56 protein-coding genes (1 of these 56 only partly in view) are annotated in these 55,077 nt (G+C 62.7%); 32 read left to right on the top strand and 24 right to left on the bottom strand.

Annotated elements, in window-relative coordinates:
* Positions 1–100 precede the first annotated feature (100 nt).
* Positions 101–784, bottom strand: coding sequence for an FFLEELY motif protein (locus LNV08_RS21205; RefSeq protein WP_263535738.1), 684 nt, complete (start codon positions 782–784; stop codon positions 101–103).
* A 250-nt stretch (positions 785–1,034) separates the two neighbouring features.
* Entirely contained in the window at positions 1,035–2,165 is a 1,131-nt protein-coding gene (gene hppD, locus LNV08_RS21210) for a 4-hydroxyphenylpyruvate dioxygenase (protein ID WP_263535739.1), read from the bottom strand.
* 123 nt (positions 2,166–2,288) lie between these two features.
* Here hppD and LNV08_RS21215 point away from each other — a divergent pair, with 123 nt between their 5' ends.
* Complete coding sequence (locus tag LNV08_RS21215) at positions 2,289–2,771, top strand: Lrp/AsnC family transcriptional regulator (protein ID WP_263535740.1); 483 nt, start codon at positions 2,289–2,291, stop codon at positions 2,769–2,771.
* Between the two features lie 37 nt (positions 2,772–2,808).
* Here the strand turns inward: LNV08_RS21215 and LNV08_RS21220 are convergent, their stop codons facing one another.
* The 9 genes from LNV08_RS21220 to LNV08_RS21260 all read right to left on the bottom strand — a co-directional run bounded on the left by LNV08_RS21220 (position 2,809) and on the right by LNV08_RS21260 (position 10,310).
* The gene (locus tag LNV08_RS21220; protein ID WP_263535741.1) at positions 2,809–3,426 is read right to left on the bottom strand and encodes a TPMT family class I SAM-dependent methyltransferase; all 618 of its coding nucleotides are present in this window, start codon (positions 3,424–3,426) and stop codon (positions 2,809–2,811) included.
* A gap of 13 nt (positions 3,427–3,439) precedes the next feature.
* Positions 3,440–4,282 (bottom strand): HDOD domain-containing protein, encoded by an 843-nt coding sequence (locus LNV08_RS21225; protein WP_263535742.1) that lies wholly within the window; start codon positions 4,280–4,282, stop codon positions 3,440–3,442.
* A 143-nt stretch (positions 4,283–4,425) separates the two neighbouring features.
* A complete protein-coding gene (locus LNV08_RS21230; RefSeq protein ID WP_263535743.1) occupies positions 4,426–4,686 on the bottom strand; it encodes a hypothetical protein in 261 nt (86 codons plus the stop codon).
* Between the two features lie 39 nt (positions 4,687–4,725).
* Positions 4,726–4,920, bottom strand: coding sequence for a hypothetical protein (locus LNV08_RS21235; RefSeq protein ID WP_263535744.1), 195 nt, complete (start codon positions 4,918–4,920; stop codon positions 4,726–4,728).
* 392 nt (positions 4,921–5,312) lie between these two features.
* The gene (locus tag LNV08_RS21240; RefSeq protein WP_263535745.1) at positions 5,313–5,909 is read right to left on the bottom strand and encodes a hypothetical protein; all 597 of its coding nucleotides are present in this window, start codon (positions 5,907–5,909) and stop codon (positions 5,313–5,315) included.
* 174 nt (positions 5,910–6,083) lie between these two features.
* Positions 6,084–8,168 carry an elongation factor G gene (gene fusA / locus LNV08_RS21245; RefSeq protein ID WP_263535746.1) on the bottom strand — a complete coding sequence of 695 codons (2,085 nt, stop codon included), beginning with the start codon at positions 8,166–8,168 and terminating at the stop codon, positions 6,084–6,086.
* Between the two features lie 117 nt (positions 8,169–8,285).
* On the bottom strand, positions 8,286–8,756 hold the full coding sequence (locus LNV08_RS21250) for a CreA family protein (protein WP_263535747.1): 471 nt from the start codon (positions 8,754–8,756) through the stop codon (positions 8,286–8,288).
* 28 nt (positions 8,757–8,784) lie between these two features.
* On the bottom strand, positions 8,785–9,141 hold the full coding sequence (locus LNV08_RS21255; RefSeq protein ID WP_263535748.1) for an antibiotic biosynthesis monooxygenase family protein: 357 nt from the start codon (positions 9,139–9,141) through the stop codon (positions 8,785–8,787).
* Positions 9,138–10,310, bottom strand: a complete 1,173-nt coding sequence (locus LNV08_RS21260; protein WP_263535749.1) for a hypothetical protein — start codon at positions 10,308–10,310, stop codon at positions 9,138–9,140. The genes LNV08_RS21255 and LNV08_RS21260 overlap by 4 nt, the downstream gene beginning before the upstream one ends.
* Before the next feature lie 51 nt (positions 10,311–10,361).
* Here LNV08_RS21260 and LNV08_RS21265 point away from each other — a divergent pair, with 51 nt between their 5' ends.
* The 4 genes from LNV08_RS21265 to LNV08_RS21280 all read left to right on the top strand — a co-directional run bounded on the left by LNV08_RS21265 (position 10,362) and on the right by LNV08_RS21280 (position 13,854).
* Positions 10,362–11,081, top strand: a complete 720-nt coding sequence (locus tag LNV08_RS21265; RefSeq protein WP_263535750.1) for an ArsR/SmtB family transcription factor — start codon at positions 10,362–10,364, stop codon at positions 11,079–11,081.
* On the top strand, positions 11,078–12,580 hold the full coding sequence (locus LNV08_RS21270; protein ID WP_263535751.1) for a glycine betaine ABC transporter substrate-binding protein: 1,503 nt from the start codon (positions 11,078–11,080) through the stop codon (positions 12,578–12,580). The genes LNV08_RS21265 and LNV08_RS21270 overlap by 4 nt, the downstream gene beginning before the upstream one ends.
* Before the next feature lie 64 nt (positions 12,581–12,644).
* Complete coding sequence (locus LNV08_RS21275) at positions 12,645–13,403, top strand: enoyl-CoA hydratase/isomerase family protein (protein WP_263535752.1); 759 nt, start codon at positions 12,645–12,647, stop codon at positions 13,401–13,403.
* A 214-nt stretch (positions 13,404–13,617) separates the two neighbouring features.
* Entirely contained in the window at positions 13,618–13,854 is a 237-nt protein-coding gene (locus LNV08_RS21280) for a hypothetical protein (protein ID WP_263535753.1), read from the top strand.
* 46 nt (positions 13,855–13,900) lie between these two features.
* Here LNV08_RS21280 and LNV08_RS21285 read toward each other — a convergent pair whose 3' ends face one another.
* On the bottom strand, positions 13,901–14,461 hold the full coding sequence (locus tag LNV08_RS21285) for a thymidine kinase (RefSeq protein ID WP_263535754.1): 561 nt from the start codon (positions 14,459–14,461) through the stop codon (positions 13,901–13,903).
* 282 nt (positions 14,462–14,743) lie between these two features.
* Here LNV08_RS21285 and LNV08_RS21290 point away from each other — a divergent pair, with 282 nt between their 5' ends.
* Positions 14,744–14,956 (top strand): hypothetical protein, encoded by a 213-nt coding sequence (locus LNV08_RS21290; RefSeq protein WP_263535755.1) that lies wholly within the window; start codon positions 14,744–14,746, stop codon positions 14,954–14,956.
* Between the two features lie 96 nt (positions 14,957–15,052).
* The gene (locus tag LNV08_RS21295; protein ID WP_263535756.1) at positions 15,053–16,297 is read left to right on the top strand and encodes a rhodanese-like domain-containing protein; all 1,245 of its coding nucleotides are present in this window, start codon (positions 15,053–15,055) and stop codon (positions 16,295–16,297) included.
* Positions 16,298–16,313: 16 nt separating this feature from the next.
* On the opposite strand, the gene LNV08_RS21300 is transcribed toward LNV08_RS21295, so the two are convergent.
* The 7 genes from LNV08_RS21300 to LNV08_RS21330 form a co-directional block, all read right to left on the bottom strand.
* Entirely contained in the window at positions 16,314–17,093 is a 780-nt protein-coding gene (locus LNV08_RS21300) for a DeoR/GlpR family DNA-binding transcription regulator (protein WP_263535757.1), read from the bottom strand.
* A gap of 116 nt (positions 17,094–17,209) precedes the next feature.
* Positions 17,210–18,487 (bottom strand): FAD-dependent oxidoreductase, encoded by a 1,278-nt coding sequence (locus tag LNV08_RS21305; RefSeq protein WP_263535758.1) that lies wholly within the window; start codon positions 18,485–18,487, stop codon positions 17,210–17,212.
* Entirely contained in the window at positions 18,484–18,747 is a 264-nt protein-coding gene (locus tag LNV08_RS21310) for a (2Fe-2S)-binding protein (RefSeq protein ID WP_263535759.1), read from the bottom strand. Before LNV08_RS21310 ends, LNV08_RS21305 begins: the two co-directional genes overlap by 4 nt.
* On the bottom strand, positions 18,744–19,868 hold the full coding sequence (locus LNV08_RS21315) for an NAD(P)/FAD-dependent oxidoreductase (protein WP_263535760.1): 1,125 nt from the start codon (positions 19,866–19,868) through the stop codon (positions 18,744–18,746). Before LNV08_RS21315 ends, LNV08_RS21310 begins: the two co-directional genes overlap by 4 nt.
* Positions 19,865–20,797 (bottom strand): 4-hydroxyproline epimerase, encoded by a 933-nt coding sequence (locus LNV08_RS21320; RefSeq protein WP_263535761.1) that lies wholly within the window; start codon positions 20,795–20,797, stop codon positions 19,865–19,867. The genes LNV08_RS21315 and LNV08_RS21320 overlap by 4 nt, the downstream gene beginning before the upstream one ends.
* Positions 20,798–20,816: 19 nt before the next feature.
* Positions 20,817–21,500: a GntR family transcriptional regulator gene (locus LNV08_RS21325; protein ID WP_263535762.1), complete on the bottom strand. Its 684-nt coding sequence runs from the start codon at positions 21,498–21,500 to the stop codon at positions 20,817–20,819.
* Between the two features lie 44 nt (positions 21,501–21,544).
* Positions 21,545–22,477, bottom strand: a complete 933-nt coding sequence (locus LNV08_RS21330) for a dihydrodipicolinate synthase family protein (RefSeq protein ID WP_263535763.1) — start codon at positions 22,475–22,477, stop codon at positions 21,545–21,547.
* A gap of 207 nt (positions 22,478–22,684) precedes the next feature.
* Between LNV08_RS21330 and yajC the strand changes: the two genes are divergently transcribed.
* The 4 genes from yajC (at position 22,685) to LNV08_RS21350 (ending at position 28,558) form a co-directional block, all read left to right on the top strand.
* Entirely contained in the window at positions 22,685–23,011 is a 327-nt protein-coding gene (yajC, locus tag LNV08_RS21335; RefSeq protein WP_263535764.1) for a preprotein translocase subunit YajC, read from the top strand.
* A gap of 182 nt (positions 23,012–23,193) precedes the next feature.
* Positions 23,194–25,086 (top strand): protein translocase subunit SecD, encoded by a 1,893-nt coding sequence (gene secD, locus LNV08_RS21340; RefSeq protein ID WP_263535765.1) that lies wholly within the window; start codon positions 23,194–23,196, stop codon positions 25,084–25,086.
* Between the two features lie 18 nt (positions 25,087–25,104).
* Positions 25,105–26,139 carry a protein translocase subunit SecF gene (secF, locus tag LNV08_RS21345; RefSeq protein WP_263535766.1) on the top strand — a complete coding sequence of 345 codons (1,035 nt, stop codon included), beginning with the start codon at positions 25,105–25,107 and terminating at the stop codon, positions 26,137–26,139.
* Between the two features lie 46 nt (positions 26,140–26,185).
* Positions 26,186–28,558, top strand: a complete 2,373-nt coding sequence (locus LNV08_RS21350; RefSeq protein WP_263535767.1) for a DUF1631 domain-containing protein — start codon at positions 26,186–26,188, stop codon at positions 28,556–28,558.
* Positions 28,559–28,589: 31 nt separating this feature from the next.
* Here LNV08_RS21350 and LNV08_RS21355 read toward each other — a convergent pair whose 3' ends face one another.
* From LNV08_RS21355 to LNV08_RS21365, 3 genes are all read right to left on the bottom strand, one after another.
* Entirely contained in the window at positions 28,590–29,042 is a 453-nt protein-coding gene (locus tag LNV08_RS21355; protein ID WP_263535768.1) for a DUF494 family protein, read from the bottom strand.
* Positions 29,043–29,135: 93 nt separating this feature from the next.
* On the bottom strand, positions 29,136–30,254 hold the full coding sequence (gene dprA, locus LNV08_RS21360; RefSeq protein ID WP_263535828.1) for a DNA-processing protein DprA: 1,119 nt from the start codon (positions 30,252–30,254) through the stop codon (positions 29,136–29,138).
* A gap of 18 nt (positions 30,255–30,272) precedes the next feature.
* The gene (locus LNV08_RS21365; RefSeq protein ID WP_414858784.1) at positions 30,273–31,445 is read right to left on the bottom strand and encodes a LysM peptidoglycan-binding domain-containing protein; all 1,173 of its coding nucleotides are present in this window, start codon (positions 31,443–31,445) and stop codon (positions 30,273–30,275) included.
* 282 nt (positions 31,446–31,727) lie between these two features.
* Here LNV08_RS21365 and def point away from each other — a divergent pair, with 282 nt between their 5' ends.
* From def to LNV08_RS21430, 13 genes are all read left to right on the top strand, one after another.
* Positions 31,728–32,246 (top strand): peptide deformylase, encoded by a 519-nt coding sequence (gene def, locus LNV08_RS21370; RefSeq protein WP_263535770.1) that lies wholly within the window; start codon positions 31,728–31,730, stop codon positions 32,244–32,246.
* 3 nt (positions 32,247–32,249) lie between these two features.
* Complete coding sequence (gene fmt, locus LNV08_RS21375) at positions 32,250–33,209, top strand: methionyl-tRNA formyltransferase (protein WP_263535771.1); 960 nt, start codon at positions 32,250–32,252, stop codon at positions 33,207–33,209.
* A 64-nt stretch (positions 33,210–33,273) separates the two neighbouring features.
* The gene (gene htpX / locus LNV08_RS21380; protein ID WP_263535772.1) at positions 33,274–34,122 is read left to right on the top strand and encodes a zinc metalloprotease HtpX; all 849 of its coding nucleotides are present in this window, start codon (positions 33,274–33,276) and stop codon (positions 34,120–34,122) included.
* 53 nt (positions 34,123–34,175) lie between these two features.
* The gene (locus LNV08_RS21385; protein ID WP_263535773.1) at positions 34,176–34,592 is read left to right on the top strand and encodes a hypothetical protein; all 417 of its coding nucleotides are present in this window, start codon (positions 34,176–34,178) and stop codon (positions 34,590–34,592) included.
* A gap of 171 nt (positions 34,593–34,763) precedes the next feature.
* On the top strand, positions 34,764–35,525 hold the full coding sequence (locus LNV08_RS21390) for a head GIN domain-containing protein (RefSeq protein WP_263535774.1): 762 nt from the start codon (positions 34,764–34,766) through the stop codon (positions 35,523–35,525).
* 35 nt (positions 35,526–35,560) lie between these two features.
* Entirely contained in the window at positions 35,561–36,283 is a 723-nt protein-coding gene (locus LNV08_RS21395; RefSeq protein ID WP_263535775.1) for an AzlC family ABC transporter permease, read from the top strand.
* The gene (locus LNV08_RS21400) at positions 36,280–36,609 is read left to right on the top strand and encodes an AzlD domain-containing protein (protein WP_263535776.1); all 330 of its coding nucleotides are present in this window, start codon (positions 36,280–36,282) and stop codon (positions 36,607–36,609) included. Before LNV08_RS21395 ends, LNV08_RS21400 begins: the two co-directional genes overlap by 4 nt.
* 73 nt (positions 36,610–36,682) lie before the next feature.
* On the top strand, positions 36,683–37,879 hold the full coding sequence (locus LNV08_RS21405; RefSeq protein ID WP_263535777.1) for a phosphoglycerate kinase: 1,197 nt from the start codon (positions 36,683–36,685) through the stop codon (positions 37,877–37,879).
* A 49-nt stretch (positions 37,880–37,928) separates the two neighbouring features.
* Entirely contained in the window at positions 37,929–39,245 is a 1,317-nt protein-coding gene (locus LNV08_RS21410; RefSeq protein ID WP_263535778.1) for a GGDEF domain-containing protein, read from the top strand.
* A gap of 98 nt (positions 39,246–39,343) precedes the next feature.
* A complete protein-coding gene (locus tag LNV08_RS21415) occupies positions 39,344–41,674 on the top strand; it encodes an NADP-dependent malic enzyme (RefSeq protein WP_263535779.1) in 2,331 nt (776 codons plus the stop codon).
* Between the two features lie 84 nt (positions 41,675–41,758).
* Complete coding sequence (gene pyk, locus LNV08_RS21420; RefSeq protein ID WP_263535780.1) at positions 41,759–43,192, top strand: pyruvate kinase; 1,434 nt, start codon at positions 41,759–41,761, stop codon at positions 43,190–43,192.
* Between the two features lie 42 nt (positions 43,193–43,234).
* A complete protein-coding gene (locus LNV08_RS21425; RefSeq protein WP_263535781.1) occupies positions 43,235–44,206 on the top strand; it encodes a TIGR02285 family protein in 972 nt (323 codons plus the stop codon).
* A gap of 198 nt (positions 44,207–44,404) precedes the next feature.
* Positions 44,405–45,007: a substrate-binding periplasmic protein gene (locus LNV08_RS21430; RefSeq protein WP_263535782.1), complete on the top strand. Its 603-nt coding sequence runs from the start codon at positions 44,405–44,407 to the stop codon at positions 45,005–45,007.
* Between the two features lie 20 nt (positions 45,008–45,027).
* Here LNV08_RS21430 and LNV08_RS21435 read toward each other — a convergent pair whose 3' ends face one another.
* Positions 45,028–46,047, bottom strand: a complete 1,020-nt coding sequence (locus LNV08_RS21435; RefSeq protein WP_263535783.1) for an ATP-binding protein — start codon at positions 46,045–46,047, stop codon at positions 45,028–45,030.
* Positions 46,048–46,292: 245 nt separating this feature from the next.
* On the opposite strand from LNV08_RS21435, the gene fba reads away from it, so the two are divergent.
* The 3 genes from fba (at position 46,293) to LNV08_RS21450 (ending at position 49,488) form a co-directional block, all read left to right on the top strand.
* A complete protein-coding gene (gene fba, locus LNV08_RS21440) occupies positions 46,293–47,357 on the top strand; it encodes a class II fructose-bisphosphate aldolase (protein ID WP_263535784.1) in 1,065 nt (354 codons plus the stop codon).
* 103 nt (positions 47,358–47,460) lie between these two features.
* Complete coding sequence (locus LNV08_RS21445) at positions 47,461–48,363, top strand: phosphoribosylaminoimidazolesuccinocarboxamide synthase (protein ID WP_263535785.1); 903 nt, start codon at positions 47,461–47,463, stop codon at positions 48,361–48,363.
* 24 nt (positions 48,364–48,387) lie between these two features.
* The gene (locus tag LNV08_RS21450; protein WP_263535786.1) at positions 48,388–49,488 is read left to right on the top strand and encodes a hypothetical protein; all 1,101 of its coding nucleotides are present in this window, start codon (positions 48,388–48,390) and stop codon (positions 49,486–49,488) included.
* 15 nt (positions 49,489–49,503) lie between these two features.
* Here the strand turns inward: LNV08_RS21450 and LNV08_RS21455 are convergent, their stop codons facing one another.
* Positions 49,504–50,457: a tetratricopeptide repeat protein gene (locus LNV08_RS21455; RefSeq protein ID WP_263535787.1), complete on the bottom strand. Its 954-nt coding sequence runs from the start codon at positions 50,455–50,457 to the stop codon at positions 49,504–49,506.
* Positions 50,458–50,595: 138 nt separating this feature from the next.
* Here LNV08_RS21455 and purE point away from each other — a divergent pair, with 138 nt between their 5' ends.
* The 5 genes from purE to tsaB form a co-directional block, all read left to right on the top strand.
* On the top strand, positions 50,596–51,099 hold the full coding sequence (gene purE / locus LNV08_RS21460; protein ID WP_263535788.1) for a 5-(carboxyamino)imidazole ribonucleotide mutase: 504 nt from the start codon (positions 50,596–50,598) through the stop codon (positions 51,097–51,099).
* Complete coding sequence (locus tag LNV08_RS21465; RefSeq protein ID WP_263535789.1) at positions 51,099–52,271, top strand: 5-(carboxyamino)imidazole ribonucleotide synthase; 1,173 nt, start codon at positions 51,099–51,101, stop codon at positions 52,269–52,271. Before purE ends, LNV08_RS21465 begins: the two co-directional genes overlap by 1 nt.
* An 11-nt stretch (positions 52,272–52,282) precedes the next feature.
* Positions 52,283–53,260 carry an L-threonylcarbamoyladenylate synthase gene (locus LNV08_RS21470; protein WP_263535829.1) on the top strand — a complete coding sequence of 326 codons (978 nt, stop codon included), beginning with the start codon at positions 52,283–52,285 and terminating at the stop codon, positions 53,258–53,260.
* A gap of 33 nt (positions 53,261–53,293) precedes the next feature.
* The gene (locus LNV08_RS21475; protein WP_263535790.1) at positions 53,294–54,262 is read left to right on the top strand and encodes an esterase; all 969 of its coding nucleotides are present in this window, start codon (positions 53,294–53,296) and stop codon (positions 54,260–54,262) included.
* Between the two features lie 82 nt (positions 54,263–54,344).
* On the top strand, positions 54,345–55,077 hold the 5' portion of the coding sequence (gene tsaB, locus LNV08_RS21480; protein ID WP_263535791.1) for a tRNA (adenosine(37)-N6)-threonylcarbamoyltransferase complex dimerization subunit type 1 TsaB. It continues 17 nt past the right edge of the window; only the first 733 of its 750 coding nucleotides appear in the window; it begins with the start codon at positions 54,345–54,347; the stop codon falls past the right edge of the window.

Here is a 55,077-nt window from a genome sequence, read left to right on the forward strand (position 1 = left end):
GCGGATTCCCGTGTGAAAGTAGGTCATCGTCAGGCTAATATTAAGCAAAGCCCCCAGCTCGAAAGAGTTGGGGGCTTTTTGCTTTTCAGGATCTTGTTTATTAGGGTGCGGAGTTTTTAAACATTGCGGCGGCAAATTGTTTCTCCCGGGCCTGGACTGTTTGAAGAAATTCAGCGGCGCCCTTCATTGCGCGAAAGGTGTCGAAGCCTGATTCAAGAAATGCCTGCAATTCCCCCATGCCTGCGCCTGCTGCTGGGCCTCTCATCATTCTCAATGCGTGCCTGAGCAACGGCTTGCGCGTTAAGGTCTCCAGCGATTCACCGACGGCAACCGTCAAGCTTATCTGAAGTTGTCGCGACTCTGAGTCCGCGCAGGCCTGCCAGGCACGCCGATAACTTTCGGCGCTAATGTGTTCTGTATCCAAATGCTCGGCCATCAAGGTGTCCAACCTTTCGGATATTGCATGCAGACGAGCAAGTCGCAACACGGTATCGACGACCTCCGATGGAAACAATTTGACCAAGGCCGGGACTACTCGTGCAAATTGTGCGTCACGGCGGGTGTAGTCACCAGGGCCGTAGAGTTCCTGCAAGAAGAACTCGGCAGCCCCCTGGTAGCGTGGCGAGACCAATAGGTCAGCATAGGTTTGGGCGAAACGCTGTTGTTGATAGCGTTTGAGTGCCTGAACTTTTGCTACCAAGCCAGGGGTCTGTTCGCGCCGCTGGCGTTGCGTATTCACTTCTTGGAGGTGATGCAATATCTGTTCGTCTATCGCTGAATGCATGGCTGACCAACTCAATGGAATAGTGCGATTGTGAGCCCACGACACAGGAACGATGAATGGATGAATTCAACGAGGGCCGATGTTAGTGAGGGCACTGTTGAGGGCGACACCATCTTCTGGGTAGGACGCATGGAGCAGACGGCCTGTGGTGTTTAAAGACAGGATTCTTGTGGATTTTCAGCACATGTAGGCAGAAAAAAAGCCCTGAAGGCATATTGCCTCAGGGCTAATGAAGGGCCGCCGACCGCCTTTAGGCTGCCGACTCGTCCTTCAGCACGCCACGGCGAATTTGATCAAGCTCGATGCTTTCGAATAGTGCTTTGAAGTTACCTTCGCCAAAGCCCTCGTTGCCTTTGCGCTGGATGATTTCGAAGAAGATGGGGCCAATCACTTCCTTGGTGAAGATCTGCAGCAACAACTCGTTGGGTGCGTCCAAATGCGCTGCGCCGTCGATCAAGATGCGCAGTCGGCGCAATTCCTCGACGTTTTCGCCGTGCCCCGGGAGGCGCCGGTCGATCAGGTCGAAATAGGTGTTGATGGTTTCTTGGAAGTCGACGCCTGAGTTGCGCATGCGCTCAACGGTTTTGTACACATCGTCGGTGCCCATGGCGACATGCTGAATGCCTTCGCCATGGTAGATGTCCAAATACTCGGCGATCTGGCTCTTGTCGTCGCTGCTCTCGTTGATCGGGATACGGATATTGCCGCAGGGGCTGGTCATGGCCTTGCTCTTGAGCCCGGTCAGCTTGCCTTCGATGTCAAAGTAGCGCACTTCGCGGAAGTTGAAGAAGCGCTCATAGAAGTCCGCCCATTCCTTCATGCGGCCACGGAACACGTTATGCGTCAGGTGGTCGATGTAGGTGAGGCCCAGGCCGACGGGGTTGGATGGCACCGGTTTACCTTGCGCATCCAGCAGCGGGACGAAATCGACGTCGTAGATGCTGATATTGCCGATATCGCCGGCGGCGGCATCGTTCTTGCCTTGCCAACGGTCGACAAAATAGATCAGCGAGTCACCAATGCCCTTGATAGCCGGAATATTGAGCTCCATCGGGCCGGCTTTGTTGTCAAAGCCCCAGGCGCCCAATTCCAAGGCGCGCTGATAGGCGTGAGCAGCATCTTGGACGCGGAAGCCGATGGCGCAGATGGATGGTCCGTGCAGGCGAGCAAAGCGCTGGGCAAATGAATCGAGTTCTGCGTTGATCAGGAAGTTGACACCGCCTTGGCGATACAGGGTGACGTTCTTGTGCCGATGCTTGGCCACGGCGGTGAAGCCCATGGTCAGGAACAGCTTGCCGAGTTCGGCTGGATCGGGTGCAGCGAATTCAATGAATTCGAAGCCTGCGGTGCCCATTGGATTTTCCCAGGGGGTGAATGCCATATCTTGTCTCCAAAAAAATACCTTGCGATGGGTCAAGACTGTAGGTGTTTTGATGCGCAGGATTCATGCGAACTCTGGCGCAAGGGTGCGTCCAGCCGCAGGAATCCTGCGAGAATTGCAAAGATGGGAAATGATGTGCAGCTCGATACCATTGATAGACGCATTTTGAGGGCGTTGCAGATCGATGGCCGCGTCACCTATGACGCCTTGGCGGCGCAGGTCAGCTTGTCAGCCTCTGCTGTGCTGCGGCGGGTGCGGCGCTTGGAGGAGTCGGGCGCAATTGCTGCGTACGTGGCTTTGGTGCCGCCCGAAAAGGTGGGTTTGGGCTTAACCGCCTACATCAATGTGCGACTCGAAAAACACACCGAAAGCCATCAACGCAATCCGATGGAGCTGTTTCGGGTTGCCGTGCAGGCCTGGCCCGAGGTGGTGGAATGCGCGGCGCTGACCGGCGATATGGACTATTTGCTGCGCGTGCTGGTTCAGGACATGGCGCATTACGCGCGCTTCATCACCGAGACGCTGCTCAAGCATCCCAGCGTGCAGGACTGTAAAACGAGCTTTGTGCTGGATCGGCTGAAGAACACGACGGCGGTGCCCGTCTAGCCGGAGCGAGGCCCCTCAGCTGCTGTAGGTCTCAGCATCATCGCCTGGTCAGCACCACCGCCAATTCCGTCCAGCCTTGGGCGTGGACATGTGCAGGGTAGGGCGGCGCCGGCCAAGCCCAGTGCTCGGCTGGGAACAATGCCCGCACCGCTTGAATGTCACAGTGGTAGGGCGGACCTTCCACGATGCCCTGGCCCGCGCCTTCTCTCCGGGCTTGCATCAGCAAGGCAAAAAGTCGGCCGCCGGGTTTGATCCAGGCATAGAGTTGATCGGCATAACGCCGCCATTGATCTGGATGCAAGGCGCACAAGCAAGTCTGTTCATAGACCGCGTCGATGGCTGAGCGGGGCTGCCACGCCAGGACATCGGCTTCTTCCACCTGCGCGAAGTCGCAGTCACCGTCGCTTGCCAATTGTGTTCGAGCCATGGCAACTGCAGCGGGCGAATAGTCCAGGCCTCGCGCACGAATCCCGGCCTTGGCCAGCAGCAGCAATTCATGCCCGCGGCCGCAGCCGGGGACCACCAAATCAAGCCCCGCTGTGATCTCGCCTTGTTCGAGCCAAGACAGGAGCTGCGGATGCGCTTCGCCACGGTCCCAGGGAATTTGCCCGCTGACAAAGCGTTGCTGCCAAAAATCTTGCGTCGGCCCAGCCATCTCAGCTGCAGCCTCAGTCGAATTCGTGAAGCAACTTGAGCGTCGCCTCTTGGCTCAGGTTGAGCAGCTTGGCGATCTCTAGCAAGTCGTCCGGCACGGCCTCGTCGTTCCAGTCGTCGGCGGTGTGGCGTGCCAGCCGAATCGCAAGCTTGACGCACTGGACCTGCGGGTCATTGGCGCGCTTGTCGTTGGTGATGTGCTGCAGCAGTTCCGGCAGATGCCAGGCTTGCATCAGCGCCTGCTCCAGATCGCTCAACTCAATATGCAATACCTCGCGCTGCACGGCCGTGCTGCGCAAATGACGGTCAGCTGTTTGTCGGTCCCGGATTTGTTGAGCCAGCTCGGGCGCGTTGACCCACAGCAGCATTTCCGCAAAATCGTGCAACAAGGCGGCGCTGTGGATGACAGCCGCATCCGGGTCGCGTCTATGGATGGCAAAGCACAGCGCATAGCGCGCTGCCCGCTCGGCACGGTGCAAGACCCGCTGCAGCCCATCTAGCGCCTGGGGCTGAGCTGCCAACCTGTCCTCCACCGTCGGCTGCGGGCCGAACTCACGGAAGAAGGGTGTGATGCCCATCAAGACCAAAGCGGCCGTGACGGTTTCGGCGTCGGTCATCAGGCGGCTCGAGCGGTGATTGGCAGCGTAGGCCAAGACCTTCAGCGTCATGAGTGGGTCGGTGGCAATCATCTCGCCCAGGCTGTTGGCGTCAACCGCGTCTTCGTTGCTGCGTAGCAGTTCCAGTGATTCCGCCGTTTCGGCCAACACCGGGATTTCGGCATTGCAGAACAGGGCCGTCCATGCAGCCAAGTCCGGCGGGGCTTGGCGTAGAGCGGGTAAGGGTGTGGTCGCGGGCATGGCTACTTGCTGGAGTGATGCCCAATCGTATAGCGACTATTTCTGGCCGGTGCCGAGAAAAGAGGCGCAAACAGCGGCCTTGCCGTGGCAAAACACCGCCCTTGTCCGCGGATTCAGTGCGGGCCAGGGGCGGTGTGCTGGCTTCACAGCCGCGTGATGCCAGACAAGGTGCCGATGCGGCGGCCGTCGGCATACAAAGCGCCCTCGGGCGCGCCAGCTTCGGCATAGAACTCCAACTCGGGTTTGCGCTGCTTGTGGCGCTGAGGCAGCAAGCGATGCGCCAAGCGGGCCAGCAGCGCGCTGCCGCAGCGCAGCGCAATGGCCAAGCGTAAACGCCAAGCCTCGTGAGTCCATTCGTATTCGGCGGCGCTTGCGTCGGGGCCGCGCAATTCTGTCAATCTCATGATGTCTCTCCATATCGGCCCAAGGCAGGGCCGGTCGGTTCAGGCGCTGCTGTCCGGCAGCGTCATCTCCAGGGTTTGTTTGTGCAGGTCGCGACGCGCCGTTTGGCGCTGGCTGCTGCCGGTGTTGAAGTGGCCGTGCTTGCCGGCTTGGCGCATCAGTGCGTGGGCAACCAGCGGATTGCGCGGTTTGCGCAGCTTCAAATTGAGGGGCCGGGGGCTGGTGAACTGAGTCATGTGCAAAATTCCTTGGCGAGCCGAGCTCGCAATAGTTTCTGGGCATGCGGCGGCGCTGCTGGGCCGCTGCGGCGTCAATCAAATGCTTGAGGCAAGCCGCCGAGGACGGCTTTGGGAATTGCAGCGGCTCACGATCGGTGCTGCTGATCGATTGACGGGCTGCGACTAACGATTAATCGGCGGAGCCGAATGGCTTGGGTGCAGTGCCGGCCTTCTTGAGCGCCTGGGGCGTCAGTGCAGCGGGGTGCGCCCGTTAAAGAGTTGAGTTGGGCGTTGTGGGGTATGTCATCGCCGCGATGCATAACGCCGCGACTTGTGCAAATGATAAACGAATGTTTATCTTGCGCAAGTGCTTTGTTTCTTTTTTGATAAAGAAATTAGGGGGGTGTGGATCAACGCTTCTTGGGCTTCAAGGGCGCTATGCCTTGTTGAAGGCGCCGCCACTCGTCCAACTCGGCGGCGCCGCCATGTGCTGGCCCAGCAGCCGGGCTGGGCCGACTGGTCGCGCTCGGGCTTGTCGGCACCGAGCGGGGGGAGGCGAACGCGGGTGCTGCTGCCGGCGGCGTCAGGACCTCACCCAGCAGATCCAGCAAACGCGTGCGGGCGCGCTGAGGGTGGCGGCGGTAATAGGTCAGCACCAAGCCGACGATAAAGCGCTCATCATCATCTTGCGGCACGCTCGGGCTGCTGTCTTGCACCGGTGGCGCAGCCGCCTTGCTCTTGCTGTGCTGGGGCTTGTCCATCCAGCCGGCGGGTTTGTGGAACAACTGTTCGAACTGCCGCGCCAGACGCTCACCAATCTGCCGCGAGCGGCTCTTGATCTGGCTCCAATAGCTGGGCTGAATCTGCAGGCGCTCGGCAAAGCGCCGCTCCAGCCCCCGCAAGGCGGCTGCATCAGGTTGTTTCACGGCGGCGGCAACGAACTCTTCGAACAGGAGCATCGCGTTGTCCAACCGGACTTGGGCGACGTCCACAGGGGCGGATGACATGGCCGTATGATAAAGCTTCATTGCTCGCAGGCTTTGCGCCGGCGCAATTCAAACGCAAAAGATGCAGGGTCTTGCTCAGGTCACCAGCGCCAACATGAGGCGCTTTCACTGCTGCTTGGCGCTGCATTGATAAAGAACCGTTCATCAGTCGCTTGTTTGCTGCGACCCGCCGCCTCAGTCCACCTCATCGCTGGCCTTGTAGGCCGCCATCAGCTGGGTCTGAATGTTGGGTGGCACTGACTCATAGTGAGACAGCTGCAGGGTGTAGCGCCCTTGCCCGCTGGTCAAGGCATTCAGGCGAGTTTGGTAGCTGGACAGCTCGGCCAGCGGCGCTAGCGCTTGCACTGTGATGGCGCCAGGGGCGGAGCTGTCGCCAACCTTGGTGCCGTTGACTTGGCCCCGCCGTGCGGCGAGGTCCCCGGTGATATCGCCCACGGCTGTGGCCGGCGCGCTGATTTCAATGTGCACCATGGGCTCCAACACCAAGGGCCGGGCCTCTCGCACCGCCGCAATCAAGGCCCGCCGGCCGGCTGTGACAAAGGCAATTTCTTTGCTGTCGACGGCGTGGTGTTTACCGTCAAACACGGTGACGCGCAAATCGACCAGGGCGTAGCCGGCAACGACACCGCTTTCAAGCGCAGAGCGCACGCCTTTCTCGACGGCCGGCATGTACTGGCCCGGGATGGTGCCGCCCTTGACGGCGTCGACGAACTCAAAGCCGGCCCCGCGGGCCAGCGGCTCGATGCGCAAATAGACCTCGCCAAACTGTCCGGCGCCGCCGCTTTGCTTCTTGTGTCGGTAATGGCCTTCGGCCGCCGCAGAAATCGTTTCGCGGTAGGCAACCTTGGGCGGCTGCGTCAAGACTTCAAACTTATAGCCCTCCCGCAGCCGCTCCAGCAGCATGCGCAGATGCAGTTCGCCCAGGCCATAAACCACGGTTTCATTGGTCTGCCCGCTGTGCTCAAGCTTCAGGCAGGGGTCTTCGTCAACCAGTCGATTGAGAATCTCCCACAGCCTTTGCTCGTCACCGTGACGGGCCGGGCTGATGGCCAAGCCATGCACGGGCACCGGAAACTCCAAGGGCCGCAAAAAGATATGTTCGTCTTCGGGCGCGTCGTGCAGCACTGCGTCATAGTGCAACTCGTCGACCTTGGCAATCGCACACAGCTCACCCGGCAGCGCCTGCTCGACCTCGACATGCTTATTGCCCTGTAGCAAGAACAGATGGCCCACGCGAAAGGGCTTGCGGCCATGCCCCACAAAGAGTTGGCTGTTGCGTGTCAATGTGCCCTGGTGAACGCGCAAGATACCCATCTTGCCCAGGTAGGGGTCGCCGGTAATTTTGAAGACATGGGCCAGCACATGGGCGTTGGGGTCGGGTTTTGCCAGCAAGGGTTCGGCGCCCTCGGCGCCCTGAGCGCGTAGAAACTGCGGCGGGTTGCCCTCGGCCGGATTGGGCAGCAGCCGCGCTATCACGTCTAGCAACTCGGCCACGCCGGCGCCGCTGCGGGCGGAAGTGAAGCAGACCGGGATCAGATGACCTTCGCGCAGCGCCTGTTCAAGAGGCGCGTGCAATTCGCGCGGATCGACATCGCCTTCGTTCAAGTAACGTTCTACAAATGCGGCATCTACCTCCACTACCTGCTCGACCAGCGCCTGATGCGCAGTCCCCACCGAAGAAAAGTCGGCTTGGCCCGTGATGTTGAAGAAGCAGTCCAGCACGCGGCTGCCGCCGGCTGCGGGTAGATTCAGGGCCAAGCATTCGCGCCCAAAGACTTCGCGCAACTGCGTGAGCAGGCCCGGCAAATCAAGTTCGGCCGTGTCAATTTTGTTGATCACGATCAGCCGGCACAGGCCGCGCTGGGCGGCCGTCTCCATCATCTTGACGGCCATCGGCTCAATGCCGCTTTGGGCGTTGATGACGACGACGGCAGTATCTGCGGCCTCCAGGGCGGGCAGCGATTGGCCGATGAAATCGGCCGCTCCCGGCGTGTCGATCGCGTGGATGCGCAAGCCGCCATGCTCAAAATGGGCCAATGACGTATGCAGTGAGTGTTGTAGCTTGCGCTCCAGCGGGTCGTGGTCACTGACAGTGCTGCCGCGCTCGACGCTGCCGGCTTGGGTGATGCTGCCCGCCTGCAACAGCAGCGCTTCCAGCAAGCTGGTCTTGCCCGCGCCGGCCGGCCCAACCAGGGCCAAGGTGCGAATGGACGCTAAGCCGCGGCTGCTGTCCTCGAGATGACTGGCGGGACTGGGCATGACGTGCTCCTTGACGCGGGATGCATGGACATTTGTACCAGTGCCGGGTCGGTCGAGAGGCTGCCCGGCGGGGCTCCCAGCGTAGGGCAAGCGCGGCCGACTTACAAGTGCGGCCAGCTACTTGAGCGGAATTGGCGTACCGCGATCCACCGGCACGGCGCTGATGCTGTTTTGCGGCGAGCCCTCGATCACGCGGTCGGAATAGGTCAGGTAGACCAGGGTGTTGCGCTTGGCGTCGACCATGCGCACGATGCGTAGCTTTTTGAAGATCAAGGAGGTCCGCTCATTGAAGACTTCTTCTTGCTGTGGCAGTGCTTTGGCGAAGGCAATGGGGCTGGTCTGGCGGCAGGCAATCGAAGCCTCGGATTTGTCCTCGGCCAGCCCCAAGCCGCCCTTGATGCCTCCGGTCTTGGCGCGCGACACATAGCAGGTCACGCCGCTGACTTTGGGGTCGTCATGCGCGTCGACGACGATTTTGTGGTCCGGGCCTATGAACTTGAAGACGGTGTCAACCTCGCCGACCGCGTCGGCCGCCAGCGCCAAAGCCGGGCCGCTCAGCGCCAGCAAGACTGTCAATTTGAGTCGCATTGCAGATCCTCCGTGAGCGTGGAGGGTATCAGGCCTGCAGTCTTGTGTGCGCTTGCCGACTGTCCAGCGGCGCCTGCGCCCGGTCGTGCAAGCCGTAGTCTCTTTGCACCTCGGCGACGCGCAGTCGGTAGTCAGCGAACACCTGGCTGCGCCCCAAGGCCTGCGTGCTGCGGTGTTGTTCCAGATTGCGCCAGGCCGCTACGGCCGCCTCGTCGCGCCAGAAGGACAGCGACAGCAGTTTGCCCGGCTCGCTTAGGCTGCTGAAACGCTCGATGCTGAGGAAGCCGTCGATCTGCGCCAACAAAGGACGCAGCTCGGCGGCCAGATCCAAGTACTCTTGGAAGTGCGCGGGATGGGGCTTGACTTCGAAAATGACGGCGATCATGGTTGCTCCTGCTCGAACCTGGCTGTGCTCAGTATGGGAATGCGCGCATTGGCCAAGGCCTTAAAGCCTGTGCACCGGGGTGTTTGCTGACGGGCGCCGCCCTCCAATGCCCGCCACAAAGCCACCGCACCCGCAGTCAATGCCAGCGCTATGCCGGGGCAGCGGTGGCGGCCGCTGCCGAAGCTCAGCGTATTGGTCTGTGTATCGGTCTGCGGATCATCGCTTCCGACCAGCAGCACCAGCAAGGCCTCTCCCGCTTGCAATGTCTGACCGGCCAGTACGCAGTCGCGCGAGGCCCAGCGGCGGGTGTGATGAATGGCGCCCGGCTGCCGAGCTGCCGCCTGGAGCAGGGCGGCACAAGCGGCCAAATCCGGTGTCGAGGCAGTCGAGGCTTCCATTGAGGTGGCCGCCAGCAGGGCAAGGCCGAGCAGGCCGGCGCCGGCCTCGTAGCTTTGCCAGAGCAGGGCCAGCGCCTGCGCTTGCCACCATGCTTGGCCACCATCCAACTCAAGTCGCAGCGCCTGTGTCTGTAGTGCAGCAGCCAGTGGCGCATCGGCTGCGTCGCCTAGCTGGGCCAATAGTTCAGCGACGGCTTGGTCGGCCGCGTCCAGCGCTACAAAGTCCGCTTGGGGTTTCAGTGCGAGCGCCATGGCCGCCAACTTGGCCTGCAGCCCTGCTTGATCGGCCGCGTCGAACATGGGCAGGCCAAGCAGCGCGGCCACCGTGCAGGGAATACTGCGCCATTGCCAGTGGGACCATTCCAGGCCAACACCCACGTCTAAAGCCAGGTCGGCTTGGCGCACAGCGATTTGCTCGACCAGGGCCGCGTCAAGCCGCTCGAGCGCCAACAGAACGGCGCGCTTCTCGGCCTCGCGCGCGGCGTCGTCGCGCATGCGCAACCAGCGCGCGAAGACGGCTCCAAAGGGGCGGCCTTGCAGGCTTACGGGTACAGCTTGGCCCGGTGGGCGTACGCCCAGAGCGGGGTGCTCCAAAGCGGCATGTGCCAGCGCTGGGCTTGCGGCAAGCCAGCAATCCGATGCCTGGTCGAACTGCAAGGCGGATTGCTCGCTCAGCGCGCTGTAAAAGCACTGCATGGCAGTGGAGTCGGGCGATGCGGCAGCATTGAGCACGCTCAGCGCAGCGGTGGGGGCGAGGTAAGGGCAAGTCATGGCGCCAGTATCTTTGCCTTGCCTTGGTCATGCTTCGTTTAGCATCGAAGCATGGATGAGCAGCAGACTTTTGCCGACGCGGCCTTGGCCGAGATTGCCCAGAGCATGGCCGAGCCGGCGCGGGCGCGCATCTTGTGCTGTTTGATGGATGGTCATGCCCGTACGGCTACCGAGTTAGCGGCGGTGGGTGAGGTGGCGGCTTCTACCGCCAGCGCGCATCTGGCGCGCTTGAGCAGCGCCGGCTTGATCGAGTGCCAGTCGCAGGGGCGTCACCGTTACTACAAGCTGGCCGGCGGCGAGGTCGGCGCGGCCCTGGAGGCGATGTTGGTGCTGGCCGGACGCAGCGTCAGCCGGGCATTGAAGCCCTTTGAGCCCAGCACACCGCCTGGCATGCGGGAGGCGCGTCGCTGCTATGACCATCTTGCCGGCGACTGGGCCGTGCGTCTGCATGACCATGCTTTGCGCAGCAGCTGGCTAGAAGTTGATGCGGCCCTGCCGCGAGCCTATACGCTCAGCGCGACGGGGATTACGGGCTTTGCTGCCTTGGGCCTGGATGTGGAGGCCGCAAGGTCAAGCAGGCGACGCCTTGCCTGCGCCTGCATGGACTGGAGCGTACGCAGCCCGCATTTGGGCGGGGCCTTGGGCGCTGCTTGGCTGCAGCTGCTCATTAGGGACGCCTGGGTGGAGGGCGAACTGGACAGCCGCGCTGTGCGCATCACGCCGCGTGGCCGCAGCAGACTGCAGCGATTGCTGGGCAGCATTCCCGCATGAAGCCTCAAAGACTTTGGCTGACGCTTGGCTTGCTGCTGCTGAGCTCGCTGGCTTGGGCTGCTGATGATGTCTTGCGCATAGGTTCCAAGCGTTTCACCGAGTCCTACATCTTGGCGCATGTGTTGGCGCAAACTGCACAAGGAACGGATAAGTCCGGCAATGTGGAGGTGTTGGCTGGCCTGGGCAATACCGCCATTGTCTACGCCGCCCTGCAAGCCGGCAGTATTGATCTGTACCCCGAGTACGCCGGCACCATAGACCAGGAGATTTTGAAGAACAAGACGCCGTCAAGCTTGGCCGCAATGCGTGAGCAACTGAAGCCGCTGGGTCTGGGCGTTGATATCGCGCTGGGCTTCAACGATGGCTATGCCTTGGCGATGCAGGCAGATAGGGCGCAAGCGCTGGGCGTCAGCAAATTGTCCGATCTGGCCCGGCAGCCCCATTTGCGCTTGGGGCTCAGCAATGAATTCATTGGCCGAGCCGACGGTTGGCCCGGGCTGGCCAAACGCTATGGTCTGCGGCAGCAGCCGACCGGCCTCGACCATGGCTTGGCCTATGAGGCCTTGAGCGCCGGCCAAACCGATGTGATCGATATCTACACGACTGACGCCAAGATCGCCCACTTGGGCCTGCGCGTGTTGCAAGACGATGGCGCTCATTTCCCGCGTTATGACGCGGTTATTCTGTATCGGCTCGATGTGCCGCAGCGCTTTCCCGCCGCATGGGCGGCGCTGCAGGGTCTGGCCGGCAGCATCGACGAGGCGGCCATGATTAACATGAATGCCAAGGCCGAATTGCAGGGCAAGAGTTTTGAGCTGATCGCCACCGAGCATTTGCAAGCCAAGTCCAGCGCGGTGAGCGAGCCCGCCCAAACGGGCTTTTGGCACAAACTGTTTGGCCCCGATTTGCTGCGTCTGACCTTGCAGCACCTGAGTCTGGTTCTGACTTCGGTCGGGCTGGCGAGCGTGATCGGCCTGCCGCTTGCACTGCTGGTGGCGCCGCATGCGCGCCTGCAAGGCCTGCTGCTCGGGGCCTGTGGTTTGCTGCAAACCGTGCCCTCGCTGGCGCTGCTGGCCGCGCTGATCTCCTGGATCGAGCGCATCGGCAGCCTGCCGGCGATGCTGGCACTGACGCTTTATGCCTTGCTGCCCATCATGCGCAATACCAGCACCGGCTTGGCCGAGGTGCCGGCGGGGCTCAAGCAGGCCGGCATGGCCCTGGGGCTCACGCCCTGGCAGAGCCTGCGCTTGATTGAGTTACCGCTGGCCTTGCCGCTGGTGCTGGCCGGCGTACGTACGGCGACAAGCATCGCCGTCGGCACCGCGACGATTGCCGCCTTCATCGGTGCCGGAGGCTTGGGTGAGCGCATCGTCACCGGTCTGGCGCTGAATGACCACGAACTCTTGTTGGCCGGCGCATTGCCGGCGGCCGCGCTGGCGCTGTTATTCGAGGCGGTATTTGCTGTTTTGGCGCTGGGCCTGCGCAGGCGCTTTGTTTGAGCCAGCCGCCGGGCCACGGCGCGGGCTTGCCCTAGACTGAGAACATCATGCGTCTTCTACACCAATGAACGGTCTCGCCCCACTGCTTCAAATCGACGGTCACGTCGCCCGCATCACGCTGCGCCGGCCGCGCTTGGCCAATCGCTTGGAGATCGAGGATTTGCGCAGGCTGCGCGCGCAGGTCGATCAGGTCAACCGGGCGCACGAGGTGCGGGTCTTGGTGCTCAGCGGCGAAGGCCGTTACTTTTGTAGCGGTTTCAATATTGCCGCAGTGCCGGGCGTGAATGCCGGCGCCCTGTTCGAGGCCTTGGCGGATGACTGGGAGGCGGCGCGGCCCATCACGGTGGCCAAGATTCAGGGCGGGCTCTATGGAGGGGCGACCGATTTGGCGCTGGCCAGCGACTTCCGTTTGGGCGCGGCCGCCTGCGAGATGTTTGTGCCGGCGGCGCGCTTGGGCCTGCATTTCTATCAAGGAGGCCTGCAGCGCTATGTCAGCCGGCTGGGCCTGCAATGGGCCAAACGGGTTTTGCTGGCGGGCGCTACCTTGGACGCCAAGCAAATGCTGGCCTGCGGCTTTCTGGATCAGCTCTTGGCCGGCGCTGCCGAGCTGGATGTGGCCAGCGAAGCCTTGGTGGCGGACCTGTTGCAGATGGCGCCTTTGGCCTTGCTGGGCATGAAGAAGCACTTGAACGCGATCGCCCGGGGTGCGCTGGATGAGGCAGCGCTGCAAGCCGATATCGCACATGCCAATCTTTCAAGGGATTTAGCCGAAGGCGTTGCTGCCTGGCAGGAAAAAAGACCAGCCCACTTCATCGGCGGATGAGTGCCGCGGCAGCCCGTCGCGCGGATTTTTTAAACTGAATTTGGCGCAACTAGGGAATCCCCTCCCTCGCTCCAAGGGGGCGAGTAGCGAACTGCGCGCGAGATCGGCCTCCAGATAGTGGAAAATACAGGGTCGGCGCATTTGCCCAATCGGATCGAGGAAAATCCGGCTGAGCGTTTGTGCCAGGCTCTCTCTAACTCAAATCAGGACCGACGTGGCCAAGGACAGTACTAAAACCACCATCGAAGCTGATGGACTGCGCTACCGCTCAAAAGCTCCAGGTTCGCCATTTGCGGCGACCTCCTCCTTCGGTGCGGCAACCATGTCGTGCTTTTTGTGCGGCAAACATCGCCCGCGTGCAATGCTCAAGTCCAAGAAGCTTTTGGGCAAATCTCAACCCGTATGCTCCCCCACTTGCAAGGAGCTGGATGAGTTGCTGACCAAGCCGTGATGGCTTGAACCTGGAACAAAACGGCCCGCTCCGAGGCCGTGTTCCTTCAAATCTGCCTGAAGCAACGTCCGCAGACGGCCCGGTAACGGGCATTTCCGCCAATTTCGACCTGGTCACCGACGGTGACCTTGCGGTTGTTGGCGTCGACACGCATATTCATTGTTGCCTTGCGACCACAGTCGCAGATGGTCTTCATCTCGTCCATCTCATCGGCCAAGGCCAGCAAACTGGCCGATCCGGGGAATAGCTCGCCCTGGAAATCGGTGCGCAGGCCGTAGCAAATGACCGGCAGGTTGTGGATATGGGCCAACTCATGCAGCGCCCAGACCTGCGTCTTGTTGAGAAACTGAGCCTCGTCGATCAGCAGGCAGGCCACGCCAGGCTGCTCCGCATTCAAGGCCAGGAAATCGGTCTGCGGCTCAAACAGCTCCGCTTCGCGCTGCGGCCCCAGGCGCGAAGTGATCTGGCCGCTGCCGTAGCGGTCATCAACCCGCGCGGTAAACAAGCGCACGCTGTGGCCGCGCTCCTCATAGTTGTGCGCCACCTGCAGCAAGGCGGTCGACTTGCCTGCGTTCATTGCGGCATAACGGAAAAATAACTTGGCCATTGGGGGGGGGGACTGGGGTTCAGTGTCGTTTGGAGTGATCGGGCCATTGTCCTTGCAATCGCCTAATCGAAGGACTTGCGCCGTCACTCCTTCGATCCGCCGCAGTAATCCCCTAAATAGGCGGTATGACTTACCCGAATTGTGACAAAACCTGGGGCAAGCGAGGTAGTCAATTGCCATATCTGCCGCCTACTATTGTGTAGAGGGATGGGAGTAGTCAACGCATATCGGGCCCGTCGCGCCCCTCGCGCCGTGGGTCGGCAAGGCTAAGGAGTGAGAACAATGAGCAAAGACACCTACACCAGCGTCAGCGACAACGGTCTGCGCTATGAGTCGAAGTTAGGCGGATCACCTTTTCTGGGTAGCGGCCACACCCGCTCCTGCTTCAAATGCGGCAAGCACCGCACACCCAATAACCTGCAGTCCAAGCGCGTGCTGGGGCGCACCGAGGTGGTTTGCAAGCCCGGCTGTGCCAAGCCCAAGGACAGTATTTAAGTCTCTGTGCATTGGCTGCGCCTTTTTGTAAGGGCGCGTGTCAGAGTTTGCGTGAGCGCCCGTGTATGGCCTAGACTGGCTGGTATGGAATACCTTATGCGCGCCTTATGCGTCAGCCAATTCGCCGGCTCGTGGGTCAAGCTGGCGCGGCCCACCTTGGTCGCGGCTGCTCTGATGCTGCAAGTGACGGTGCCTGCTATCGCTGCGGCTACGGTGGGCGCTGCCGCTGCCGAACCCTATTCGGTGCTGATCAACCCTGGCGATGAAGCGGAACAATCGCGCTTCGCCACCTTCAGCGCTTGGAAGTCGACGCTCGAGCAATCGCTGCGCCCCGAACGTGGTGCGGCGCTGAAGGTCACGCCCTCGACGGATGCATCTGCCGACCTGTCGGCCACCCGAGCCCGTTTATTCGACGTCTTCGTGGCGCCGGCGCATGTGATCGGCAGCGCGGTGCGCTATGGCTATGTGCCCGTCGCCAGCATTGAAAAGCCGGTGCAAGCTGTCTTGGTGGCCTTCAATACCAGCCCGGTCAGCAGTCTCGAAAGTGCCGCCGGCAAGCGCCTGGGCCTGCCCCAGCAAGACAGCGTGGTGACCTACCTCTTGCGGGGCGAACTCAATGCCGCCAACACGACGGTCAAGCGGCATTTCAGCAGCGTGGTCGAAAGCCGCTATCAAGACGCTTTGTTGATCTGCCTGCAAATCAAGCGCTGCGATGTAGTGGCGGTGGAGCGGGCGGTCTTTGAGCGCTGGGTGGCCGCCGGTGAGCCGCTCAAGGTCGTCATGCAGAGCAAGGCCGTGCCGGGCATGGGTGTGGCGTTGAAGCCGGCCTCGACAACTTCGCCCGAAGCCCTGAGGGCGGCCCTGGCCAAGAACATGGCGGCCGCACCGGGTGCTTTTGGTGCACAAAAATTGCAAGCCCTGGCAGCCAAGGACTTCGACTATGTGTCGACCTTGGGCTATTTCACGCCGCGCAGCCTGCCCGGCGCGACTGTGGTTGACGCCGCCACGGTCGCACAACTGCAGAAGGCGGGCGCGCTCTTGTTCGATACCCGCAATGACGTCGAGTTCAAGGCCGGCCATATCGCCGGCGCCAGCCTGCTGCCATACGGCGAGAAGAGCGCCAAAGACGCCGACTTCAAGGCCGCCGATGATTCCTTTGATATCAGCAAACTGCCCGCCAACAAGGCGACGCCGCTGGTGTTTGCCTGCAATGGCGCCGAATGCTGGAAGAGCTTCAAGGCCAGTCATGCCGCCTTGAAAGCCGGCTATAGCAAGGTCTATTGGTTCCGCGGCGGCTTCCCCGAGTGGCGCAGCGCGAATCTGCCCGTCGCGGTTCAGTAGCGCGCAGCGCCTCGGTTCAGACGGGCGCGCTGATGACCCGCTTGATGCCGGCCCTGCGCAGGCGCTCCAGCATGGCCGGCTCGGCTTGGCTGTCAGTGATCAAAGAATCAATCGCCGCCGCGCCGCAAATCTGGACGCGGCTGCCTTGTCCCAGTTTGTCGGCATGGGCCAGCATGATGTTGTGGCGTGCATGCGCCAACATGGCGCGCGCCACGCCGGCCTCATGCCAGGCGTAATTCAGTGCGCCATGTTCCGGGCTCAAGGCCGTGGGTGAAATCAAGGCGTAGTCGGCATGAAAGCGGGCGATCTCGCTGATGGTGAAATCACCACTGGTGGCCGGCACGTCCGTGTGCAGATTGCCGCCCAGCAAATGAACCTCGATGTCTGAGCCGGCCGCCAAGGTCTTGGCCACCTCGACCGAATTGGTGATGACGAGCAGGCCTTTGTTGTTCAACAAGGCTTGTGCCAGTGCATGTGTGCTTGAGCCGGCGTCGATAAAGCAGGCGCTGCCGGGTTCGATCAGCGCGGCGGCATGTCGTGCGATGGCGCGCTTCTCGGCCTGAAATTGGCGCGCCCGCTCCAGGTAGCTGGCCTCGGCCAGGTTCTCGGCCGGCAAGTCGCAAGGTACCGCACCGCCATGCATGCGCTTGAGTTTGCCGTTGGACTCCAACTCGATCAGATCGCGGCGCACGGTTTCTTTGGAAACACCCAACTCCAAGGCGAAAGCGTCGGTAGTCAGGCGCTGGCGCTGATGCAGCAGCGAGATGATGCGGTCGTGACGTTCGGGAGTCCACATATGAGCGAAAGTGCACCGGGCTTTTGAAAGGCTCGCGCGAGGCCGATCAAGCGGCGCCGGGCGAATAAACAGCAGCGCATTAGCGCCCAGCCAGATGACGCCGTGATGACGTCAGCTCATTCGTCCAGCAGGCAGGCCAGCGGCGTGGGTTGCAGCGGCGCCCGCCCGCCGCGCCCCGATTGCGCTTCGGGCCAGCCCAGCATGGTTTGCGTGATGGGGCCGCAGATACGGCCCTGGCAGGCGCCCATGCCGCAGCGCGTTTGCAGCTTGGCATCGCGCCAGCTGCGCTGCCCCTTCAACTCGGCCAGAGTGACGTCCTCGCAGCGGCAGATGATGGTCTTGGCATCGGCCAGGGTCAGCAACTCGGGACGCAGCTTGAAGGTAGCGGCAAGCGTTTTGGCAAAGCGCTCGGCATGTGCTTTTTGGCGACGCAGGGCGGGCGTGGCGCTTTGGCCAAGCAAGGCCCGCGCAACCAGCTGCCCCTCGATCAAGGCCTTGTCCACGCCGCCAATGCCGGTGCATTCGCCCGCCGCATAGACGCCGGGCAGCGAGGTCTGCAGCGTGGCATCAACGTCGATCGCGCCGGCCTCGATGCGGCAGCCCAGCAGCTCCGCCAGTTCGGTATTCGGCAGCAGGCCGTAAGCGACGCCGAGCGCCTCGCAAGGCAGCTCCCACTGCGTGCGGCCATTGCTCAGCACCACGCCTTCAAGCCGCTGTTGGCCCAGCGCTCGGACGACCCAGCTGCCGCTGCGGTACGGCGTGGCGCGCAGCCGCCAAGCCAGCCCGGCCGCTTGCGCTGCTTTGGCCGGCGTCAAGCGGGCGGCAAAACCCGCCAGGGCCCGGCGCGAGACCTGTTCGGCCACCAGGGTAATGTGCGCGCCTGCTGCGCGGGCGCTGTCGGCAGCGGCCAGCAGCAAGGGCCCAGAGCCGGCCAGAACGACGCGCTGGCCCGCCACCGGCCAGCCGCTTTTGACCAGCGCCTGCAGACCCCCGGCGCCGCTGACACCGGGCAGGGTCCAACCCGGAAAGGGCAAAAACCGTTCGCGTGCGCCGAGCGCCAGCAGCAGTTGCGGCGCTTGCACCAGCAGCGCCGCCGCCGTGGGCTCAGCCAAATTTTGCAGGCGCAGGCGATAGCTGCCTTCCGAGGGTCTTTCGGCGTCAATCACCGCATGGCCAAACAGGCGGCGCAGGCCCGAATGCGGCAGCAGCACGGCAAGCTGTTTGGCCCAGGGCTGGGCCACGCCGGCGCGCCAGATCTGCCCGCCTGCCTGGCCGGCCTGGTCGATCCAGATGACGCTGCGCCCGGCTGCGAGCAGCGGCTGCAGGGCCGCAATGCCGGCGGGGCCGGCGCCCACCATGATTACATCGGCCTGCAAAGCGTTCGGCGTTTTCATGCTTCGGTCATGATCTTCATGCCGTCTTTGGCAGGTGTTAGGCAGCCCAACCGGTTCGCCACCGCGTCAATGCTGACCCGGCACTCCTGGCATTGACCCATGCCGCAAAAAGCCGCACGCGGCTGGCCGGTCAGCGAGCGCCTGCTGAGGTTCAAGCCCGCATGGGCAAGCGCTGCAGCCACACTGCAGCCCGCCGGAACCCGCTGGGCCTGGCCGTTGATGTAGACCGTGATTTGGGCAGTTAGCAGTGCTGGGCTCATAAAAAGCGACTCGGTGAGAATGGGCCGGCGTCCAGCAAGGGTGTAGCACCGAGGCTGAGGTCTACCAGCAACTCGGCCGTGGCCAGCGAGGTGGTGATTCCCAAGCCTTCGTGTCCGGTGGCCAGCCAGACGCGCGCCAGTTCCGGGTGGGCGCCGATCAAGGGTTGGCCATCGCGGCTGGCCGGGCGCACACCGGTCCAGCAGCGCAGCAGGCTCAAGTCTCTTAGCCCGGGTAAATAGCTGCAGGCTTGGCGCAGCATGTCCTGCAAAATGGCCGGATCCAGCTTGCGGTCGCTGCGGCCGATCTGGCGTGAGGAGCCGATCAGCAGTTGGCCACCGGGGCGGGGTTGCACATTGAAGGAAACCGTGTCCTGATCGCTCAAATGGGCTTTTTTGATATAGCCCAGCTCAACCAATTGATGGTTGAGCATTCCGGGATAGCGTTGAGTGATCGCGAGTTGTCCTTTTTTGGGGATCAGCCAGCCCGGCGGCAGCCAGGCTTGGGCGGCCAAGCCGGCGCACAGGACCGTCAACGCGCCCCAAAAACGCCGGCCGTCGGCCAGCACCACGCCATGGCCGTCAAAAGACAAGACCTGACCCTCGATCAGCTCGGCGCGCGCTTCGGCCAGCCAGCGGGCGGCGACCTTGGGCGGGTAGACGCGAGCATCGCCGGGCACGCGCATGGCGCCGGCCAAACCTTGGCGAAGCATGGGCTCAGCCCGGGCCAGATCGGTGGCACCCAGCATCTCGGCAGCCAGGCCGCGGGCGGCCAACCAGCCCTGCTTGCGTTCGGCCAGGGCCAGCTCCTCGGCATCGGCTGCAATCCACAGCGTGCCGCAGGCCTGGTGCTCGGCCAGTGCCGGGTGCTCGGAGTTTTCGTCCAGCCATTGCTGCCAGAGCTGTTGGCTGCGCCGAGTCAGCTGGAATTCAGCGTCAGCACCACCGGCTTCGTCATCAACGACCAGCAAATGCCCCATCGCCGCAGCGGTCGCGCCGCCGCCGATCGCGCCCGGCTCGATCACGCAGACCGACAAACCTTGGCGCGCATAGGCCCGTGCGCAGGCTGCGCCGATGATGCCGGCGCCAACGATCAGCACATCGGCGCTGCGGCTTTGCTTCAAACCGGTATGCCCCAGGCGAAGGGGTCGCCGGGCTGGAACACCAGGGTCGCATCCATATTGACAAAGGCGCGGCCTTGGATGCGCGGCAGGATCTGCCCCATCTCTCCCGGCCGGTAGTCCGCTTCAAAAACGCTGCCGATGACGCTTTCCTGGCGCCATGTCTGCCCGGGCGCCAATTTGCCGTCTGCTGCCAGGCAAGCCAGCTTGGCACTGGTGCCGGTGCCGCAGGGCGAGCGGTCATAGGCTTTGCCGGGGCACAGCACAAAATTACGGCCATGATTGGCCGGGTCTTGGGCCGGGCCGGTCAGCTCGATATGGTCGATCTCTTGGCCCCCCGCGCCACTGATGCCTTGCTCGCGCAAGGCTTGGCGGATGCGCCAGGATAAATCGGTCAGCGCTTCTGCCTGGCCAAGGTTCAAACTCAGGCCGTGGTCGGCGCAAAGGAAAAACCAGTTGCCGCCCCAGGCCACATCGCCATGTAGCAGACCGTGGCCGGCCACGTTCAAGGCGACTTGAGTGGCATGGCGATAGGACGGCACATTGGCGACGCTGACACTGCCGTCCGCGGCCAGCGTAGCGGTGATGAGGCCGACAGGCGTTTCGATGCGATGCTCGCCCGGGCTGATGCGGCCCAGATAGGCCAATGTAGCGATCAGGCCAATCGTGCCGTGGCCGCACATGCCCAGGTAGCCGACGTTGTTGAAGAAGATCACGCCGCAGGTGTTGGCCGCATTGACCGGCTCGCACAGCATCGCTCCGACCAGCACGTCAGAGCCACGGGGCTCGTTCACCACCGCGCTGCGCCAACCGTCATGTTGTGCCCGAAGTATGGCCAAGCGCTCGGCCATGCTGCCCGTGCCCAGGTCAGGGCCGCCGGAAATCAAAACGCGGGTCGGCTCGCCGCCCGTATGAGAGTCAATGAAGCGCATGGGTGCTGGGGTCTTGGAGTTAGGCAATGACGGCTTGCGCGAATTGGCGCAGATAGTCGAGCAGTGCGTCGGAGGCCGCGGCGGCGGCGTTGGGCTCACCCTCGGCCACTGCTTGCGCCAAAGCGAGATGACAGCGTGCGCCTTCGCTCATATCGCCCTGGTGTTGATAGGCATACCAAAAGCGTCGGCATTGAATCGCCATCGGGATCACCGCGGCCACCGCAAAGGGGTTGCGGCAGGCAGCGTGGTTGACATGGTCCAGCGCTTGGTCGGCCGCCATATAGGCCGGCAAGTCCGAGGCTTGGGCCGCGGCCACCATTTGGCGCGCGCAGTCGAGCAAGTCGTCGCGCTGCTGCGGCGTAGCCCTTCGTGCCGAGGTCGAGGCGATCAGGCGCTCCAAGACCCGCCGGGCTTCCAGCAGGTCGAGGTGTTCGGCCAAGCGAATGTCGCTGACCAACAAGCCGCGCCGGGGCTGCTGCACGATCAAGCCACTGGCAACCAAACGCATGAGCGCCTCGCGTGTGGGCGTGCGCCCCAGGCCGGTATGCTCGATCAGCTCGGACTCGACGATGGGCGCACCGGGCCGCAGCAGCAGGGTCGAGATCATCGACTCCAGCTTGTCATAGGCTTGGTCGGCATAACGCCTTTTGTCGCTGCCGTCGCCGGCTGGCAAAAGGGCTGAGGTGCTGGCGGCTTTTTTCATAGTGCCAACATCATCGCAGGCTCAGCGCCTCCGCTTGCACTTGCTCAGAATAAACGGCTCAGATCCGGGCGGGTGTCGAGGCCACGCTGAATGATGGCCATCACACGGGCACGCTCCTCGCCGACCAGGGGCAAGCGCGGGCGGCGCACGTTTTCGTTGCCGACGCCTGCCATCATCTCGGCCAGTTTGATGTTTTGCACCAGCTTGGCATGCACGTCCAAGTGCAGCAGCGGCATGAACCACTGATAAATCTTCAGCGCTTCGTCATAGCGCTTGGCGCGCATCAGCTTGTAGATTGCCACCGTTTCGGCCGGGAAGGCGTCGCACAAGCCGGCCAGCAAACCGTCGCAACCCAAGGCCAGTGCTTCGAAGCTGAGGTCGTCCACGCCGATGAAGAGTTGGTAACGAGTGCCGAGGACATTGCGCAGGTCGGTGACGCGGCGGATGTTGTCGGTCGACTCCTTGATCGCGACCAGCCACTCGCAGTCGGCCAACTCGACCATATCTTCGGGCTTCAGATCGACGCGGTAAGACACCGGGTTGTTATAGAGCATGGTCGGCAGCGCAGCGGCGGCGCAGATGGTGCGCACATTGGCGATCGCCTCGCGAGTGTCGGCCGGGTAAAGCACGGCCGGCATCAGCATCAAGCCCTCGACGCCGAAGCGGGCGGCGCCCTCGACATAGCGCAAGGCATTGCGGGTGCTGGTTTCCGACACATTGGCCAAGACCGGCACGCGGCCGTTAGATACGCGCACCGCGATGCTGGCAACTTCGAGCTTTTCTTCAAGCGTCAGAGTGCTGGCTTCGCCGAGCGAGCCGCCAGTGACGAGTCCGTCAACGCCGTTGGCGATCTGGAACTCGAAGTGGCGCTCCATCTCGGCGACATCTAAGTCCTCGTTCGGCTTGAACTTGGTCGTGACGGCGGGGAAGACGCCACTCCAGCGGGGCAGATTGGCTTTGGCTTGAGGCAAGGGCATGATTTGCTCGCAGGTATGCTGTTGATATATTTAACTTTAGCCTTGCATGATGTGGATGTCAACCACATATTGCTGCGGGTAAGTTGGGTTCCAAGACCGGCCGATTGTTGCGTGCTTGGGCGCTTACAATCCGCGCTCGTTCGCCTGGCGGCGCTTGATCGCTGATCAATAGCCGGCTTAGGCGCATTTATTCATAAGGGATCTGTCGTGTTTATTTCCAATGCTTTTGCCCAGGTCGCTCCGGCCGCTTCTGGCAGCACCGAATCCAGCCTGCTGAGCATGCTGCCGCTGGTCTTGATGTTTGTGGTCTTGTACTTTGTCATGATCCGTCCCCAGATGAAGCGCCAGAAAGAGCACAAGGCGATGATCGACGCGATCGCCAAGGGCGACGAGGTGGTGACCACCGGCGGTCTGCTGGGCAAGATCACCAAGCTGGGTGATAGCTTCATCTCGATCGAGGTGGCCACGGGTGTTGAGTTGCAAGTGCAGCGCGGCGCGGTGGTGCAAGTCTTGCCCAAGGGCACCGTCAAGTAAGACTGACCGGGGCTGCTTGGCTGATGGGTGGCAATGCGAGCCCATCGACCGAACACCCCCTTTGCTCAAGTTAGCCAAGTTGCCCAGAGGCCGCTCAAGCGGCCGGGCAGCGCCCCCAGCACAGCATGCCCTGGTGCGCAAGCGCCACGCAGCCATCATGGCCGGGTCTGAGAGGAAACAGCATGAACCGTTATCCGATGTGGAAGTACGCGATCCTTATCTTCGCGCTACTCGTCGGCACCATCTACACCTTGCCGAATATTTTCGGCGAGGCGCCGGCCGTGCAGGTGTCCAGTGCCAAGGCCACGCTGAAGGTCGACCCTGCGCTGCAAAGCCGGGTCGCAGCCGCTCTGGCAGAGGCCAAGATCACGCCCGATTTCGTCCAACTCGAAGGCAACTCGATCAAGGCACGCTTTGCCGACCTGGACGCGCAGATTCACGCCAAGGACGCGATCAGCAAGGCGATCAATACCGACCCGGCCGACCCGAGCTATATCGTCGCGCTGAACCTGTTGTCGCGCTCGCCGCACTGGTTGTCCAGCCTGCATGCGTTCCCGATGTATCTGGGCCTGGATCTGCGCGGCGGTGTGCACTTTTTGATGCAGGTCGACATGAAGTCGGCGCTGACCAAAAAGGCCGAATCGCTGACCGGCGATGTGCGCACGATGTTGCGCGACAAGGGCATTCGTCACTCCGGCATCAGTCGCGATGGCAATAATGTGGTGGTGTCCTTCCGCGACGACGCCGTGCTCAAGCAAGCCCAAGACCTGTTGAGCGCGCAACTCGGCGATGTGCTGTGGACGGCTTCGACGGATGGCCTGGATCAGCGCCTGACCGGCAGCCTCAAGCCCGCTTCTATGGTGGCCGTGCAAGACGCGGCGCTGAAGCAAAACATCAGCACCCTGCACAACCGGGTCAATGAGCTCGGCGTGGCCGAGCCGACGATTCAACAGCAAGGGCGCGACCGCATCGTCGTGCAGTTGCCCGGCGTGCAAGACACGGCCAAGGCCAAGGACATCATCGGCCGCACCGCCACGCTGGAGTTGCGCATGGTCGACGACAGCGCCGAGGCGCAGGCCGCTCTGGCCGGCAGCGGCCCGGTGCCCTTCGGGACCGAGCGCTTCATCGACCGTGGCTTCGGCCCCATCATCGTCAAGCGCCAATTCGTGTTGACCGGTGAAAACCTGACCGACGCGCAGCCCGGCTTTGATGAGAATCACCAGGCCTCGGTGGACCTGACGCTGGACGCCAAGGGTGCCCGCATCATGAAGGACATGTCGCGCGAGAACATCGGCAAGCGCATGGCCATCATCTTGTTCGAAAAGGGCAAGGGCGAGGTCGTGACCGCGCCGGTGATTCGCAGCGAGTTGAGCGGCGGCCGAGTGAAGATTTCGGGAGCGATGAGCACCCAGGAAGCCAGCGATACCGCGCTGCTGCTGCGCGCCGGCTCCTTGGCCGCGCCAATGGAAATCATCGAAGAAAAGACCGTCGGCCCGAGCCTGGGTAAAGAAAACATCGAGAAGGGCATTCTCTCGGTGACCTGGGGTTTTGTCGCGGTCGCGATCTTCATGAGCATCTACTACCGGCTGTTCGGCGTGATCTCCTCGCTGGCGCTGGGCTTCAACCTGCTCTTGCTGGTGGCCTTGTTGTCGATGCTGCAGGCGACGCTGTCGTTGCCCGGTATCGCGGCGATCGCGCTGGTGCTGGGTATGGCGATTGACTCCAACGTGCTGATCAATGAGCGCATCCGCGAGGAGTTGCGCGCTGGTGCCAGCCCGCAAGGGGCGATCACCATCGGCTACGAGCGCGCCTTTGCCACCATTCTGGACTCCAACGTCACCACCTTGATTGCCGGCCTGTCGCTGCTGGCCTTTGGCTCCGGCCCGGTGAAAGGCTTTGCCATCGTCCACTGCCTGGGTATCTTGACCTCGATGTTCTCATCGGTCGTGTTCTCGCGCGCGCTGGTCAATCTTTGGTATGGCCGTCAGAAGAAACTCAAATCGCTGTCGATCGGACAGATTTGGATCCCACCCACCGAGGTTATCGCGGCTGATCAGCCCGTGGCCAAGTCCTGATTAGGCGGAGCTAGAAAAATGGAACTGTTCCGTATCAAGCGGGATCTCCCGCTGATGAAGCATGCGTTGATCTTCAACGTCATTTCCTTCGTCACCTTTGCTGCCGCGGTGTTCTTCTTGATCACGCGAGGCCTGCATTTTTCGATCGAGTTTACCGGCGGCACGGTGATCGAGGCCGAATACGCGCAGGCTGCCAATATCGAGAAGACCCGTCAGATCGTCGAGAAGCTCGGTTTTGGCGAGGTGCAGGTGCAGAACTTCGGCAGCACGCGCGACGTGATGATCCGCCTGCCGCTGCGCGCCGACATCAAGCAGACCGAGCAGGTCGATCTGGTGTTCGGCGAGCTGTGCAAGGCCGAGCAAGGCACCATCAGCCAGCGTCAAAGCATCAGCGACAAGGGCGAGTCCATTAGCAAGCAGGTCTGTATGACGGCGGCTGGCGCAGAGCCGATCAAGCTCTCGCGCAGCGAGGTGGTGGGCCCGGCTGTCGGTGAGGAGTTGGGGCACGACGCGGCGAAGGCATTGCTGGCCACGGTGATCGGCATCATGATCTACTTGGCTGTGCGCTTCGAATGGAAGTTTGCGGTCGCGGGCATCATTGCCAATCTGCATGACGTGGTCATCATTCTGGGCTTCTTTGCCTTCTTCCAGTGGGAGTTTTCGCTCTCGGTGTTGGCGGCGGTCTTGGCTGTGCTGGGCTATTCGGTCAATGAGTCGGTGGTGATTTTTGACCGGGTGCGCGAGGCTTTCCGCAAGTACCGCAAGATGAGCACGCACGAGGTGATCGACCACGCCATCACCAGCACCATGAGCCGCACCATCATCACCCACGGCTCGACCCAGATGATGGTCTTGTCGATGTTGATTTTTGGTGGCCCGACGCTGCATTACTTTGCGGTTGCACTGACCATCGGCATCTTGTTCGGCATCTACTCCTCGGTCTTCGTGGCGGCATCGATCGCCATGTGGCTGGGCGTCAAGCGTGAGGATTTGGTCAGTACGCCGGTCAACAAGGGCGACCCGGACGATCCAAACGCCGGGGCCTTGGTGTAGAGTACTTTCAGCTTTTTCCACTTAGCCTTAGCCGCCTTCCAGCTCTATGACCGTCGCCGCCCGCAACAAGGCTCTCGCCACACAGGCACGGCGCATCTACGTCGAGGCGCTGGTGCATGGGCTGGTGGCGTTGGGGCGGGCGGTCAATGAGTCCGCGGCGAAGCTGCTTTTGCTGTCGGCCGAGTATGCGGTGATGGTGGCGCGCCGTGACGGCGTGCAGTCCTGGAACCGGCACGGCCCGGCCTGGCAGGCGGGCGTGATCAGCGGCATTCGCCATGCGGCGGTCTATGGCATCGTCGACACCCAAAAGTCACCCGCCGACGCCAAGGCCGTGCACACCGAGGGTTCGATGAGCCTGGTGGACGATGACACCATCGAGCGGGAGATTACCGCCTCGCGGCTGGCGCTGGCGATGATGGACAAAGCGACCTGGGAATTCTCCGATCTGCGCACCCGCATGCAGGTCTTGGAGCAGCAAGATGAGTTGGCGCCACAAGATTTGTTTCGCGCCAATGTGCTGGCCAAGCTGGTGTTGGACGCATGGACGCGCAGCGGCCTGAGCAACTCCGACTGGCAGATGCTGCGCACCGATCTGCATCAGGAATTTGCCCAATTGCTGGGCGAGGCCTATCACGAGGTCAATGCTTGGCTGCTCACGCAGTCGGTGATGCCCGAGGTTGATCTGCGGCCTTTCATTCGCAGGGCGGCCCAGGCAGCGGGAACGGCGGCCTACCCGGGCCAGTCGGCCGAAGCGCAGTTGCGCGGAGGGGTTATGCGGGGTGGCTCCGGTTTGTCGCCGGCAGCGGCGGCGGCCGCAAATCATCCTGCCGCAGTCGCTGCTCGCAGCCCGGTCAGCAGCCAGGCCGAGGAGGTCTTGCAACTGTTGCAGCGCATCGTTGGCGGGCAGGTGCCGGCCTTTGCCGCGACCCGGCTGGAAGCCCACGCCACAGCGATGAGCGGCGGCGCTTCGGCCTTGGCGCCGATGGCAGGCGGCGCCAAGCAAGGCCTGCCGGCAAGGCTGTCCTCAGCGATCAAAAATGCCCAAGAGGCGCTGCAGCGCGCGCCGCTGCAAACTCCGGGCGCGCCGGAGCCCGCAGCGCCGCAGGTGCTGGAGGAATTGCAGACCCGCAATCAAGCCTTCAAACAAGTGCTGAAGCAGGCGGCCGAAACGCCGGCCGAGCGCGCCACGATTGAATTGGTGGCGATGATGTTCCAAAGCATCTTGATGGAAGAGCATATTCCCGCGACGGTTCGGGTGTGGTTTGCTCGGCTGCAGATGCCGGTGCTTCGGGTGGCGGTCAGCGAGCCTGACTTTTTTGCCACCACCGACCACCCGGCCCGTCAGTTGATTGATCGCATGGGTTCTTGCGTGATGGGCTTCAGCGCCGGCAGTGGTGGCAGCAATGGTGGGTCGGGGCCTGAGCCCTTGGAGCGCGAAATCAAGCGCGTGGTGCAGGTGGTCGAGGCTTACCCAGATACCGGACGGCGAGTTTTTCAGACCGTGCTGACCGAGTTTGAGAAGTTTCTCGATAACTATTTCGAACATGAAAACCAGACCACCAGGCATGGCGTGTCTCTGGCGCAGCAGGTCGAGCAGCGTGAGACGCTGGCGATTCAATACACGATAGAGCTGCGCAAAATGCTCAGCGCGGTGCCGGTGCAGGACGGCGTGCGCGAGTTTTTGTTCCACATCTGGGCCGATGTGTTGGCGGTGACGGCGGTGCGAGCCGGCGCGCAATCCGAGCAAACGCGCTTGATGAAGCGCGCCGCAGCGGACTTGATCTGGTCGGCTAGCGCCAAGGTGTCACGCGAAGAGCGCGCCGAGGTGATTCGTCGCCTGCCCCCCTTGCTCAAGACCTTGCGCGACGGCATGGGTCAGGCCGGTATGGCGGTCGAACGCCAGGACGAGCAAGTGCGCACGCTGAACAATGCCTTGGCGGCGGCCTTTACCGCCAAGACAGCGCAGATACCGCGCGAGCGCCTGGACGAGTTGATGGACCAGCTTGAAACGCTGGAGGCGATGCTGCCGGAAGGCGGCGACGAGATCGACATCGACCAAACCATGGTGCGTGATCTGTCCGGCCATGAGTCCGAGGGCATGGAAGTGGTGGCCGAGGGCGGCTCGGAGCCTAGCCCGGCGATGCTGGCCTGGGCCAAAGAATTGCAGGTCGGTGGCTGGTATATGTTGGACTACCGCAACCGCAATGAGGCGGTGCAACTGGCCTGGCGCGGCACCCGTCGTCAGATGGCCTTGTTCGTGACCGCCAGCGGACGCGGTGTGCTGTTCCAGCTGAGCCGGATGGCGGCCTTCCTGCAAGCCGGGCTGTTGCTGCCGGCGCAAGATGAGTCCTTGACCGTCAAGGCAACCCGCAATGCGCTGGCCAAATTGGATGTGGATCCAGCGCGGCTGCTGAACTGAGGCCGGTGGGCCGATATTTCTGAACCGGTGGTCAGTGAATCAGCCTGTCTTCGGGAGCGACAAACAGCTCGTCCAGGATCAGGGCATCGGGTTCTTCGCCGCGGCTCCAGAACACCATCAAGACGATGATCTTGAGGTCGTCCAGGTCCATCGGGCCACCCGCAATCGCCATGCCTCGGTCTATGACCATCTCGCGCATGGGCGGCGGTAAGACGCCGGCTGACTCAAGAAAGCTGATGAATCCGACCGAAAGTTCGCCCAGATGGTCCAACTCGGCGACGGAATAGACCCGCAAGCTCAAGGCGCTTTGCTGCCCTTGATAAGACGCTGCGCCCTGCGCCAAGCCTTCCAGCCAAGACAGGGCTTCCTGGATTTCATCGCTTTCGAAACCGACGGCCGACAACTTTCGAGTCAGCTGTGCCGCGTCTGGACAGGCATCCGGACGCCAATAGGTTTCGTAGAGGTAGACCAGCACGTCAAACATGGGCTGACTATACCGCAGGCCCTTTAGGCCTCTTGACCCAAAATTGCGCCATAAAAGGCCTTGATTGGCTTGAAATCGCCTTAAATGCGGTAGCTATACCCGTTTGCGACGCTGGAATAACTGGCCTGCCAAGCGGGCAATTTCGCCGGCCAACTCCAGCTCCAGCAAATGACCGCTGAGATCCGCGACCGGCCAGCCCGCGCGCTGCGACAAGGCGTCAAGGCTGACCGGCTCGTAGCCCATCAGTTGCAATATTTGCGCCTGTTCCCGGCTCAAAGCGGCGTCGCCCGTCGGGCTGGCGCATGCCGGCGCAGTGCTGGGCTGGATCAGCAGTTCTTCCAGCACGTCTTCGACCCGCTCGACCAGTTTGGCGCCTTGCCGTATCAAGGCATGGCAGCCCTGGCTCAGCGGTGAGTGGATGGAGCCGGGAATGGCAAACACCTCGCGGCCAGCCTCGCTGGCCAGACGCGCCGTGATCAGCGAACCGGACTTCAAGGCGGCCTCGACCACCAAGCAGCCCAAGGACAGGCCCGCGATCAGCCGGTTGCGGCGCGGGAAATTGGGCGGCAAGACCGGTGTGCCGAGCGAATACTCGCTGATCAAGAGGCCGTGCGCGACGATCTCCTGGCTCAGCTTGAGATGGCGTTTAGGGTAGATCTGGTCCAGGCCGGTGCCCAGCACGGCAATGGTGCTGGCGCCGCCTTCGCGCTGGCCGGCCAAGGCGCCTTGATGGGCCGCGCCGTCGATGCCCAGGGCCAGGCCCGAAACAATGGTCAGGCCTGCCTTGCTCAGGGCCTGTGCGAATTGGCTGGCGTTGTCATGACCTTGTGCGGTCGGGCTGCGGCTGCCCACGATGGCCAGGGCGGGGCGGCTCAACAATTCGCGCTTGCCGTGCAGGTAGAGCAGCAGCGGCGGATCAGCCGTTTGCAGCAAGGCGGCCGGGTAGTCGGCGTCACCCAGGAGCAAGATGTCATGGGCCGGGTCGGCGTTCAGCCAGTCCCAGGTTTGGCCCAGCAAATCATCAAAGTGGGCTGGCGGCAGGCTGAGGGAGTCGCGCTGCGCCGCACTCAAGGCGGATTGCCATGCGCCCTCGGATGATTCAAAGACGGCTTGGGCCGAGCCTGTCAAGACCAGCAGCCGGCGGGCTGCTTCCAGACCGATGCCGGGCGTTTCGAGCAGTCGCAGCCAAGCCGCTAATTCATCGCGCGCCAGCATAGCGATGTCCAGCCATCAGGGTTGGCTGAACCGGTCCCCCGCCCTGACCGGCGCCCGGACCGAGATGATCAAAGCGTAAGAAACCCGCTCGTAAACCTGAAACACAAACAAGACGCCGTGACGCTCGTCGGGCAGCCTGATGACTTCGCGCTTGTCGCTGGTGCTGTCCACCATGCTGCGTCCGCTCTGCCACAAGGCCAGCACATGACCGCGCTCAATGCCGTCACGCCGCCCCCGGTTCAGGGCGACGATCTGGTTTTGGCCGGCATTCAAGCCATCGCCATAAATCGACACGATCTGGCCGCTGATCGGCGCGGATGGTGAATGCGGCACGTAGCGCGTAAAACTGCGCTGCGGAACCGGCGACAGTCGGTCGCCAACGCCGATCTCCTGGCGCACCGCCTTGATCACCAAGGTCGCGGGCACGATGACAGCCTTGCCGTCTGGCAGTTCGGTGCTTTGCTCGCCTTGTTTCAGCTCGGCGGTGCCCAAATAGGGCGCCTCGAAGCCGAGTACTTCCTGGGTGCTGGGGTCCAGCAGTGGCCGGGTATTGCGGAACACACGGTAATCGGTGGCTTGGCTCAGGTCGCCCCTTGCGTAGGCCAGATCGCCGCGCGACAAGAGCACGCGGCCCTCCGGCGTGGCCACAATGCGCGGTGCGCTCGCCAGCTCGTCGGTGTCAAAGACCACCGCGTCGTTCAAAAAGGGCTCGATCAGATTGAGTGGGATCGCGGTGATGGCGTTGCCGTCAAAGTCGCTGCTGCGCACGCGTGGCGAGAGCTTGCCGGACTGATCCGCCTCGCCGCCTTGAGCGCCCGCACGTTGTTGCGCCATTTGCAGCTGCGCGCGCCCATCCATTTTGACCAGCATCAGCGTCTGGCCTGGGTAGATCAGATGCGGGTTGTTGATCTGCTCACGGTTCATGCCCCAGAGCTCCGGCCAACGCCAAGGGTCACTCAGAAAGAGCTTGGAGATATCCCAGAGCGTGTCGCCGCGCTTGACGGTATGCGAGTCCGGCGCGTTGGGCGCCAGCTCACTCAAGGCTACGCCGGCCTGCGCCACGCGCTCGGCCGTGGCGCGCTGCTGGTCGGTGATGGGGAGTGACGCGGTCTGCGCCCAGACCGTGGGCGCCGCGCCTGTAGCGCTCAAGAGGCAGATGCCGGCCGCTCGCAGGCTCAAGCCCAGCATGGTGCGGCGGGGAATATTCGTGTTTTCGCAAAAAGGCATTGAGCACTCTCTGCCGCGACGGGATGCGGCTCTGGGTTGACTTGTTTTACGGCGCAAACGGCGGGCGAATTGCCGATTGCATAGACCTGCAAGCGGCCAAGCTTGCGCATTTCAGCGAAAATCCACCCGGCCGCGACGATTCTGCCCCCAAAAACAGGCCGTCGCAACGAACAAAACAAGGGCTTTCGCCCTCTTGCAAGCACTTACAAATAGGCGTTGTGCCCCGTTCACAGCGCGAGAATCATGGCGATATTGAATATTTTGCGTTACCCCGACCCACGTTTGCACACCGTGGCCACGGCCGTGGTGGTTGTTGATGCCCGCATCCAGCGTTTGGTCGACGATATGTTGGAGACCATGTACAGCGCCGAAGGCGTGGGCTTGGCGGCCAGCCAAGTCGATGTGCATGAGCGGGTGGTTGTGATGGACACCTCGGAAGGTCGCGACGACCCCCGCGTTTTGATCAACCCCGAGTTGATCAAAACCAGCGCCGAGTTCACCGAGGGCGAAGAGGGCTGCCTGTCGGTGCCGCAGATCTACGACAAAATCCCCCGCTACTCGCGCGTCACGGTGCGGGCCTTGAATCGCGAAGGCCAGCCCTATGAGTTCGACGCCGAGGGGCTGTTGGCCGTCTGCGTTCAACATGAGATGGATCATTTGATGGGCAAGGTATTCGTTGACTACCTGAGCCCGCTCAAGCGCGAACGCATCAAGACCAAGATGCTCAAAAAATCGCGCGAAGAAGATGGCCGTCGGCGCTGAGTGATGACGGCTCCGCTTCGCGTCATATTTGCCGGTACGCCCGAGTTCGCGGCTACTGCCCTGAAGGCTCTGCTGGACGCGGGTTTCAGCGTGCCGCTGGTGTTGACCCAGCCTGACCGGCCGGCCGGGCGCGGCATGAAGCTGCAGGCCTCCGCCGTCAAAGAACTGGCGCTGCAGCATGGCACTGCGGTGGCGCAGCCGCGCAGCCTGCGCCTGGATGGTAAGTTTCCTGAAGACGCCGCCGCTGCCCGGCAGGCCTTGCTGGACGCTCAGGCTGAGGTGATGGTGGTCGCCGCTTACGGCCTGATCCTGCCGCAATGGGTGTTGGATCTCCCGCCGTTGGGTTGCTTGAACATCCACGCCTCGCTTTTGCCGCGCTGGCGCGGCGCCGCGCCGATTCACCGGGCGATCGAGGCCGGCGACGCCGAAACCGGCATCACCATCATGCAAATGGATGCGGGGCTGGATACCGGCGCGATGCTGATGATGGCGCGCGAGCCCATTGAGCCGAGCGACAACACCAGCGCTTTGCATGACCGACTGGCCGCCTTGGGCGGGCAGATGATTGTGGCGGCGCTGAAGGCTCCCGCTGCCTCATGGGTGGCGACGCCGCAGCCCAGCGAAGGCGTCAACTACGCCCACAAGATCGAAAAAACCGAGGCGCAGATCGATTGGGCGCAGCCCGCCGCCCAGATCGAACGTCGCTTGCGCGCTTTTGACCCCTTCCCTGGCGGCTTGACGCAGCTGGACGGCGAGGCGATCAAATGCTGGCGTGGCGAGGTCTGCGCCGGCGCCGGCGAGCCGGGCCTGGTCTTGCGTGTGGATGAGCAGGGTGTCGTCGTCGCTTGTGGCGAGCAAGCCTTGCGCCTGACCGAGCTGCAGCGTGCCGGGGCCAAGCGTTTGCCGGCTCAGGTCTTTTTGCAGGCAAGAGCCATTCCGGTCGGGGCGCGCTTCAGCGCTTGAAATCGTCGGCAGCGGTCCGATCTATTGGACCGTTATCATCCGTTTCGTTTTCCCAAGGAGTCCTATGTTCAATTTGATGAAGACCGCTATTTTGATGGCCGCCATCACCGCCTTGTTCATGGCCTTAGGGGGCATGATCGGTGGGCAAAGCGGCATGATGATGGCCTTGCTGGTGGCGCTGGGCATGAATTTCTTCAGTTATTGGTTTTCCGACAAGCTGGTGCTGAAGATGTACAACGCGCGCGAGGTCGACGAAACCTCGGCCCCGCAGTTTTACACCATGGTCAAGGAGCTGGCGGCCAAGGCCGAGTTGCCCATGCCGCGCGTCTACATCATCGATGAGGACGCGCCTAACGCCTTCGCCACCGGGCGCAACCCCGAGCATGCGGCGGTGGCGGCTACCAGCGGCATCATGCGCGTCTTGTCCGCCGCCGAGTTGCGCGGCGTGATGGCGCATGAGTTGGCCCATGTCAAACACCGGGATATCTTGATCAGCACCATCAGCGCGACGATGGCGGGTGCCATTTCGATGCTGGCCAATTTTGCGATGTTCTTCGGCGGGCGCAATAGCGAGGGGCGCAGCAGCAACCCGCTGGTCGGATTGCTGGTGATGATCTTGGCGCCGCTGGCCGCCAGCGTGATCCAGATGGCGATCAGCCGCGCACGCGAGTTTGAAGCCGACCGGGGTGGTGCCGAGATTGCCGGCGACCCGCAGGCGCTGGCCTCGGCGCTGACCAAGATTCACAATTTCGCCCAGCGCATCCCGATGGCTGCGGCCGAGAGGCACCCCGAAACGGCGCAGATGATGATCATGAATCCGCTCTCCGGCAAAGGTCTGGCGGGGCTGTTCAGCACCCACCCGGCGACCGAGGAGCGCGTCGCCCGCTTGATGGAAATGGCGCAGCGCCGGTGACACGGCCGAGCTTTCACTCAAGCGCTGAACCAAATGAGCCGATACACAGCGCTATGAAACCAGCTTTTAAATCAGCTTTTGCGTCAGTTCGTGCGCTGCCCCTGTTCTGTCTGCTCTTGCTGACCGGCTGCGAGCAATTAGGCATCGAAGACCCCGCCAAATTGGCCGCCGCCAAGGAAGCCGAGGGCAAGGCCATCGGGAGCGCGTGCCGCAATGCCATGCGCGCGATTGAGGACTGCTACACGCTCAACCCCAAGGCGCAAAAAGCCGCTGTCTTCAATGGCTGGAAGGAGATGGACGAGTACATGCGCGAGAACAAGCTCGAAGGAGTGGCACCGGTGGTGCCGCGCACGCCTATCGTCAAGCCCGGCGCCGAGCCGGAAGAAGAAAGCAAACCCAAGGCCAAAGGTGGCGACGGCGCCGATGACAAGGCCGAGGGCAAAGCCAGCAAGCCCAAAGCTGCACATTGAGCTGCCCATTTAGCCGGCAAGGAAGATAAAGCCGCCGCGTGTATTCGCCGCGGCTTTTTTGCTTTCTATGCCTTCGCGGCTGCATTCCGTCGCAGCGCAGGCCGGCGCGGCATTGATCGGCGAGATGATGAGGGCATTGCAAAGCAAGACCCGCTTACAGGAGCTCTCCCCATGTTGAATCGCCGCACAGTTTTCGCCGCCGCCAGCGCTGCCATTTTGTCCAATTTCGCTTTTGCGGCGCCTGCGCAGGCCTGGACCTGGGGCTTCAATGAACAGGTCAAGGCATCGGGTGAAACGGTCAGCGAAAGCCGCGATCTGGGGGCATTCGACGCCATCAGCCTTTCCGGCAATTACAAGGTCGTGGTGCGTCAAGGCTCCGCCGTCAAGCTTGAACTCAAGGCCGACAAGAGTTTTCTGCCGCTGATCGAAACCCGGGTGGTCGAGGGCAGCAAAGGCCGCACCTTGGAGATCGGCAACAAGAAGGGCTATAGCTTTTCAGGCCGCAACGAGCCGCAAATCACCGTGGTGCTGCCTCAGCTGCGTGCGATCGCCATTGCCGGCTCTGGTGATGTGCGGGTCGAGGCGATGAAGACGCCGGCGGTCAACGTCAGCGTCAGCGGTTCGGGCGATGTTGATCTGCTTGAGCTCAGCGGCGACAGCTTGAGCGTGCAGGTCAGCGGCAGCGGTGACATCAAGGCCCGCGGCCGCGTGGGCCAGTTCAGCCTGTCGGTGGCCGGCAGCGGCGATGTCGATGCGCGCGGACTGCAGGCCGACGAGGTCAAGGCCAGCATCGCCGGCAGTGGCAATGCCACCGTGCATGCGGTCAAGACCTTGAAGGTCTCCATCGCCGGCTCGGGCGATGTGGCCTACCTCGGCTCACCCGTGCTCAGCAGCTCGGTGGCCGGCTACGGTGCGATTACCAAGCTCAACTGAGCCGCCGGCGGGCCTCGCCCGACGACAATCGGGGTATGAACAGAGAAGCAGCGGCGCTGTGGCGCCACCCCGAATTTCGCAAGGGCTCGCGCGAGATGATGAGCATAGGCCTGGGCATTTCGGCCTGGGGCTTGGTGACCGGCGTGGCCATGGTCAAGAGCGGCTTGTCGGTGCCGCTGGCGCTGTTGATGAGCTTGGTGGTGTTTGCCGGCAGCTCTCAACTGGCCGCATTGCCCCTGATTGCCAGCGGCGCGCCGCTGTGGGTGCTGTGGGCCACCGCTTTTTGCGTCAACTTGCGCTTCGTGATTTTCAGCGCGCAGTGGCGCATGTATTTCGGCCATCTGCCGCGGCTGCAGCGCCTGAGCCTGGCTTACTTTGCCGCCGACTTGAACTATGTCGCCTTTATGCGGCGCTACCCCGAGCCCAAACCTGGCCCCGGACAAATACCTTATTACGCCGGCGGGGCGGCCTGGACTTGGGCTTCTTGGCAAGTGCCCTCCATCATCGGCATACTCGCGGCCGACCGGGTGCCGACCGAATGGGGCCTGGGATTCGCCGGCGTGCTGGCCTTGCTGGGTCTGGCTTTCTCCCTGTTGAAGGACCGCAATGCCTGGGTGTCGGGGGCAGTGGCGAGCTGCGCGGCGGTGGCTGCCTATGGCCTGCCGCTGCGGCTCAATATTCTGGTGGCTATCTCGGTGGCGGTGGCGGCAGGGCTGTTGATGGAACATTGGCTGCCTGAGCGCAAGGTGCACGAATGACTGACTGGGAAATCGTTGCCGGCATCCTCGGAATGGCCCTGATCACCGCCCTGACGCGCGGCTTCTTTTTGATCTCCAACAAGGCCTTGCCGATGCCCGACTGGGCCAAGCAGGGCTTGCGCTATGCGCCGCTGGCGGCCTTGGCGGCGGTGATCGTGCCGGAGATCGTGATGACGCAAGGGGCTTTGATCAACACCTGGCAAGACGCCCGGCTCTACGCCACGGCGGTCGGTACGGCCTATTTCTTCTGGCGCGGCGGCATCCTCGGCACCATCATCAGCGGCACCGCCGTGATGTTGTTGTTGCGTATTGGGCTGGGTTGGTAACCCGGCTGATCGGCACAAGGCAAAGGGCTTGGTAAGCTAGCGACCATTGCATTTACATACCGGGCCTTACTTCATGAATGTCATCCGTTTTTCCGATTTGATCGCCGCCGGCAAGGTCGCCGGCCAGCGCGTTTTCATCCGTGCCGACCTCAATGTGCCGCAAGATGATGCGGGCAATATCACAGAAGATACCCGCATCCGTGCGTCCATCCCCTGCATCGAGCAGGCCTTGAAGGCCGGCGCTGCCGTGATGGTGACCTCGCATCTGGGCCGCCCGACCGAGGGGGAGTTCAAGCCTGAAGATTCGTTGGCACCTGTGGCAAAACGCATGGGCGAGTTGCTGGGCCGCGAGGTCAAGGTCGTGGCCAACTGGGTCGACGGCGTCAGCGTCGTACCTGGTGAACTGGTTTTGCTGGAGAACTGCCGCGTCAACAAGGGCGAGAAGAAGAACGACGAGGCGCTGGCCAAGAAGATGGCCGCGCTGTGCGACATCTTCGTCAATGACGCCTTCGGCACCGCCCACCGCGCCGAAGGCACGACCTATGGCATTGCGCAGTTTGCAAAAATTGCCTGCGCCGGCCCCCTGCTGGCGGCCGAGATTGACGCCATCACGAAAGCGCTGGCCACGCCAAAACGGCCCCTGCTTGCTATCGTCGCCGGCTCCAAAGTCTCAACCAAGTTGACCATTCTGAAGGCGCTGTCCGACAAGGTGGACGGCTTGATCGTCGGCGGCGGCATTGCCAACACCTTCATGCTGGCTGCGGGGCTCAAGATCGGCAAATCGCTGGCCGAGCCTGATTTGGTGCCTGAAGCTCAAGCCGTGATCGCGGCGATGAAGGCGCGCGGCGCGGCGGTGCCGATCCCGGTTGATGTGGTGGTGGCCAAGCGTTTCGCGGCCGACGCCGAGGCGACGGTCAAAGCCGCTGCTGATGTCGCCGACGACGACTTGATCCTGGACATCGGCCCGCAGACCGCCGCCATGCTGGCTGAGCAACTCAAGGCTGCCGGCACCATCGTCTGGAACGGCCCGGTCGGCGTCTTCGAGTTTGACGCTTTTGCTCATGGCACCGAGACGATTGCGCGCGCCATTGCGGCGTCCAGCGCCTTCAGCATCGCTGGTGGCGGCGACACGCTGGCAGCGATCGCCAAATACGGCATCGAAAAGGACGTGGGCTATATCTCCACCGGCGGCGGCGCTTTCCTGGAGATTTTGGAGGGCAAGACCTTGCCCGCCTTCGAGATTTTGAGCCAGCGCGCGCAAGAGGCCTGATCCCGCAAATCCAGCGCCTTGCCTGAACGCAGCAAACTCGCCCAAGCCGATGATTCTTCGCCGTCTTTTGCTGGGTTTGCTCTTGTCGACCTTGCTGGCGCTGTATGCCAATGAGAACTGGATGACGCGCACCGTGGTCATCGACGCCAGCAGCCACAAGCTGAGTCAGATCGCCGCCGTCAATGACCAAGAGGAGGGCGGCCACAGCGTCGCTCGGGTCGAGCAGCAGGGTTCGGGCTGGGTCCTGCACTGTGACATCAAGACCGGCTACGAATGGCCGTTTTGCGATCTGCAAATACGCCTCGGCATGGGGACGCAAGGCATAGACCTGACCCAGTTCGACAGCTTGCGCCTGTGGGTGCGTGCCAGCGGGCCAGAGCCGCGCCAGCAGGTGCGGGTCTTTCTGCGCAACTTTGATCCGGCTTATTCAAGTTCGAAAAGCGTGGCCGACCTGAAGCCGCATGAGGTCGTGTTTGACCCGGCCGCCGAAGCCCAGCCGGTCGAATTCCGGCTGGCGCAATTCATGGTCGCTTCCTGGTGGGTGCAAGAGCATCCGCTGCCGACGCCCTTGCTGGGCCCGCAACTGGGCCGCGTCACCTTGCTCAGCCTGACGACCGGCGGGCAAGTGGTGCCGGGCGAGCACAAGATTTACCTGGACCGGGCCGAGTTTGTTGGCCTGTGGGTGCAGCCGGCGACGTTTCGGCTGGGCGTCATCGCGGTGTGGGTGCTGAGCATGGGTCTCTTTTTGCTGTGGGATTGGCGCCGCAGCCGACTCCGGCTGAGCCGGACCCTGCGCCGCAAGCGCGAGTTGCAAAAAGCCAATGCACGCTTGGTGATGCGCTCGGATGAGTACGAGGCCAAGGCCCATCATGACGGCTTGACCGGACTGTCTAACCGCACAGGCCTGCAGCATGATTTGAAGCTGCTGATCCGTGCGCAAGAGGAATTGCTGTTCCCGCTGGCGATCGTGTTTGTCGACATCGATCATTTCAAACGCATCAACGATACGCTGGGGCATGACGCCGGCGACGAGGTCCTGAAGTTTTTTGCCTTCAATCTGAAGGCCAATATCCAGCGGGAAGATTTGCTCGCCCGCTGGGGCGGCGAGGAATTCGTCTTGATGATGCCGCAGACGACTGAAACTGAGGCGGTGGCCGTGGCCGAGCGCCTGCGCCAGCACTTGACGGGCTTGGCTTGGCCGGCCGGCCTGCAAGTCACCAGCAGCTTCGGTGTCGCGCAGGCCGACAGCGAAGCGACCATCGAGGCCGCCGTCAGCGCGGCCGACCAAGCGATGTACCGAGCCAAGCGCCTGGGCCGCAACCGGGTGGAGCATGGCGCATCGGCGCAAGACGCGGAGACGACCTAAGGTTTTGCCATCTTTGCATGACGCCTAAAGCACTCGGCATCGAATGGATGGAATCGGCAGGCTAAGCTGCCGCCAGTTTGAATAATCAGGAGACCGCGATGAGCAAGAAGATGGACGATTTGTCCCCGGCCGAAGCTGCGCTGCGCGAAGCCGCGCTCGAATACCACCGCGCACCGACGCGCGGCAAGATTGCGGTCACTCCCACCAAGGCCTTGTCCAACCAGCGCGACCTGTCCCTGGCCTATTCGCCCGGTGTGGCTTATGCCTGTTTGGCGATCGAGCAGGACCCCGCGCTGGCGGCCGAGTACACCTCGCGCGCCAATCTGGTCGGCGTGATCACCAATGGCACGGCGGTGCTAGGCCTGGGTGATATCGGCCCCTTGGCGTCCAAACCGGTGATGGAGGGTAAGGGTTGCTTGTTCAAGAAATTCGCCGGCATCGATGTGTTCGACATCGAGCTGGCCGAGCGCGATCCGGACAAGCTGGTTGAGATGATTGCCGCGATGGAGCCCACGCTGGGCGGCGTCAATCTGGAAGACATCAAGGCGCCTGAATGCTTCTACATCGAGAAGAAGCTCAAGGAGCGCATGAATATCCCGGTCTTCCATGATGACCAGCACGGCACGGCCATCATCTCCAGCGCCGCTTTGCTTAATGGCCTGGAACTGGTCGGCAAGGACATCGCGAAAGTTAAGCTGGCGGTGTCGGGTGCCGGTGCGGCGGCGATTGCTTGCCTGGACGTGATGGTGGGTCTGGGCGTGAAGCGCGAGAACATTTACGTCTGCGACTCCAAAGGCGTGATCCAGGATCAGCGCGAGGACGCCAAGGCCGGCAAGCTGGACGAGTCGAAGCAGCGCTACTGCCAAGTTACTTCAGCGCGCAGCTTGGCCGATGTGGTCGACGGTGCCGATGTCTTCCTGGGTTGCTCGGCCGCCGGCGTGCTGACGCAAGAGATGGTTGTCAAAATGGCTGTGAAGCCCATCATCCTGGCGCTGGCCAACCCGGAGCCGGAGATTCGCCCTGAACTGGCCAAGGCCGTGCGGCCCGATTGCATCATCGCCACCGGACGCTCGGACTATCCGAATCAAGTCAACAACGTGCTGTGCTTCCCCTACATCTTCCGTGGCGCGCTGGATTGCGGTGCTTCCAAGATTACGGAAGAGATGAAACTGGCCTGCGTGCGAGAAATCGCTGCGCTGGCCAAGGCCGAGACCAGCGACGAAGTCGCAGCCGCCTATGCCGGCGAAGAACTGCATTTTGGACCTGACTACCTGATCCCCAAGCCTTTTGATGCGCGCTTGATTCTGCGTATCGCGCCGGCGGTGGCCAAGGCCGCGGCCGAGTCCGGCGTGGCGCTGCGGCCGATCGCCGATCTGGAGGCCTATCGCCAGTCGCTGGAGCGCTATGTTTACCAGACCGGCATGTTCATGCGCCCGGTGTTCACCGCCGCCAAGGCTGCTGTTCTCAAAGGCGCGGCGCGCGTCATCTACGCCGAAGGCGAGGATGAGCGGGTGCTGCGTGCGGTGCAAGTGGCGCTGGACGAGGGCATCGTCAAGCCGACGTTGATCGGCCGTCCCGAGGTGATCAGCGCACGGATTGAGCGTGCGGGGCTGCGCCTCAAGCTCGGCGTCGATGTCGCGGTGATAGACCCCGACAACGATGCGCGCTTCCGTCAATATTGGGAGGCTTATCACGCGGTGCTGGGGCGCCAAGGCGTGACACCCGATATGGCCAAGGCTGCGGTGCGCCGTTCGGCCACCACGATTGGCGCGTTGGCGATCAAACTCGGCGACGCCGATGCGATGATTTGTGGCCTGGTCGGGCGCTTTGACAATCATCTGGAGCATGTGTCTGACCTGATCGGCCTGAAGCCCGGTGCGCGCAACTTCGCCACCATGAATGCGCTGATGCTGGAACAGCACACGCTCTTCATCACCGACACCTTCGTCAACGACCAACCCGACGCCGAGCAATTGGCCGAGATTGCCGCGATGGCTGCCGAGGAAGTCAAGCGCTTCGGCCTGCCGCCCAAGCTGGCCTTTGTCTCGCATTCGATGTTCGGCTCCAGCAAGCGGCCGTCGGCCGTCAAGATGCGCCGGGCTCGCGAGTTGTTTACGCAGCATGCGCCGGATGTTGAATGCGATGGCGAGATGCATGGCGACGCGGCGCTGTCTGAGTCGGTGCGCGCCGCCTTTCTGCCTGGCAGTACCTTGAAAGGCTCGGCTAATTTGTTGGTCTTGCCTTCGCTGGACGCGGCCAATATCTTGTTCAATGTGTTGAAAGTGACTTGCGGCCACGGTGTGACGGTCGGGCCAATTCTGCTGGGTGCAGCGGCGCCGGTGCATATCTTGACGCCGTCGGCGACGGTGCGCCGCATCGTCAATATGACGGCGCTGGCGGTAGCGGACGTGTTGGCGACCAAGGGCTGATGCTGTAACCGCGTGAAACCGGTTTACTGACTTGAAAGCGGCTCATAATCGGCGCCTGTAACTTTATTTCAGCGAGAGCCCGTCATGACCCGTGCCACCAAGATCGTTGCCACCCTCGGCCCAGCCTCTTCATCACCGGAGATTCTTGAGCGGATGATCCGGGCCGGCGTGGATGTGGTGCGGCTGAACTTCTCGCATGGCAAGGCGCAGGATCACATCGATCGTGCCCGCATGGTGCGGGAAGCGGCGATGGCCGCCGGCAAGGCCGTCGCCATCATGGCCGATATGCAGGGGCCGAAGATCCGTGTCGGCAAGTTCGAGAACGGCAAGATTGAGTTGATCAATGGCGAGCGTTTCATTCTCGATGCCGACCGTACCGAACTCGGCAACGAGGAAGCCGTCGGCCTTGATTACAAAGAGCTGCCGCGCGATGTAAAGCCCGGCGACACGCTGCTATTGAACGACGGCCTCTTGGTGCTGACGGTCGAAGCAGTGCGCGGCGCTGCGGTGCACACCATCGTTAAGCTTGGCGGCGAGCTGTCCAATAACAAGGGCATCAACAAGCAAGGTGGCGGACTGACCGCGCCCGCGCTGACTGCCAAGGACATGGAAGACATCAAGACCGCGATGAGCTTCCGCTGCGAGTACTTGGCGATCAGCTTCCCCAAGAACGCCACCGATATGGAGATGGCCCGCCAATTGGCCAATATGGCAGGCGAACCCTATAACCACAAGCCCAGCATGATCGCCAAGATCGAGCGCTCGGAAGCGATTCCACACCTCGAGGCGATCCTGAAGGCCAGTGACGGCATCATGGTCGCGCGTGGCGACTTGGCGGTTGAAGTCGGCAACGCGGCGGTGCCGGCGCTGCAAAAGCGCATGATCAAGATGGCGTTGGCGCTGGACAAGGTGGCGATCACCGCGACCCAGATGATGGAGTCGATGATCATCAATCCGGTGCCTACGCGTGCCGAAGTGTCCGACGTTGCTAACGCCGTGCTTGATGGCACTGATGCGGTGATGCTGAGCGCCGAGACGGCCGCCGGCAAATTCCCGGTTGAGACCATCGAGCAGATGGCGGCGATTGCTTTGGAGGCCGAGCGCGCCGAGTTCGTCACGCTCGACACCGACTTCGCTGGCCGCCAATTCGGCCGTATCGATCAGTCGATTGCGATGGGCGCGCTGTTCACCGCGCATCACCTGGGCTGCAAGGCGATCCTGGCCTTGACCGAGTCGGGATCGACCGCCTTGTGGATGAGCCGTCACCGCATTCAGGTGCCTATCTATGCATTGACCACGCAGGAAATCAGCCAGCGCAAGATGACGCTGTACCGCAATGTGCGGCCTTTGCTGATGCCCAAGTTCGAAGACCGTGACACCGCGCTGGCGGCGGCCGAGAAGATTCTGGTCGACAAGGGCGTGTTGATGCCGGGCGACACTTATGCGATCACCTGCGGTGAGCCAATGGGCTACCCAGGCGGCACGAATATGTTGAAGGTCTGCCGCGTCGGCGGGTAATCCGCAAGTTTTGGCGGGCCAGCGGCCCGCTATAGTCGGCGCATGAACTTGCGCCTGCGTCATCATTTGCGCCGAACCTGGGCCACCGTTTTTTTGGCCGGATGGGTTCTCCCGGGCGTCAGTTCGGCGCTGGAGACGCAGGTCGAGCCGCCGGCAATACGCTGGCTTCTGCTGGACTTTGTGCCCTATCACATGGTGGATGGGCCAAACAAGGGCACGGGGCTGCGGGATCAATACCTCAGCGCCCTGATCAAGCGCATGCCCGAGTACCGCCATGTGCTTGAGGTCAGCAGCACCGAGCGGATCTTTCAATACATGCAAAGTGGGCAGCCAGTCTGCACGCTGTCGATGTTGAAGGTGCCGGAGCGTGAGGCCTATACGGTCTTTGGTAGCGAAGCCTTCTTCATTCAACTGCCGCCGGTGCTGATTGTGCGGCGCGGCTATGTGCCGCCGGGGGGCTGGAAGAAGCGCCCGCGCGGCGATATTTCCCTGGCCGAGTTGCTGCAGTCGCCCGAGGTGCGGGTCGGCACCTTGCCCAAGCGGCGCTTTGGCTTGGGGATCGATGAGGCCTTGAAGCAAGCCCGCGCCAGCCGGCCGGAGCAGGTGCTGGACTTCAGCGAGTACGGGCTGCTGTCCGGCCTTTTGCACACCCTGGGGCGCAAGCGCTTTGATGTGACCCTGGGCTATTCGATCGAGGTCGAGCAGTTGCGCAAGACCCAGCCCGATTTGGGTGACTTTGAATATTTGCCGCTGGTGGAGGCACCGGGCTTGATTGTTACTTATCCGTCTTGCAGTCGCACGCCTTGGGGCAAGCAGGTCATCCAGACGATTGACCAATTGCCGGGCATGGAGGCCGAGCGGGCCTTGCTGCGCGAGCGCTATGAAGCGCTGCTGCCGCCCAGCGAACGGCAGGTTTACCGGGCACGTATGGCGGCCTTGAATGCCAGCGCTGCGGCACAGCCTGCGCCCCCGGCACCTATCCAAGCGGAGCAGCCCAAGCCGGGGGCGCGCTGATTGAGCGCAAAGCCGGTTGCGCTAGGCACCCAGATGGCTGAACCCGGTTTATGGATGCGACGACGCGATGCCTTATTGGCGGGCGGCGCGCTGGCACTCTCAAAACAGGTGGCCGCAAATGCGAATGCACTGACGCAGGCTTGGCTGCCAGTGCCGATCGCAGTCAGTGAATCCAGTCGCCGACCTTTTGTGACGCAAATGCTCAAGCTGATCGGGCAGGCTGCGCGCATTGAATGGCAGATCCAAGCCGTGCCCTGGGCGCGTTTGCTCTTGATGGCCGAGCGCGGCCAGGCGCTGGCATTCGGGGTCTCGCGCAGCGCCAGTCGAGAGCAGCAGTTCGAGTTCAGCCAACCGGTGTTTGATAACCATGTCTGGATGGTGGTGCGCCGCGATCGCTCGCTCAATTACCGCAGCCTGGCAGATCTGGGTGCTCGTACCCTCTGTGTTACCCGCGGCATCAGCTACGGCTCTGCCTTTGAGGCAGCGAAACAAGCCGCTCTGTTCAGGGTCGAGCAAGTCGATGGTGATCTGGCGGCGCGTACGCGCATGTTGATGGCCGGGCGCTGCGATGTGATGCTGACATCTCACCGCAGCCCGCAGCCTTGGGCGGTGGAGCAGGTCTTGCGCCGGGAGTCCGGCCATGCGGCGGGAATCGCCGTGCTGCCGGAGCCTATGCAGGTGGACCCGGTGCATTTTGTGGCGGCACGCGGACATGAGCTTGCCCGGGTCTTGCCTCGTTTGAATGCCGCCATGCGAAAGGAGGCCGAGGCGATGCGGGCCTTGATCAGCAGCGAACTTTGAGCCCGGGAAACCCTGTCAGATCAGGCGTTCTGCGCGCTTTTCACCAAGGCGGCAATGCGCGGCGTCATATGCGTGGGCAGTAGTTCCACTTCCTGATGCGCTTTGGCGAAGACGCGGAACAACTCGTCGGTGAAGCCGTGGCCTACATCGACGACACCGTCGAAATTGATCTCGGCGCGCTTGAACATCGGCAGGCGTGCCGCCACCCGGCGAGCCTGCGCGCGCGAGTCCAGCGGCTGACCCGGCCCGGCTAGCAGGCGCAGCGCAATGGTGGTGTGGTCAAACTCGATGCCGCTGCCGTCCAGGCTCCATGCCTCCAAGACCTGGTCCAGCGTGCGCTTGGTGTCGAGGGAGATCGACATATAGATCGAGCTGCCCTGGCGCGGCATCGGCCGGCCCGGTTGCCAACCGCCGCTTTCCCAGGCGCGGCGCTGGAAGGCGGTGCCATTGGCGTGGATATCGAACACATCGGCCAGCTGCGAGCTGAAAAACAGGCCGCGGCCGGTGTGCATCTCAGGCTGGCTGGTCAGTCGTCCCTTGCTCAACTCCAGCATCGCATGCTGGGCATTGGCAATGTCAAAAGCCGAGCAGATCTTGTCGAACACGCCGCAGCCGTCGTCGGATACCAAAAGCTGCGCGTGGCTGGGGGTTTGGCGCAGAGAGACGGTGACGCTGCTGCCGCCGCTGTGATCGGCGGCGTTGTTGACCAATTCGGTGAAGCCATGCTGGATCATCCGCGCAACATGGGGCGGGAGGTCGAAATTCGGGGCAAAGTCGCGTTGCCAAGGGATGTCTTCTTGCAGGCCGTACAGCGTGTAGCTGCGTGCGACCTGGCGCAAGTGGCCAGGGCCATAGACCGGCCGGCGGTCGCTGCCGCTGCGGCGCAACCAGTTGGCATCAACCAGGCGGCGCAAGGCGGCCAGCGAGGCGCGCCGGCTGGCACCGGTGCGCTCCTCCAGATGGCTGGCCAGGTCGTGCGAATGCTCGCGCGCGGCAGCGGTGATCCAGAGCGTCAATTGGTCAATGGCTAAACGTGTCATGCAGTACTCCCTTGAGCCTAGTGTCAGCGGCTTCAAACTTCGCTAAGCCGTGAAAAATAGGGCACAGCGAGCCTAAATGCTCGGGCGCTGGCGCACAAGCGAGTCAGCCCTTGCTTATGCGCGGCAAAGCCGCCGCTAGAATCGCCGCCAGTTACAACGCGGTTACATGCCCCAAGACCCGGTTTTGGCGCTAGGCTGCGTTCGCAGGGTTTTTTACGGTTTTTAACTTCCCAAGGGACTCTCTCATGGCTCTCGTTTCAATGCGCCAACTGCTGGATCATGCCGCCGTCAATGGCTATGGCATCCCGGCCTTCAATGTCAACAATCTGGAGCAGGTCCAGGCCATCATGATGGCCGCCGACGAGCTCAACGCGCCGGTGATCATGCAGGCCAGTGCCGGTGCACGCAAATACGCGGGCGAGCACTTTCTGAAGCACTTGATCCAGGCTGCGGTGGAAAGCTATCCGCATATCCCCGTCGTGATGCACCAGGATCATGGCCAGAGCCCGGCTGTCTGCCAGGGCGCGATCGACCTGGGCTTCTCCTCGGTGATGATGGACGGCTCGCTCGAGGCGGACGGCAAGACCATCGCCAGCTATGAGTACAACGTCGATGTGACCCGCAAGGTCGTCGACATGGCGCATGCCTTGGGCGTGACGGTCGAGGGCGAGTTGGGCTGCCTGGGCTCCTTGGAGACCATGCAGGGTGACAAGGAAGACGGCCACGGCACCGACGCGGTGATGACCCATGCCGAATTGTTGACCGACCCCGAGCAGGCTGCCGACTTCGTCCAGCGCACCCAGCTCGACGCGCTGGCCATCGCCATTGGCACCAGCCATGGCGCTTACAAATTCACTCGCAAGCCCACCGGCGACATCTTGGCGATTGGCCGGGTAAAGGAAATCCACGCCCGCCTGCCCAATACCCACCTGGTGATGCATGGCTCGTCGAGCGTGCCGCAAGACCTGCTGGCCAAGATCCGCGAGTTCGGCGGCGATATGGGGCAGACCTTCGGCGTGCCGGTCGAAGAGATCCAGGAAGCGATCAAGCACGGCGTGCGCAAAATCAATATCGACACCGATATTCGCTTGGCGATGACGGCGGCGGTGCGCGAGTTCTTCGTCAAGAACCCGAGTAAGTTCGACCCGCGCGAGTTCCTCAAACCCGCCCGCGATGCCGCCAAAGTCATCGTGCGCCAGCGCTTTCAAGAGTTCGGCTGCGAAGGCCAGGCCGGCAAGATCAAGGCGCGTTCCTTGGTCGATGTAGCCGCAGCCTACGCCCGGGGTGAGCTGAATCAAATGATCAAGTAATAGGGCGATTCATTCGCTTGGAACCCGCTCGGTTTGTGCCTAGCGGGTTTTTTTATGCGTGGATTGCCGCCTAAAATCGCGCCCTACCCAACGGACGACCGTCATGACCGCAGCCTTATTGAACTCCACGATCACCTCCTTGCCCCTGATTGCCCGTGGCAAGGTGCGCGAGAACTACGCCGTTGGCGACGACCGCATCCTGATGATCGCCAGCGACCGCTTGTCGGCCTTCGACGTCATCATGGGCGAACCAATTCCCGGCAAGGGCGCCTTGCTGACGCAGATGGCGCTGTTCTGGTTCGCCAAGCTGGACGGCATCGTGCCGAATCATTTGACCGGCGACGATCCGCTGTCTGCGGTCAGCAGCGACGCCGAGAAAGCCCAGGTCAAGGACCGGGCCATGCTGGTCAAGCGCCTGAAGCCGCTGCCGGTCGAGGCTGTGGTGCGCGGCTATCTGGCCGGCAGCGGCTGGGCCGAGTACAAGGACAAGGGCGAGGTCTGCGGCGTCAAGCTGCCCGCCGGTTTGCAAAACGCATCCAAGCTGCCCGAGCCGATCTTCACGCCCGCCACCAAGGCCGAAATGGGTGACCATGACGAGAACATTTCCTTCGACGTGATGGTCGGCATCATTGGCCAGGACTTGGCGACGCGCGTGCGCGATATCTCGATCCAGCTCTACAAACGTGCCGCCGACTTCGCGCTGACCAAGGGCATCATCATTGCCGACACCAAGTTCGAGTTTGGCTTGGATGCCGATGGCACGCTGACGCTGATGGATGAGGTCCTGACGCCGGATTCTTCGCGCTATTGGCCGGTCGAGAGCTACCAGGTCGGCATCAACCCGCCCAGCTATGACAAGCAGTTTGTGCGCGACTGGCTGGAGCAGGCCGAGGTTGACGGCAAGCCCTGGGGCAAGACTGCGCCGGCGCCGGCGCTGCCGGATGCCGTGATCGCCAATACGGCGGCCAAGTACCGGGAAGCCTTGCAGCGCTTGACCCAAGCCTGAGCATGCGTGCATGAGCAACAGGCCATGAGTATCAAGAGCCGCCTGTTGAAGCGACTCGACGCCGAGATCGCGGCGTCGACGGGCGCGGCGCAGAGCGCCAGCCTTAAGGTGCAGTGCGCCGTGCTGTTTGTGCGTCATGGGCAAATGAGCCGTGCGCGTGAAGACTTGACGGCCCTGCATCTGCTGGCCTTTCAGCACCCCAACCCGGAGATTGCCGCTTGGCTGCATTACGCCGAGGGCTTGATGAGCTACTACACCGACTTCAGCAGCGCCGCGCAGGAGAAGGTGGTGCGCGCGCATGCGATGGCCAAAGCAGCCGGGCTGAGCGAGTTGTCGGTCCTGTGTTGCGCCTGGTTGGCGCAGTTTGCCTATCTTCGGCATGATCTACCGGAGATGCTGGCGCAGGTGCGGGCTTGCGATGCACAGGCCAAGCCCGATGACCATGACGCGCGCTACCGGCTCTGCACGGTGCTGGGGCTGGCCCATGACCTGACCGGGCGTCCCGACCTTTCGCGTGACTGGTATGCCAAGGCCCGCGCCCATGCGCAGGCTGAAGGCGACGATGCCTCGCTGTCGGCGCTGATGTACAACATGGCTGCGACCCGCGCGGCGCAGGTGCGGCGCGATGCGCTCTCACAAGGGCTGGTCAAGCGTTCGGGGCTCTTGCTCGGCGCCGATTCGATCCGGCATTACGACGCTGCGGTTGGCGGCTCGGTGTTGTCGGACCTGACGCCCGTCTTGTGCGCGCAAATTCTGACCGTTGAGGGCGACTACGCCCAAGCGCGCGCCTTGTTCGAGGAGCATTTGCCGCAGACCATGGTGACCGGCCTGGCCCGCTGGGGCAGCAGCTTGCTGGCCGATCTGGCTTGGTGCCGGGTCAACTTGGGTCAATCGGAGATGGGCTTGCAGCAAGCTCTTGAGGCCGAGTCGGAACTGGGCGGGCTGACCGATGCCGATGACAAGGCCTCGACCCACAGTCGTTTAGCGCAGGTTTTTGCGGCCCTGGGTGACAAGGCCAAAGCGGCCCGGCACGAAGAGCTGGCTACCCAGTGCTGGTCGACCTTTGCCCAGCAACAGCAAGCTTGGGCGCAAGCCTTGAGTGACTCGGACTTGCGGCCCCGCTGAGGCCAGGCCTCAGCTTCAGTTGAGCGCCATGCTGAGCTTGCGGCGGTACTGGTCCAACAAGGGGTCGCGCGGCACGACCGCGGCTTGGCCCGCCAGTTCCAGCGTTCCCTTGGTCTCGGTGGCCGCGGCCTTGGGGGCAGGCTTGCTCATCAACTCCAAGATGGCCACATAGGTCTTGCGCGCCAGGCCGTTGTTCCAGGCCTTGTCCCGCATGATGATTTCCAGCAACTCATCCATCGCTTCGGTATAGCTCTGCCGGGCGAACAGGCCCTGGGCCAGGGCGAAGCGGGCATCGAAGTCGCGCTTATTGCTGGCAATGGCGGCTTGCAACTCGGCGGCGTTCAGGCCGGCTTGGGCGCGCTCGGTGGCGGCCAGCCAAGCCCCAAGTGCGGCAAAGCGTGCGTGCGGCGTGATGCTGTCAGCAGCGCGCGCGGCGACCGGCTCAAAGGCCGCCTTGGCGTCTGCCAGCAAGCCCAGCTCGAGCAAAGCCTTCACATAGTCAAAACGCGCCGCCTCGTTGGCGGGGTCGGTTTCCAATGCGTTTTGCAGCTTGACGAGCGCGGCTTCCAAGTCACCCTCGGCCATCAAGTCCTCGGCCTCGGCGACGTCTTCCTGTGCCTCCAGCACCTCGCCGGCGGGCACATGCTTGTCGAGGAACTCGCGGATCTGCGCCTCGGGCACCGCGCCCACAAAACCGTCGACCGGTTGGCCATCCACGAACATCACGCAAAAAGGAATGCTGCGCACGCCGAACATCTGGCTCAGCTGGGTGGAGATCTCGGGCACCTCGTCGGCATTCACCTTGGCCAGCTTGAAGCGGCCGGCATAGGCGACTTCGAGCTTCTCCAGCATAGGGCCGAGCGTGCGGCAAGGGCCGCACCAGGGCGCCCAGATGTCCAGCAGCATCGGTTGCTGCATCGAGCCGTTGATCAGTTCGGATTCGAAGTTTTGTAGCGTGATGTCTATCATGGCGAGTGAGCTTGTTGGCGGTTCAACGGCAATTCAAAATGGCTGACGGCGAGCAAATGGCGCTCGCCGCCTACAATTCAAGGTTTTCTAGTCTTGCAAGCGGGCCTTACAACCGTATAGGACTTGCCGAGCGTCTCAATGAACATAGCAGCAGCAACTCCTTTGGTCGGCGTGGTGATGGGTTCCAGCAGTGACTGGGACACCATGAAGCATGCGACCGCCATTCTCGCCGAGTTCGGCATCGCCTTTGAGGCGCGGGTCGTGTCCGCCCACCGCATGCCCGACGATATGTTCGCCTATGCCGAGACGGCGGCCACGCGTGGTCTGCAGGCCATCATTGCCGGCGCCGGCGGCGCCGCCCATTTGCCGGGCATGTTGGCGGCCAAGACCGAGGTGCCGGTGCTCGGCGTGCCCGTCGCCAGCCGCCATCTGCAAGGGGTTGATTCTTTGCACTCTATCGTGCAGATGCCCAAGGGCATTCCTGTCGCGACCTTTGCAATCGGCAATGCCGGCGCGGGCAATGCAGCATTGTTTGCCGTCGCAATGCTGGCCAATCACGATGCCGATTTGCGCGCGCGCTTGACGGCCTACCGGGCCCGCCAGACCGAAGTGGCCCGCGCCATGACACAGGAATTGATCTGATGCGGGCGACATTGTTGCCAGGCGAATCGAGTCTGGGCGTGATGGGCGGGGGCCAGCTGGGCCGCATGTTCGTGCACGCCGCGCAAAGCCTGGGCTTTCGCACCGTAGTCTTGGACCCGGACGCCGACAGCCCGGCTGGTTTGGTTGCGCACGAGCATATTCGCGCCGACTATCTGGACCCAAACGGTCTGAGCCAGTTGGCGCAGCAATGCGCAGCCGTCACGACCGAGTTCGAGAACGTGCCGGCCAAGGCCTTGGAACAATTGGCGCAGACAAGGTTTGTAGCGCCGGCCGGCGCGGCGGTCGCGATTTGCCAAGACCGTGCCGCCGAGAAAGCCCATTTTGCGGCCAGTGCGGTCGCTTGCGCGCCCTATGCGGTGATCGCCACCGAGGCCGATTTGCTCGCCGTCGGCGACGACTTGCTGCCGGGCATTCTGAAGACCGCCACCATGGGTTACGACGGCAAGGGTCAGGTGCGCGTACGCAGCCGCGCCGAATTGGCTGCTGCTTGGGTTGAACTCAAACAGGTGCGCTGCGTCTTGGAGCAGATGCTGCCGCTGGCGCTGGAGATCTCGGTCATCAGCGCCCGCAGTCAGCAGGGCGATATCGTGCAGTTTCCGGTCCAGCAAAACTTGCATATCGACGGCATCCTGGCCGTCACGCAAGTGCCGGCACCTGGTGTCAGCCAGGAATTGCAGGCCCAGGCCCTGGCCTCGGCCGCGCGCATTGCGGCCTCGATGCACTATGTGGGTGTTCTGTGCGTTGAGTTCTTCATCTTGCAAGATGGACGCCTGATCGTCAACGAGATGGCGCCGCGCCCGCACAACTCCGGCCACTACACGATGAATGCCTGCGATCTGTCGCAGTTTGACCTGCAGGTGCGTGCGATGACCGGCCTGCCGCTGACTCAGCCGCGCCTGCATTCGCCGACGGTGATGCTGAATCTGCTCGGCGACCTTTGGTTTGATCCTGCTGTTCCTGGCGTCGAGCGCACGCCGGCGTGGGACGCAGTGTTGGCGCTGCCCGGCACTCATTTGCACCTCTACGGCAAGGCCAGCGCCCGGCCCGGTCGCAAGATGGGGCACCTGAACATCACCGCCGCCACGACCGAACAGGCCGAAAGTATCTCGCGGCAAGCGGCGACACAGCTCGGCTTGGCGGCGGATTGGTGAGCTTGGCCCCTATGTTGTTGAGTGGTTTCGACCCCGCAGCCATTACCCTGGCCGCCACTCGCTTGGCTGCCGGTGATTTGGTCGCCCTGCCGACCGAAACGGTCTACGGCCTGGGCGCGCGTGCCGATGACGACGCCGCAGTGGCGAAGATTTTTGCCGCCAAGGGCCGGCCCGCCGATCACCCCTTGATCGTGCATGTGCTTGATGCGGCCGATGCCGCCGCCTTCAGCACCGAGTTGCCAGCCTTGGCCAAGCGTTTGATGGATGCGTTCTGGCCCGGCCCTTTGACGGTGATCGTGCCGCGCGCGCCGGCCATGGCCGCAGCGGCGGCGGGCGGGCAGACCAGCATCGGCCTGCGTTGCCCGGCGCACCCGGTGGCGCGTGCCTTGCTGACGGCGGCGCGGGTGCAAGGCGTGCTTGGCGTGGCGGCGCCCAGCGCCAACCGCTTTGGTCGTGTCAGCCCGACGCAGGCGCAGCATGTTGTCAGCGAATTTGAGGCCGATTTGCTGGTCTTGGACGGCGGCGAATGCGAGGTCGGCATCGAGTCCAGCATCGTCGACTGCAGTCGCGGCGGCGCGGTCTTGTTGCGTCCGGGAGTGCTGACGCAGGCGCAAATTGAGGCAGCGCTGGGCCAAGCCTTGCAGGCCAATGATGCCCAGGCGCCGCGCGCGTCGGGTACCTTGGCCGCCCATTACGCGCCTCGCGCCACCGTGCGTCTGCACAGCGCCGAAGCCTTGTCCGCGCGCTTGAGCCAGTCGCTGCCAGCGGGCCTGGCGGTATATTCCCGTACGGTGGAGGTACCCCATGTCGGCTTGAGGCGGCAGATGCCGGCCGATGCGTTGGCGGCCGCGCAACAGTTGTTTGCCGTGTTGCGCGAGCTGGATGCAGCCGGTGCGCAGGAGATTTGGATTGAATTGCCGCCGCAGGGCAATGAGTGGGACGGGGTCCGGGATCGCCTGACCCGCGCCGCTGCGGCGTTTGAAGCCTAGGCTTGAGTGTTGGAATTTTTGGACGGAGTTTTCATGAAGAGTATTCAGCGTAGCGCAGGCCGCTACGGTCGCGCCCTATTGGCAGCCGCTGCCTTGTCCACCTTGGGCGTGCTGGCGGGCTGCGGCGGCGGCACCGAACAAATCGAGCCCTTCAATCCGTCCCGCATCATTGCGCTCGGTGACGAGTCGAGCTTGATCACGCCCGAGGGCAAGAAGTACACGATCAATGCGCTCAACGCCACCACCGGCGTGCTGGAATGTGAAAACAACCCGATCTGGGTGCAAACGCTGGCCTCCTCCTTTGGCCTGGTGTTTGCCGAGTGCAATCCCAACAAGGTGGCCGCGCCGCAAGGGTTGATGCGCGCCAAGGTCGGCGCCAAGGTGGCTGATTTCAAGGGCCAGGTCGATACTTTGCTGGCCGGCGGCATTGGCCCACGCGACCTGATTTCGGTCTTGGTTGGTGTCAATGACGTCTTGGAGCTGTACGCCAAATTCCCGGCGCAAAGCAGGGAGTCCTTGCTCGCCGAGGCGCGCGCACGCGGCAAGGCCTTGGGCGCACAAGTCAATCGCCTCGCCAATGCCAACGGCCGGATTATTTTGTCGACGCTGCCGGACATGGGGTTTTCGCCGCTGGCCGAGACCGACCGCAAAGTGGATTCGACACGCCCGGCTTTCTTGAGTGAGTTGACGCGCGAGTTCAATCTCGAAATGCGCGTTGAAATCATCAACGATGGCCGCTTGATCGGCTTGGTTTTGACCGATGAAAACACCCAGGTCATTGCCCGCTATCCAAGCAGTTTTGGTATTTCCAATTTCACCAATGCGGCCTGCCTTACGACGCCGGCCTTGCCGGATTGCACGGTCAAGACCTTGACCCCGGAGGCCACCAAAGACAATAGCTGGAACAGCTATTTGTGGGCCACCGACCGCCTGTATGCGCCCGCCGGGCATGCCCAGATTGGCCGCATGGCAGCGACCCGCGCTCGCAACAATCCTTTCTGATTTTTCGCACCGCAAACAAGCCCGGCCGCACCAAACCGGCCGGGCTTTTTCGTTCCTTATGGCCCCCAATTACACTGCCGCCATGAGCATATTGCTGGCCCTGGATAGTTCGACCGAAACAATGGCCCTGGCGCTGACCAGCCCGGCCGGTCGCTGGCTGTTCGAGGCTGCCGGTGGGCCGCAGGCCTCGGCGCGTTTGGTGCCTGAAGCGCTGGCCCTGCTGGCCGCTGCGGGCCTGAGTTTGGCGGACGTGGATGCGATCGGCTTCGGGCGCGGCCCGGGGGCTTTCACCGGCCTGCGCGCGGCTTGCGCGGTGGTGCAGGGTTTGGCTTTCGGTGCCGGCAAACCGGTGCTGGCGATCGACAGTTTGATGCTGGTGGCCGAAGACGCGCGCCAGCAGGCCGCAGCCGATGGGCAGCCGCCGCTGACGGGCTCGGTTTGGGTGGCCATGGATGCGCGCATGGGCGAGATCTACGCCGCCTGCTATGCGTGGAGACAGGGCGTTTGGGTCACTGAAGCAGAGCCGGCGCTGTATACGCCGGCCAGTCTGTGCGAGCTTTGGCAGGCGCAAGCCCCAAGTGCCGTGGCCGGGTCGGCCTTGACGGTTTTTGCCGAGCAACTCGCCATGTCAGATAGGGCGGACTGCCGCGTCTGGGCGAACAGCCGCTCGCGTGCGTCTGCACTGGCCGCGCTGGCGGCGCAGGCTTGGGACTGCGGCGCGCAACTCGATGCGGCCGAGGCCATGCCGGTTTATGTTCGAGACAAGGTCGCTCAGACCACGGCGGAACGCCAGGCAGTACACCAAGCAGAGCGTC

The sequence above is a fragment of the Paucibacter sp. TC2R-5 genome (assembly GCF_025717605.1).
In the GTDB taxonomy this organism is placed as follows: domain Bacteria; phylum Pseudomonadota; class Gammaproteobacteria; order Burkholderiales; family Burkholderiaceae_C; genus Paucibacter_A; species Paucibacter_A albus.

Coding starts and splice junctions, on each gene's coding strand:
- LNV08_RS21205 (WP_263535738.1), bottom strand. CDS start 784: ATGCATTCAGCGATAGACGAACAGATATTGCATCACCTCCAAGAAGTG.
- hppD (WP_263535739.1), bottom strand. CDS start 2,165: ATGGCATTCACCCCCTGGGAAAATCCAATGGGCACCGCAGGCTTCGAA.
- LNV08_RS21215 (WP_263535740.1), top strand. CDS start 2,289: ATGGGAAATGATGTGCAGCTCGATACCATTGATAGACGCATTTTGAGG.
- LNV08_RS21220 (WP_263535741.1), bottom strand. CDS start 3,426: ATGGCTGGGCCGACGCAAGATTTTTGGCAGCAACGCTTTGTCAGCGGG.
- LNV08_RS21225 (WP_263535742.1), bottom strand. CDS start 4,282: ATGCCCGCGACCACACCCTTACCCGCTCTACGCCAAGCCCCGCCGGAC.
- LNV08_RS21230 (WP_263535743.1), bottom strand. CDS start 4,686: ATGAGATTGACAGAATTGCGCGGCCCCGACGCAAGCGCCGCCGAATAC.
- LNV08_RS21235 (WP_263535744.1), bottom strand. CDS start 4,920: ATGACTCAGTTCACCAGCCCCCGGCCCCTCAATTTGAAGCTGCGCAAA.
- LNV08_RS21240 (WP_263535745.1), bottom strand. CDS start 5,909: ATGTCATCCGCCCCTGTGGACGTCGCCCAAGTCCGGTTGGACAACGCG.
- fusA (WP_263535746.1), bottom strand. CDS start 8,168: ATGCCCAGTCCCGCCAGTCATCTCGAGGACAGCAGCCGCGGCTTAGCG.
- LNV08_RS21250 (WP_263535747.1), bottom strand. CDS start 8,756: ATGCGACTCAAATTGACAGTCTTGCTGGCGCTGAGCGGCCCGGCTTTG.
- LNV08_RS21255 (WP_263535748.1), bottom strand. CDS start 9,141: ATGATCGCCGTCATTTTCGAAGTCAAGCCCCATCCCGCGCACTTCCAA.
- LNV08_RS21260 (WP_263535749.1), bottom strand. CDS start 10,310: ATGACTTGCCCTTACCTCGCCCCCACCGCTGCGCTGAGCGTGCTCAAT.
- LNV08_RS21265 (WP_263535750.1), top strand. CDS start 10,362: ATGGATGAGCAGCAGACTTTTGCCGACGCGGCCTTGGCCGAGATTGCC.
- LNV08_RS21270 (WP_263535751.1), top strand. CDS start 11,078: ATGAAGCCTCAAAGACTTTGGCTGACGCTTGGCTTGCTGCTGCTGAGC.
- LNV08_RS21275 (WP_263535752.1), top strand. CDS start 12,645: ATGAACGGTCTCGCCCCACTGCTTCAAATCGACGGTCACGTCGCCCGC.
- LNV08_RS21285 (WP_263535754.1), bottom strand. CDS start 14,461: ATGGCCAAGTTATTTTTCCGTTATGCCGCAATGAACGCAGGCAAGTCG.
- LNV08_RS21290 (WP_263535755.1), top strand. CDS start 14,744: ATGAGCAAAGACACCTACACCAGCGTCAGCGACAACGGTCTGCGCTAT.
- LNV08_RS21295 (WP_263535756.1), top strand. CDS start 15,053: ATGCGCGCCTTATGCGTCAGCCAATTCGCCGGCTCGTGGGTCAAGCTG.
- LNV08_RS21300 (WP_263535757.1), bottom strand. CDS start 17,093: ATGTGGACTCCCGAACGTCACGACCGCATCATCTCGCTGCTGCATCAG.
- LNV08_RS21305 (WP_263535758.1), bottom strand. CDS start 18,487: ATGAAAACGCCGAACGCTTTGCAGGCCGATGTAATCATGGTGGGCGCC.
- LNV08_RS21310 (WP_263535759.1), bottom strand. CDS start 18,747: ATGAGCCCAGCACTGCTAACTGCCCAAATCACGGTCTACATCAACGGC.
- LNV08_RS21320 (WP_263535761.1), bottom strand. CDS start 20,797: ATGCGCTTCATTGACTCTCATACGGGCGGCGAGCCGACCCGCGTTTTG.
- LNV08_RS21325 (WP_263535762.1), bottom strand. CDS start 21,500: ATGAAAAAAGCCGCCAGCACCTCAGCCCTTTTGCCAGCCGGCGACGGC.
- LNV08_RS21330 (WP_263535763.1), bottom strand. CDS start 22,477: ATGCCCTTGCCTCAAGCCAAAGCCAATCTGCCCCGCTGGAGTGGCGTC.
- secD (WP_263535765.1), top strand. CDS start 23,194: ATGAACCGTTATCCGATGTGGAAGTACGCGATCCTTATCTTCGCGCTA.
- secF (WP_263535766.1), top strand. CDS start 25,105: ATGGAACTGTTCCGTATCAAGCGGGATCTCCCGCTGATGAAGCATGCG.
- LNV08_RS21350 (WP_263535767.1), top strand. CDS start 26,186: ATGACCGTCGCCGCCCGCAACAAGGCTCTCGCCACACAGGCACGGCGC.
- LNV08_RS21355 (WP_263535768.1), bottom strand. CDS start 29,042: ATGTTTGACGTGCTGGTCTACCTCTACGAAACCTATTGGCGTCCGGAT.
- LNV08_RS21365 (WP_414858784.1), bottom strand. CDS start 31,445: ATGCTGGGCTTGAGCCTGCGAGCGGCCGGCATCTGCCTCTTGAGCGCT.
- def (WP_263535770.1), top strand. CDS start 31,728: ATGGCGATATTGAATATTTTGCGTTACCCCGACCCACGTTTGCACACC.
- fmt (WP_263535771.1), top strand. CDS start 32,250: ATGACGGCTCCGCTTCGCGTCATATTTGCCGGTACGCCCGAGTTCGCG.
- htpX (WP_263535772.1), top strand. CDS start 33,274: ATGTTCAATTTGATGAAGACCGCTATTTTGATGGCCGCCATCACCGCC.
- LNV08_RS21385 (WP_263535773.1), top strand. CDS start 34,176: ATGAAACCAGCTTTTAAATCAGCTTTTGCGTCAGTTCGTGCGCTGCCC.
- LNV08_RS21390 (WP_263535774.1), top strand. CDS start 34,764: ATGTTGAATCGCCGCACAGTTTTCGCCGCCGCCAGCGCTGCCATTTTG.
- LNV08_RS21395 (WP_263535775.1), top strand. CDS start 35,561: ATGAACAGAGAAGCAGCGGCGCTGTGGCGCCACCCCGAATTTCGCAAG.
- LNV08_RS21400 (WP_263535776.1), top strand. CDS start 36,280: ATGACTGACTGGGAAATCGTTGCCGGCATCCTCGGAATGGCCCTGATC.
- LNV08_RS21405 (WP_263535777.1), top strand. CDS start 36,683: ATGAATGTCATCCGTTTTTCCGATTTGATCGCCGCCGGCAAGGTCGCC.
- LNV08_RS21410 (WP_263535778.1), top strand. CDS start 37,929: ATGATTCTTCGCCGTCTTTTGCTGGGTTTGCTCTTGTCGACCTTGCTG.
- LNV08_RS21415 (WP_263535779.1), top strand. CDS start 39,344: ATGAGCAAGAAGATGGACGATTTGTCCCCGGCCGAAGCTGCGCTGCGC.
- pyk (WP_263535780.1), top strand. CDS start 41,759: ATGACCCGTGCCACCAAGATCGTTGCCACCCTCGGCCCAGCCTCTTCA.
- LNV08_RS21425 (WP_263535781.1), top strand. CDS start 43,235: ATGAACTTGCGCCTGCGTCATCATTTGCGCCGAACCTGGGCCACCGTT.
- LNV08_RS21430 (WP_263535782.1), top strand. CDS start 44,405: ATGCTCAAGCTGATCGGGCAGGCTGCGCGCATTGAATGGCAGATCCAA.
- LNV08_RS21435 (WP_263535783.1), bottom strand. CDS start 46,047: ATGACACGTTTAGCCATTGACCAATTGACGCTCTGGATCACCGCTGCC.
- fba (WP_263535784.1), top strand. CDS start 46,293: ATGGCTCTCGTTTCAATGCGCCAACTGCTGGATCATGCCGCCGTCAAT.
- LNV08_RS21445 (WP_263535785.1), top strand. CDS start 47,461: ATGACCGCAGCCTTATTGAACTCCACGATCACCTCCTTGCCCCTGATT.
- LNV08_RS21450 (WP_263535786.1), top strand. CDS start 48,388: ATGAGTATCAAGAGCCGCCTGTTGAAGCGACTCGACGCCGAGATCGCG.
- LNV08_RS21455 (WP_263535787.1), bottom strand. CDS start 50,457: ATGATAGACATCACGCTACAAAACTTCGAATCCGAACTGATCAACGGC.
- purE (WP_263535788.1), top strand. CDS start 50,596: ATGAACATAGCAGCAGCAACTCCTTTGGTCGGCGTGGTGATGGGTTCC.
- LNV08_RS21465 (WP_263535789.1), top strand. CDS start 51,099: ATGCGGGCGACATTGTTGCCAGGCGAATCGAGTCTGGGCGTGATGGGC.
- LNV08_RS21470 (WP_263535829.1), top strand. CDS start 52,283: ATGTTGTTGAGTGGTTTCGACCCCGCAGCCATTACCCTGGCCGCCACT.
- LNV08_RS21475 (WP_263535790.1), top strand. CDS start 53,294: ATGAAGAGTATTCAGCGTAGCGCAGGCCGCTACGGTCGCGCCCTATTG.